The organism is Bradyrhizobium canariense, assembly GCF_019402665.1.
GTDB lineage: Bacteria > Pseudomonadota > Alphaproteobacteria > Rhizobiales > Xanthobacteraceae > Bradyrhizobium > Bradyrhizobium canariense.
Genome location: NZ_VSST01000017.1, coordinates 1 through 57671, shown reverse-complemented (window position 1 = coordinate 57671; position 57671 = coordinate 1). Strand labels below are relative to the sequence as shown.

At 59.1% G+C, this 57671-nt stretch carries 46 protein-coding genes and 5 pseudogenes; 22 read left to right on the top strand and 29 right to left on the bottom strand.

All coding sequences use genetic code 11. The annotated features are described in order from the left end of the window. Positions 1-554 precede the first annotated feature (554 nt). Positions 555-742: pseudogene (locus FXB41_RS41690) on the top strand (hypothetical protein); the annotation flags it as partial. Positions 743-830: 88 nt separating this feature from the next. On the opposite strand, the gene FXB41_RS08985 reads toward FXB41_RS41690, so the two are convergent. Then, complete coding sequence (locus tag FXB41_RS08985) at positions 831-1403, bottom strand: transposase (protein WP_219681346.1); 573 nt, start codon at positions 1401-1403, stop codon at positions 831-833. Positions 1404-2212: 809 nt separating this feature from the next. On the opposite strand from FXB41_RS08985, the gene FXB41_RS08980 reads away from it, so the two are divergent. The 4 genes from FXB41_RS08980 to FXB41_RS08965 all read left to right on the top strand — a co-directional run bounded on the left by FXB41_RS08980 (position 2213) and on the right by FXB41_RS08965 (position 6045). Continuing rightward, the gene (locus FXB41_RS08980; RefSeq protein ID WP_007601741.1) at positions 2213-3289 is read left to right on the top strand and encodes a DUF2336 domain-containing protein; all 1077 of its coding nucleotides are present in this window, start codon (positions 2213-2215) and stop codon (positions 3287-3289) included. Then, complete coding sequence (locus tag FXB41_RS08975) at positions 3286-3609, top strand: PilZ domain-containing protein (protein WP_007601739.1); 324 nt, start codon at positions 3286-3288, stop codon at positions 3607-3609. The genes FXB41_RS08980 and FXB41_RS08975 overlap by 4 nt, the downstream gene beginning before the upstream one ends. Positions 3610-3695: 86 nt before the next feature. Beyond that, positions 3696-4745 carry an HD-GYP domain-containing protein gene (locus tag FXB41_RS08970; protein WP_219681344.1) on the top strand — a complete coding sequence of 350 codons (1050 nt, stop codon included), beginning with the start codon at positions 3696-3698 and terminating at the stop codon, positions 4743-4745. Positions 4746-5046: 301 nt separating this feature from the next. After that, positions 5047-6045 carry an ABC transporter substrate-binding protein gene (locus tag FXB41_RS08965; RefSeq protein WP_219681342.1) on the top strand — a complete coding sequence of 333 codons (999 nt, stop codon included), beginning with the start codon at positions 5047-5049 and terminating at the stop codon, positions 6043-6045. Positions 6046-6253: 208 nt separating this feature from the next. Here FXB41_RS08965 and FXB41_RS08960 read toward each other — a convergent pair whose 3' ends face one another. From FXB41_RS08960 to FXB41_RS08945, 4 genes are all read right to left on the bottom strand, one after another. Continuing rightward, entirely contained in the window at positions 6254-7786 is a 1533-nt protein-coding gene (locus FXB41_RS08960) for an OpgC family protein (RefSeq protein ID WP_376707488.1), read from the bottom strand. Between the two features lie 160 nt (positions 7787-7946). Then, complete coding sequence (locus FXB41_RS08955; RefSeq protein ID WP_219681340.1) at positions 7947-8474, bottom strand: hypothetical protein; 528 nt, start codon at positions 8472-8474, stop codon at positions 7947-7949. A gap of 604 nt (positions 8475-9078) precedes the next feature. Next, on the bottom strand, positions 9079-9249 hold the full coding sequence (locus FXB41_RS08950; RefSeq protein ID WP_198288278.1) for a hypothetical protein: 171 nt from the start codon (positions 9247-9249) through the stop codon (positions 9079-9081). Positions 9250-9424: 175 nt separating this feature from the next. Continuing rightward, on the bottom strand, positions 9425-9772 hold the full coding sequence (locus FXB41_RS08945) for a response regulator transcription factor (protein WP_311985811.1): 348 nt from the start codon (positions 9770-9772) through the stop codon (positions 9425-9427). Positions 9773-10618: 846 nt separating this feature from the next. Here FXB41_RS08945 and FXB41_RS08940 point away from each other — a divergent pair. Continuing rightward, a complete protein-coding gene (locus tag FXB41_RS08940; protein ID WP_007601730.1) occupies positions 10619-10780 on the top strand; it encodes a hypothetical protein in 162 nt (53 codons plus the stop codon). Positions 10781-10816: 36 nt separating this feature from the next. Here the strand turns inward: FXB41_RS08940 and FXB41_RS08935 are convergent. From FXB41_RS08935 to FXB41_RS40560, 5 genes and pseudogenes are all read right to left on the bottom strand, one after another. Next, positions 10817-11680, bottom strand: a pseudogene (locus tag FXB41_RS08935) (transposase); the annotation flags it as partial. 392 nt (positions 11681-12072) lie between these two features. Beyond that, positions 12073-12495, bottom strand: a complete 423-nt coding sequence (locus tag FXB41_RS08930) for a hypothetical protein (protein WP_007601728.1) — start codon at positions 12493-12495, stop codon at positions 12073-12075. A gap of 17 nt (positions 12496-12512) precedes the next feature. Next, positions 12513-12734 (bottom strand): hypothetical protein, encoded by a 222-nt coding sequence (locus FXB41_RS08925; RefSeq protein ID WP_007601727.1) that lies wholly within the window; start codon positions 12732-12734, stop codon positions 12513-12515. Between the two features lie 1056 nt (positions 12735-13790). After that, positions 13791-14051 (bottom strand): hypothetical protein, encoded by a 261-nt coding sequence (locus FXB41_RS08920; RefSeq protein ID WP_007601725.1) that lies wholly within the window; start codon positions 14049-14051, stop codon positions 13791-13793. Further along, a pseudogene (locus FXB41_RS40560) lies at positions 14048-14179 on the bottom strand (SOS response-associated peptidase); the annotation flags it as partial. The pseudogene FXB41_RS40560 and the gene FXB41_RS08920, both read right to left, overlap by 4 nt. Positions 14180-14583: 404 nt before the next feature. Here FXB41_RS40560 and FXB41_RS08915 point away from each other — a divergent pair. Beyond that, positions 14584-16290 (top strand): ethylbenzene dehydrogenase-related protein, encoded by a 1707-nt coding sequence (locus FXB41_RS08915; RefSeq protein WP_246648710.1) that lies wholly within the window; start codon positions 14584-14586, stop codon positions 16288-16290. A 147-nt stretch (positions 16291-16437) separates the two neighbouring features. Next, positions 16438-17448: a 2Fe-2S iron-sulfur cluster-binding protein gene (locus tag FXB41_RS08910; RefSeq protein ID WP_219681336.1), complete on the top strand. Its 1011-nt coding sequence runs from the start codon at positions 16438-16440 to the stop codon at positions 17446-17448. A 30-nt stretch (positions 17449-17478) separates the two neighbouring features. Here the strand turns inward: FXB41_RS08910 and FXB41_RS08905 are convergent, their stop codons facing one another. Further along, complete coding sequence (locus FXB41_RS08905; protein WP_219681333.1) at positions 17479-18282, bottom strand: substrate-binding domain-containing protein; 804 nt, start codon at positions 18280-18282, stop codon at positions 17479-17481. 371 nt (positions 18283-18653) lie between these two features. On the opposite strand from FXB41_RS08905, the gene FXB41_RS08900 reads away from it, so the two are divergent. Next, positions 18654-21143, top strand: a complete 2490-nt coding sequence (locus FXB41_RS08900) for a bifunctional diguanylate cyclase/phosphodiesterase (protein WP_007601719.1) — start codon at positions 18654-18656, stop codon at positions 21141-21143. A gap of 597 nt (positions 21144-21740) precedes the next feature. Here FXB41_RS08900 and FXB41_RS08895 read toward each other — a convergent pair. Next, positions 21741-22250 carry a hypothetical protein gene (locus FXB41_RS08895; RefSeq protein ID WP_219681331.1) on the bottom strand — a complete coding sequence of 170 codons (510 nt, stop codon included), beginning with the start codon at positions 22248-22250 and terminating at the stop codon, positions 21741-21743. A gap of 357 nt (positions 22251-22607) precedes the next feature. Further along, positions 22608-22844 (bottom strand): annotated as a pseudogene (locus tag FXB41_RS08890) (DDE-type integrase/transposase/recombinase); the annotation flags it as partial. Positions 22845-24422: 1578 nt separating this feature from the next. Between FXB41_RS08890 and FXB41_RS08885 the strand changes: the two are divergent. Beyond that, positions 24423-24635, top strand: coding sequence for a hypothetical protein (locus FXB41_RS08885; RefSeq protein WP_009859263.1), 213 nt, complete (start codon positions 24423-24425; stop codon positions 24633-24635). 104 nt (positions 24636-24739) lie between these two features. Here the strand turns inward: FXB41_RS08885 and FXB41_RS08880 are convergent, their stop codons facing one another. Next, the gene (locus tag FXB41_RS08880; RefSeq protein WP_007601715.1) at positions 24740-24940 is read right to left on the bottom strand and encodes a cold-shock protein; all 201 of its coding nucleotides are present in this window, start codon (positions 24938-24940) and stop codon (positions 24740-24742) included. Positions 24941-25326: 386 nt separating this feature from the next. Further along, positions 25327-25626 (bottom strand): hypothetical protein, encoded by a 300-nt coding sequence (locus tag FXB41_RS08875; protein WP_219681330.1) that lies wholly within the window; start codon positions 25624-25626, stop codon positions 25327-25329. Between the two features lie 308 nt (positions 25627-25934). Here FXB41_RS08875 and FXB41_RS08870 point away from each other — a divergent pair, with 308 nt between their 5' ends. Beyond that, a complete protein-coding gene (locus tag FXB41_RS08870; RefSeq protein WP_219681328.1) occupies positions 25935-26327 on the top strand; it encodes a hypothetical protein in 393 nt (130 codons plus the stop codon). An 856-nt stretch (positions 26328-27183) separates the two neighbouring features. Here FXB41_RS08870 and FXB41_RS08865 read toward each other — a convergent pair. The 3 genes from FXB41_RS08865 to FXB41_RS08855 form a co-directional block, all read right to left on the bottom strand. Beyond that, a complete protein-coding gene (locus FXB41_RS08865; protein ID WP_219681326.1) occupies positions 27184-27423 on the bottom strand; it encodes a PilZ domain-containing protein in 240 nt (79 codons plus the stop codon). Positions 27424-27827: 404 nt separating this feature from the next. After that, positions 27828-29021 carry an EAL domain-containing response regulator gene (locus FXB41_RS08860; protein ID WP_219681325.1) on the bottom strand — a complete coding sequence of 398 codons (1194 nt, stop codon included), beginning with the start codon at positions 29019-29021 and terminating at the stop codon, positions 27828-27830. Positions 29022-29153: 132 nt separating this feature from the next. Beyond that, entirely contained in the window at positions 29154-29660 is a 507-nt protein-coding gene (locus FXB41_RS08855) for a hypothetical protein (RefSeq protein WP_219681402.1), read from the bottom strand. Positions 29661-30386: 726 nt separating this feature from the next. Here FXB41_RS08855 and FXB41_RS40555 point away from each other — a divergent pair. From FXB41_RS40555 to FXB41_RS08820, 7 genes are all read left to right on the top strand, one after another. Continuing rightward, positions 30387-30701 (top strand): septal ring lytic transglycosylase RlpA family protein, encoded by a 315-nt coding sequence (locus tag FXB41_RS40555; RefSeq protein WP_311985810.1) that lies wholly within the window; start codon positions 30387-30389, stop codon positions 30699-30701. A gap of 1995 nt (positions 30702-32696) precedes the next feature. Further along, the gene (locus tag FXB41_RS08845; protein WP_219681323.1) at positions 32697-34415 is read left to right on the top strand and encodes a pyrroloquinoline quinone-dependent dehydrogenase; all 1719 of its coding nucleotides are present in this window, start codon (positions 32697-32699) and stop codon (positions 34413-34415) included. 126 nt (positions 34416-34541) lie between these two features. Then, positions 34542-34874 (top strand): c-type cytochrome, encoded by a 333-nt coding sequence (locus tag FXB41_RS08840; RefSeq protein WP_009859258.1) that lies wholly within the window; start codon positions 34542-34544, stop codon positions 34872-34874. 26 nt (positions 34875-34900) lie between these two features. After that, positions 34901-35668, top strand: coding sequence for a substrate-binding periplasmic protein (locus tag FXB41_RS08835; RefSeq protein ID WP_009859257.1), 768 nt, complete (start codon positions 34901-34903; stop codon positions 35666-35668). A gap of 6 nt (positions 35669-35674) precedes the next feature. Continuing rightward, entirely contained in the window at positions 35675-36562 is an 888-nt protein-coding gene (locus FXB41_RS08830) for a sugar phosphate isomerase/epimerase family protein (protein ID WP_246648708.1), read from the top strand. 349 nt (positions 36563-36911) lie between these two features. Further along, a complete protein-coding gene (locus FXB41_RS08825; RefSeq protein WP_219681321.1) occupies positions 36912-37790 on the top strand; it encodes an SMP-30/gluconolactonase/LRE family protein in 879 nt (292 codons plus the stop codon). A 1726-nt stretch (positions 37791-39516) separates the two neighbouring features. Then, positions 39517-41637 carry an MASE1 domain-containing protein gene (locus FXB41_RS08820; RefSeq protein WP_219681319.1) on the top strand — a complete coding sequence of 707 codons (2121 nt, stop codon included), beginning with the start codon at positions 39517-39519 and terminating at the stop codon, positions 41635-41637. On the opposite strand, the gene FXB41_RS08815 is transcribed toward FXB41_RS08820, so the two are convergent. Next, positions 41632-42294, bottom strand: a complete 663-nt coding sequence (locus FXB41_RS08815; protein WP_219681317.1) for a response regulator — start codon at positions 42292-42294, stop codon at positions 41632-41634. The two genes, FXB41_RS08820 and FXB41_RS08815, sit on opposite strands and share 6 nt — an antisense overlap. Positions 42295-42851: 557 nt before the next feature. Here FXB41_RS08815 and FXB41_RS08810 point away from each other — a divergent pair. Both FXB41_RS08810 and FXB41_RS08805 read left to right on the top strand, forming a co-directional pair. Next, positions 42852-44246: an OpgC domain-containing protein gene (locus tag FXB41_RS08810; protein WP_219681316.1), complete on the top strand. Its 1395-nt coding sequence runs from the start codon at positions 42852-42854 to the stop codon at positions 44244-44246. A gap of 319 nt (positions 44247-44565) precedes the next feature. Further along, the gene (locus FXB41_RS08805; RefSeq protein WP_246648707.1) at positions 44566-45054 is read left to right on the top strand and encodes a hypothetical protein; all 489 of its coding nucleotides are present in this window, start codon (positions 44566-44568) and stop codon (positions 45052-45054) included. A gap of 974 nt (positions 45055-46028) precedes the next feature. On the opposite strand, the pseudogene FXB41_RS08800 reads toward FXB41_RS08805, so the two are convergent. The 4 genes and pseudogenes from FXB41_RS08800 to FXB41_RS08785 all read right to left on the bottom strand — a co-directional run. Then, a pseudogene (locus FXB41_RS08800) lies at positions 46029-46349 on the bottom strand (DNA polymerase/3'-5' exonuclease PolX); the annotation flags it as partial. Between the two features lie 380 nt (positions 46350-46729). Further along, positions 46730-47116 carry a hypothetical protein gene (locus FXB41_RS08795; protein WP_246648706.1) on the bottom strand — a complete coding sequence of 129 codons (387 nt, stop codon included), beginning with the start codon at positions 47114-47116 and terminating at the stop codon, positions 46730-46732. A gap of 105 nt (positions 47117-47221) precedes the next feature. Then, entirely contained in the window at positions 47222-47485 is a 264-nt protein-coding gene (locus FXB41_RS08790; protein ID WP_219681314.1) for a GlsB/YeaQ/YmgE family stress response membrane protein, read from the bottom strand. A 24-nt stretch (positions 47486-47509) separates the two neighbouring features. Continuing rightward, positions 47510-47968: a YidB family protein gene (locus FXB41_RS08785; RefSeq protein ID WP_219681312.1), complete on the bottom strand. Its 459-nt coding sequence runs from the start codon at positions 47966-47968 to the stop codon at positions 47510-47512. A 384-nt stretch (positions 47969-48352) separates the two neighbouring features. Between FXB41_RS08785 and FXB41_RS08780 the strand changes: the two genes are divergently transcribed. Continuing rightward, positions 48353-48535 (top strand): DUF3606 domain-containing protein, encoded by a 183-nt coding sequence (locus FXB41_RS08780; protein ID WP_219681310.1) that lies wholly within the window; start codon positions 48353-48355, stop codon positions 48533-48535. Positions 48536-48577: 42 nt separating this feature from the next. Here the strand turns inward: FXB41_RS08780 and FXB41_RS08775 are convergent, their stop codons facing one another. The 6 genes from FXB41_RS08775 to FXB41_RS08750 all read right to left on the bottom strand — a co-directional run bounded on the left by FXB41_RS08775 (position 48578) and on the right by FXB41_RS08750 (position 55547). Further along, a complete protein-coding gene (locus FXB41_RS08775) occupies positions 48578-49477 on the bottom strand; it encodes a 3'-5' exonuclease (RefSeq protein ID WP_219681396.1) in 900 nt (299 codons plus the stop codon). 1072 nt (positions 49478-50549) lie between these two features. Beyond that, complete coding sequence (locus tag FXB41_RS08770; RefSeq protein ID WP_219681308.1) at positions 50550-51509, bottom strand: alpha/beta fold hydrolase; 960 nt, start codon at positions 51507-51509, stop codon at positions 50550-50552. A gap of 178 nt (positions 51510-51687) precedes the next feature. Continuing rightward, on the bottom strand, positions 51688-52200 hold the full coding sequence (locus FXB41_RS08765; protein ID WP_009859254.1) for a phasin family protein: 513 nt from the start codon (positions 52198-52200) through the stop codon (positions 51688-51690). Positions 52201-52667: 467 nt separating this feature from the next. Continuing rightward, on the bottom strand, positions 52668-53858 hold the full coding sequence (locus tag FXB41_RS08760) for an extracellular catalytic domain type 1 short-chain-length polyhydroxyalkanoate depolymerase (protein WP_219681306.1): 1191 nt from the start codon (positions 53856-53858) through the stop codon (positions 52668-52670). 3 nt (positions 53859-53861) lie between these two features. Beyond that, complete coding sequence (locus tag FXB41_RS08755; protein WP_035992306.1) at positions 53862-54281, bottom strand: ribbon-helix-helix domain-containing protein; 420 nt, start codon at positions 54279-54281, stop codon at positions 53862-53864. Positions 54282-55052: 771 nt separating this feature from the next. Continuing rightward, a complete protein-coding gene (locus FXB41_RS08750) occupies positions 55053-55547 on the bottom strand; it encodes a YybH family protein (protein WP_219681304.1) in 495 nt (164 codons plus the stop codon). Positions 55548-56385: 838 nt separating this feature from the next. Between FXB41_RS08750 and FXB41_RS08745 the strand changes: the two genes are divergently transcribed. After that, on the top strand, positions 56386-56973 hold the full coding sequence (locus FXB41_RS08745) for a phasin family protein (protein WP_219681302.1): 588 nt from the start codon (positions 56386-56388) through the stop codon (positions 56971-56973). Positions 56974-57671: the final 698 nt, after the last annotated feature.

The following is a 57671-nucleotide window of genomic DNA, read 5'->3' as shown; positions in this document are numbered from 1 at the left end:
GATCCCCAAAAGCCCCCACGGCCGGGGCCGTCTTTGCCCCGGTCATCGATATTACATGGCGGCGACCAGCAGCCCGGAGCAATTGAAGTCGGGTCGCACATCGGCAGCGCGCCTGCCGCTAGACGAAGCGCCCCTCGTTGTCGGACTTCTTCGTTCCGGGGCCGGAACTGAACTTACCTTGTTCGGTTTTGGATTCGCGTTCATGGCACAAGGAATGGCTCCATGTCTCAGCGACGCCGCAGAGTGAAGCACAACCGGTCTCTTGAAGAACGCTTGGGACGAGCACGCCACCCAGCTCAAAGAACAAGCTGCCCGGCTCCCCGCTGGTGCTGAGCGCGAGCAGCTTCTCAGGAAGGCGCGCTTAGCTGCGACGAGCGCGCATCTGAGCGATTGGGTGACCTCGCCTGGTCTGCAACCCCCGGAGTAAGCCGCGTACGGCGCATGGAGCGCTCCAGCTCGTGGATCTGGGTCTTCGACCGCCGGACAATGTCGAGCGCGACGGTCTGATGGGTGTCGCATCCGAAGCACTTTACCTCAAGGTTGGCATTTGGAGAATCAATCCGCGATGGGGCACGAATTCGCGAGAGTATCTGTTCGGGGCTACGGTGCGTATCCTGGCCGAACGAGCCCGAGATGCCCGCAAGGACGCGGACGGCCTCGCTTGTCAGGCATGGACCGTATGTTCGGCTTCCAGGGGCCGGCGCAGCCCTCCCCAACCCTTGGCGACGCCCTGAACGCCGGCTGCCGCTTGGGTTCATGCCCCGAGAGGATAGATCATTGGTGGGACATCGCCAGCCCGGCGGACCGGACCAGGAACTTGCGAGCAAATATCAGATTGGCTTCGGCTGGCCCCAGTCGAACGACGTGCCATCGCCCCAGATGCAGTGGAGAATCACGGCGATCTTTCGGGCGATGGCGACCTTTGCCTTCTTCATGCCGATCCGCTTAGCGAGCTTTATGCCCCAGGCCTTTAGGGAACACCACTTTTTGGTTCGATAAAGAAGGACAGTGGCGGCCTCGAACAAGTAAGTTCGGAGAAGCCGGTCGCCCCATCGAGATATCTTTCCGTTGGTGTCGGTTTCGCCGGATTGGCTGCGCCTCGGCGTAAGGCCGAGGTAGGCGCCGACCGTCGAAGCCGATCGGAAGCGAGCTGCGTGCGCATGCCGAGCGTCGATGCAGACCACCGGAAGCTCAACCCTGCGGAGTTCATGCCATAGCCAACTCGCCATCGCACCGGTCTCGAAGCCGATACGCTCGGCATGAGGCGCATGTTTGTTAAGCAGGTCAGTCAAGGCACCAGGATTAGACTTGGCTTTCCCTTCGAAGATTACTTGACCAGTCTCGTCGACAACGCACACAGCGGTTTCTCTCTGTGAGACGTCCAGCCCGACGTACTGCTTCATGGGTGAGCTCCTTCGAATCATTTGATTGCGAGGGCTCAACGATAACGGAGGTTACGTCATCGTTTGCAAATTTGACCCCTCATCGGCGTCCAATTTTGGACGCCGATCCCCCGGCTTAAGGGGGCAATATTGCAAGCCGAATGACAGCCACCGCGCGTACTTCCTTGTCGCGGGTCGATCCGCGGCGCGAGTCGCCGCCGTGTTGGAGGCCCTCCCAACAGCATGCACTTCGTCGAGGATACTCCATCCTCCGAATCGCCTTGATGGCATTCGTTCTTTTGCGGCTCAGCCGGATTGCTACGGATGAAATCTACGATCTCCGTCGCAAGACAGCGTCTCGCATGCACAGGCGGAGGTTTGTCGGCCTTTGCCGAAGAGCGGACTAACGTCTGAATGCGAGGCATGTCGGCTTGTGGACCCCGTAGCGGACGTTCGCGACTGGCGATGAGCGCGTCTGCTTGGCCGAGTCAGCCGCAATGTCCCTGAACGACGCTACCGCTCGCCCGCATTAGCCTTTCTTCGCCCTAAGGCCATAATGCCGAACTTTAGCGGCTGTCCAAAGCTGGACCGCCATCACGCAAGTTGTGCCAGCTATCACCCTAAGGACTGCGTTACAGGTTGGGCAGTCGTCCACGCGCCGGCCGCAGCATCGGACAGCAGGTACTTTAATGCGCCACGGAGCGCCGTTCAGTTGAATTATAATAGCCTCCCGTATGTCACGGTTTGGCATATAAGGAATCTTAACAACTTCAGCGCGTAATACGTTTGATTTGACGTGACGATATTAAAATGAATTTTGGGGCCAGCCAATGAGGGCAGTTTCTGCGGCCGATCTCATTACTGAGTTGGATGCCACCATCGCGAGGAGCTCATCCGAACGTTGTGCGCGCATGCTCTGGCGCACCACCGAGCTGCTCGTTGAGGGTAATCACCGATTGCAAGAGCCGCAGGTCGGCCTGCTTGACGACGTTCTAATTCGCTTAGCCCGGCGGATCGCGCCGGCGACTCTCGCCGAGCTCAGCACGACGCTTGCCGAGCTGGGTACTGCTCCGATGAACACCCTGCGACGTCTCGCCTCGTGCGGCGATCCGGCGATCGCAGTCCCGATCCTTCTAAAATCTCCCGCTCTATCGCCGGCTGATCTGGTGGCGATCGCGACGTCCGGCAGCGAGGATCACCTTCGCGCCATTGCTGGCCGGCGCAGGATCGAAAGCCCCGTGACTGAGGCAATATTGCAGCGCGGCAACAGCAAGACTTGTCTGGCCGTCATCGGCAATCCGGGCGCTGAATTCTCAGGCGCGGCCTATGCCAACTTGGTCCGTAGGGCTGTGGAGGACGACGAGATCACGAAAGCGCTGACGCTGAGGCCAGACACCCCGGACATGGTGGTTCGGGAGCTGCTGTCGGCATCGCCACGGCCGGCGATTAAGGCTTCCAACGCAGACGCGTCCTCGCAAGTATTAGCGACAGCGAAGCGACCTTACGACACTGAGTACGCCGCTGCGAGGCCGGAGATCATATCGCTCAATCGGAGCGGAAAGCTGAGCGACTCGACTGTCAATCGGTTCGCGATCCGGCGTGAGACAGCCAACCTGTTCACGGCGTTGTCGGTGCTGTCGGCAGCACCGATTGAGGCCATCGAGCAGGTTATGGCAGACTCCGGTTACGAAGGCCCAGTTATGGCGTGCCGGGCATCGCGCTTGAATTGGCAGACCACGCTGGCCGTCCTCAACACTCGCGGCGCGGGGCTTTCACTAGGCGAGCGCGCACGAGCTCAGGAGCTGTTCGAAACGCTTCATCTCTCGACCAGCCAATGGTCCGTTCGTTGGGGAGAAATCTCCGCGGGCGCCCACGGTCGCACTGCAAGACCGGCAGGAAACCAATGAAATTCGACGGTCGCAAGGCGCCTCGGGTGCGCATGGACAACAGACAGCCCGTGAACTTGATGGGCTCCGACGGCACTTGGCGGCGAAGCTGCGTCTTGCTCGATATCTCGAACACCGGCGCCAAGATCGAAGTCGAAGGGTCGCTCGATGTTCTCTCGGCCAAGGAGTTCTTCATGCTGCTGTCGTCGACGGGACTGGCCTATCGACGCTGCGAGCTGGTCTGGATCGACGGAACCACGGCTGGCGTCCACTTTATCCAAGCAAACGGCAAGAAGACCCAAACGACAGCGACCGACAGAGGCGCGCACAAACCAACTTGAGCCGAGCAGTCTCGTCGAAGTGAGCCAATGACCTTGGACCACCGAAGGCCATTCAGCCCGGCACCCGACGAACGAAGGCACCAGTCATGCTCGTGCACGTATTGGCCGACACTTCCGAGAAGCTCTTCGGACTCTGCTCGCTTTTTGGAGGGCAGTTCACCGTTGCCGGCGAGCGGCTCGATGTAGAAGCAAAGCTTCCGCACGCTGCTGCTGCGGTCGTCGTTCGTGCCGACCTGCGGGCGGTCGAAAACATTGCCGCGCTGAAAAAAAGAGCTGCGCGGTTCGCCATAGCAAAGAAGCGCATCTTCCTTGTCGAGCAAACCTCCCACTTTTGCATCTCGCAAGCTTATGCGCTGGGCGCAACGTTGGTGTTGCCTGGCAAGATCGAGGCAGCCAAGCTCCTGGCCGCTTTGGTCGATCCAGCCGCCCACGGAACTGGGTCGACGAGCGGCATCTCGAAGTCTGACAATGCGGTTGAGGCCGCAGCAACCGCGATTGCGTCGATGTTCACTTCGATCACCCTCGGGGAGCGGGTCGACGTCGCTGGTCCCAAAGATGCCGGCCGCAAGATCACCAACCGGATTTCCGAGCATGGGCTATCAGAATGGCTGGCCACGGTGCGGCGCCATCACGAGGGAACGTTCCAGCACTGCCTGCTCGTGACCGGCGTCGCGGTCGATTTCGGCCTCAGTCTCGGTTTTCGTAAAAGTGACCTTGAACGGCTCTCCACCGCTGCCATGTTCCACGACATAGGCAAAGCGAGGGTGCCCTTGGCGATCCTGGACAAGCCAGGACGCCTCGACGACGACGAGCGAGCGTTGGTCGAAACTCACCCGGCGACGGGTTACGATGTGCTGAAGGGGCACGGGGACATCTCACCGGAAGTCCTCGATGCGGTGCGGCACCATCACGAGTATCTCGATGGCAGCGGCTATCCTGACCGCCTCCGCGCGAAGAGCATCACCGACATCGTTCGCATTCTCACCATTTCGGATATCTTTGCGGCGCTGATCGAACACCGGCCGTACAAGGTGACAATGCCGCGCGCGGCAGCGTACGAGATTATCTGCGGTATGAGGGGAAAGCTGGACAGGGCGCTAGTCGCCTCTTTCAAGGATGTCGCGCTTACCAGATGAATTCTGCTCGAACCTGTGCAGGAATATTCCACGTCTCCACTCAAGGCGTGATCGGAGGCGGTCTCATTTCCATGCACTTCGGCTTCTGGCCGCTAAGCCGAACGGCGTTTAAGTGAATGCAACGTCCACTCTTGCCGGTAATCCGGACGTCGAGCCGCGCGTGCCTCGACCGTCGCTTTTTGTCCCTGAGCTGAAATAGGTCCGCGAGTGCCGAGGTTCGATTTCCACCTTTTCTCGCTCCTGTCCCGTCGTAAAGTGCTAGGCTTTGCGTGGTCGGTCAGGTTTTCCCGTGAGGGGGCACATGCGACGGCGCGAGTTCATTACGCTTTTCGCTTGCACGGCGGCGACGTGGCCACTCGCGGCGCGAGCGCGGCAACCGGCGAGACTAAAGCGGATCGCCTTCGTTAGCCCGGCTCTCAAAGTCAACGAAATGGGCCTGAGTGGTCCGCCGCAATACCGTGCCTTTTTCGAGGAGCTGAGCCGCCTTGGCTACGTCGAGGGCCAAAACCTCGTGGTTGATCGCTACTCGGGAGAAGGTCGACCGGAACGCTATTCCGAATTGGTTCGGGATGTGATCAACACACATCCCGACTTGATTTTAGCGGTGGCCGCGCGTCTATCGCTGGATTTTAAAATGGCGACGACGACAATTCCGATTGTGACAATAGTCAACGACCCGGTTGCCTTGGGACTTGTGGCCAGCATCGCGCGGCCGGGCGGCAACATCACAGGCGTCACCATCGGGACGGAATTGGAACTCATTGGAAAGCGGATCGAGCTACTGGTCGAGGCGATGCCGGGACTGTCCACTCTCGGTTACCTTGTGTCGCGATCGTACTGGGAAGACATGAGAGGTGCGGCAGCGCGCGAGGCAGCCCAACGAGCGGGTGTTTCGCTGAAGGCCGCCCTGCTGGACAGCGGCTTCTACCAGACAGAGTACCAGCGGATCTTCAGTTCGATGGAACGAGCAGATGCGCTCATGGTGTCAGATGAGGCCGAGCATCTCGCCAGTGGCGCGGCTATTGTTGAACTAGCCGCGGCGGGCCGCATTCCCACAATGTACGCTTACGGCGAGTACGTGCGACTCGGTGGACTGATGGCTTATTCGATTGACCTACCAGAGACCTTTCGGCGCCTCGCCAGCCTCGTCGACAAGGTTCTTAAAGGCAGCAGTCCCGGAGATATCCCCTTCTACCGACCGACCAAATTCGAGCTGAGTATCAATCTCAAGACTGCGAAGGCGCTCGGGCTCGCACTGCCCGCGATGCTGCTCGTCCGCGCCGATCAAGTTGTCGAATGACGTCGCTTGTTGGCCCTTCACCGAACTAGCGGCGCGCCTCGATGAGGTCCGCTTATTGAGGCACGGCGGACGGGATTCGCTCAGCTTGAGTTCTTCGCATCTTGACCCAAGGCGGACTCCCGCCCTTCCAAGCGAACTGCCATCCATCCGCTACGTCGTAAGCGGCGGCGATTTCTCATCAGGTTACCGCGTTTTTCCATTACCATTCTCAGGAGATCATGGTCTTCCCGCCGATCGTGCTTGCCGCCGGTTTGATCCTGATCGAGTTCAGGAACGTTGCGGCCGCAATCATGACCAAGATGCCAGCGAGACTCAGCGTGATCTGCATGGCAAGCCTATCCGAGATATCTATCAGTACTATGCGGCCGGCAAGCGCCAGCAGGACGCCGAGGCAATAGATTGCCAGGGAGTTCTCGCCACAGCGGATCGCCCCACGCATCACCGGAGTCGTAAGCCAACGCCAATCGCGAGGCACGACCCACGCAACCAGAATCGCGAGAGCAACAAAATGCAGCAGCCGCAAGGGCGAGAGATTCGATTTGTCCAGCAGGTAAGCCAGCTCCGCCAGCATCTGTGGGACCAGGGGTCTAATGCTCCAACTGAATGCGATCGTCAGGCCAAAAACCAAATAGAGAATGGCAATTGCAAGCGCCGTGCGCGAGGTCACCCACGGCCAGAACGTCTTGCCCTCCATGACACACCAGGCACCAAGAACAACCAGCAACTGCCAAGCCAGCGGATTGAAGAACCAGACGTCATTGGGCCATGCCGGGACGGACCAACCGAAGACGTGCACTAGCGCATAAAGCAACAGTGACGCGCCAAGCATTACATTCGGCATTCGCAGCATCAGCCACAGCAGCGGGGCGAATAGAAGATGATAAATCACGAAGAGCGGCAAGACATCGGAGTTGACTGGGCGGTATTGCAGGATCGCTGCATGCGCGAGCGCCGCGCCCGGCTGCTCCAGCAGAATGCGCGTGTTGCTTTCGTCGGCAATCGTGCCGCCACCGGCGAGGTAAACCAAGATGGCGCAAGCGAGAGTGAGCAGCAGAAATGCCGCATAAATGTCCCAGCTTCGCCACAGCGTACGGCTGACCACACTCGCCCAACCATCGCACCGACTTGCCTTGCCGTAAGCCAGCGCGCAGGTCACACCCGAGAGGAACATGAACACTTCCGCGGTATCACTAAAACCATAATTCCGCAGCGTCAGCCAGCTTCCGATGTTGTTGGGGACATGGTCAAGAAAGATGCACCATAGCGCGATACCACGGCACGCATCGATGCGGAGGTCCCGACCAGACCCTTTCAGCACTGGGAGGGCGCCCGCCAATGACTGCGCAGGATTCGCTGGCAGCTCGGATTCAAGTAGTGGCTGCTGACCGCGTAACGCCTTGCTTTCGATCTCCGCCAGCATCCGGCGGAAGTCTGGCGAGGGCATGTCGCGATGTTTGCCGATGTCAACAGGCACATCACTTTCGGGACGCCCGCACATCATCGCGCGAGCCGCGGATAGATCGGTCGAACTGATCGCTACCATCTCGACGACAGAGCTACGTGGCGGGGCAGGCAGCATCATCCTGGTAGCGACGCACCGATAGAGCGGCATTGACGAGCCTTCCATCAACTCTTCGTCGGTAATGACTTCATACGAGCCCGCCGGTAACAGCCGCTCGATACTCGCGATCCGGAATGGACGCTTGAAAACCACTGTTTCACGTCGCGATCGGACTGTCATCGTCATTCTCGCCCATTGGTTACGGCACGCCGCTGCCAGGAGAATAGGCACCACGCTGACTATTGATTCTAATGTCTTTCTTTATTTGCTCCGTCTTGTCCGTCTCGCTGTCGCGCGCTCAAAAAGAGACCAGCGGCGTTAGTAGCAATTGCAGCGGGAGTTACTCGCCACCATCTTCGAGCACGCCGTTGCGAGCGATGGAGCCGGCCACAATTTGAAGCGAAGAACCAATCGTCCAACAGACTGCGATCAGAACGATCGAACCTTCAGAAACGACCTGATCAACGACAATCATGCTGACAGACAGAAACGCCGCAATCGCCGCAACGAATGTACCTGCCGCACTGAAGATCTGAGCCGCATCGGTGCCACGGTTCCGCTCTTCCGGGAGTCTCGAAGTCGCTCCCTGAACAGGACGGCCAGGCAGATCGATGCCGATATAGAAGCTGAAAGCTCCGTAGAGCATCATCAACAAGATGAACCAGCCGCTTCCAAACAGTTCGTTTTCCAGGCGCATCAATGCTGCGGCCACGTACAGGGCGCACGAGCCTCCAACCGTAGCGAGTCCAATCCTTTCAAACAGATGCGCCGATTTGATGAGAGCAGAAGGAGCTACCCATATGGTCGCCGCGACATAAGTATGCTTTGCCACAGATAATGCGCTGGGAACTACATTGCTAATTTTCATGTTGTTCCTCCCTTAACAGGTAGTCTACGGCGCGCGACGCGGTCAGCAGTCCGCACGCGTGGGTGCATTCACGTGTTTGGAACAGCAATTTTGAAAAAGTTTTGCCTACCGACGGCACTGGGCTGCCATTTAGATGGAGGCGGAGAGTTCGGCGCGTCGCCGTTTTGGCAGTCTGTCAGGCAAGCAATCCGCTTGACTGCTGCGAGGACGCTACTCCGTTTCCGTTCCAAGACCTAATGATTAATGACTGCCGGTCGAGGTGGTGTGAAAATTCCGCCGGCCCACCGTATCGACGAAACTCTCGTGGATTGCGCACAATATCACAGTAGAAAACATTGCGGCGCGATTCTCAACGATGAGCATACCGTGCCTGATCGAACGGCTTGCGGGGCTCGTCGCGTTACCGGCCGCGCGGGAGAAAATTCTCAGCAGTAGTTGGAAATTTCCAGAGGCCGCCGGTGAAGGTGAGCAGGTGCGATATGGCCGCTGTTGGCCCCAAGGCCAAGTGGTCCAATCTGTTAGTTGCGGATCGGACCTGCCGCTCTGAAGCCTGCTTGCGCAACCAATCGCCAAGTATTCTACAGCTGTTCTTCAAGGATCAAGTTCACCGTCTCTTCTTGCCTGCTCGCCTTTTTGACTTCAGAACGTCGGCTTGGCTTTTGAAGGCGCGTGCTAAGGCTTGTAGTTCCTGAGATACCTCAGCATCTGCGACTGCCTTTGCAGCGCGCGCGGCCTTTTCAGCTTGCTTCCGCAGTTGTTTGATCTCCTTCGCCATCGAACACTCCGTTGCGCATCGGACGTTTAGCCGCAGATAATCATATCATCCCGCCGCCCGTGGATAAGTCGGGTGTCAGGGTTAGACCGGACCCGGCAGAGCGCAAGGTTGGACCGCCCCTCTGGACCCCAAACCGACGTAGCGCCCCTGAACGTTCTTGTTCTGGCTGCGCCTGCTAAGCCTGAGCTTTCGATAGGGCATTCAGCAAGTCATCCTGTGCGAACGGCTTGCGCAAATAGGCGATGCATCCGGCGTCCATCGCCTCATTGCGCGTGGCCTCGTCGTCGCTCGCGGTCATGAAGATGACCGGCCACTTCGATCCCGATGCCGCAAGCCGGCGCTGCAGCGCGATCCCCGAAATTCCCCCGAGGTGAATGTCAAGCAGCAAGCAGGTTGCCGTCTGCACGCTGTCGCTCTCAAGCAACGCCTCGGCCGAGGCGAACGTCCGGCTCTCAATGCCGTGGCACGCCAACAGCCGCGCCACGCTCTTCAGAAGGCTCGCATCGTCGTCGATCACGACCACAACTGTCCGCTGCGCCATCATAGCCATGTCCAGCCTGCCTAGGCGTATATGGCCCCCAAGGGGTAGGCCAATCCCTTGATCTGGATCACGGAAAGTCTGCGGGCGCTGATGTCATCACTGGGCCTTGCGACGCGCAGTGCGACTGACCACTGGTAAGTCGTGCGACATGCGGATCTTTTCTTTACAGGCGTCTCTGGTTGCTCAAATATCTTCTGCGGTGGGTCTCAGGGTATCCACCTGGTGCCCCCTCCACATCTGTTACAGGTAGGGAGGCTTCTATGATCCTATTCAGGATAGTCTTCGCACTAACCGCTATCTTGGTAAGCAGAGATGCATTTGCGGAGTCAGGGATGTGGATCGGGACAGCCCCATTTTGCTATGGGTCGCCAGCAGACTGCACTGATCTGGGAATGACATACGTGAAGAGTGATTCAAAAGGGAACGGTGGCAAATGCTGGACTGGAACGAAAGTGTATTGTTCAGGTTATCCCGCCCCTGAAATTGCATTCATGGGTTATGATGCTTGTGACGGTTTTCAATGTCATCGAACGATGTGCGGTTACAATCCCAGTCCGGGTCCGAGGGTAATCGCAAGTGAGTCTTGGTTCTTCTGTCCTGTCTGCGTCAGTGCAAATGTTAGAACGATCATGAGATTGAACAAAGTTCCTAGCGCACAGATTGCGCGTGCTTGTCCGTGGCGATATTTCTAGGTTCGTGATCATCGGGCAGTGCGTAGGTCAGCCACATGATTCCCTTTTTCTCCGATGCAGGTCCGATCCTCGTCGCCGCCGTTGTGCTTGCAATCGCGGCATTTGGATAGGTAGTCACCTAGCGTGCGGAAGATTGATGCCCGGAGCGGCATCGCTCGAATTTCCACCGACGTTCAGCGTCCGCGTCGACTGGGTGATCGAACAGGTTGGCTACTTCCGGTATTGGCCGATTTTGTTGCAGAAGTCGGCCGTTAGCGATGGATCGTTCGGCCATTTCTCTAAGGACGACCGGCTTTGATCCGCCGGCCCTGACGCTCTCTACGCAACTCGAACGCTACGCAATGCACAGAGCCCGAGCGGGTGGTGGACGAGCGCCCAGCGACGCGAGCCGCCGCAGGTTCTGGGCGATGGCAGCAAGAACAAACTCGTCCTGAGCGCCTTTTGGTCCCCGCAGTCGAAGCCTACCGAGCTTCAGGATGCGCTTCAAATGTGCGAACCGCATCTCGACCTTCTTGCGCTCACGTCGTGACTTCTCAAAGTCTTCGGTGTCGGCAATCGACCGGGCAACGTCTCGGGCGTATTCATGGATGTCGCGCGGGATCTTGCGCGACGGTTCTTTTGGACAGCACTGCGATTTAAGCGGGCATACATCGCAGTCGAGCTTGCTTGCTCGATACAGCAGCGTCTTGCCTTCATGCACGGTACCGCTTGTCCCAAGCCGCTTACCACCCGGGCAGTGATAGACGTCGCCGGCCGGGTCATATCGAAAGTCGCTCGGCGAGAAGGTACCGTCATCCCGCTTCGACTTATCGAACACAGGGATATGCGGCCCGATGCCCTTCTCCTCGACCAGCCAGTTCAGCATCGGAGCAGCCCCGTATGCGGTATCTCCGATAAGCCGTTCTGGCTTGAGACCGAAGCGCTCCTCGGTCCGTTCGACGATGGTCTTTGCTGCGCGGACCTCGGCCTGGCGAATGGCGCGGGAGGCCTCGACGTCAACGATGACACCGAACTTCACGTCGATCAGATAGTTATCGGAGTACGCGAAGAATGCCGCCCCCTTGTGAGCCCCGGTCCATTGCGCTGCCGGATCGGATGGCGAAATAAACTTCGGGACGACATCGCTGGCGGCGCCCCACGCCGTATCGTTGAGGGTCGCCAGATACTCCTTCACCGCGCGTCTAGACTTGGCTGGATCGCGATCCCTGTGCCAGCGCGCGGTGCCTTCCTTGACGGCCTTGTAGGTCTTTATCTTTCCGGCTGGTAGTTCCTGGATGTGCGAATAGCCGGCGGCGCGAAGCTTAGCGATGATCTCCTCCGACGTCAGGCTGAGCGCGGACGAGGATCCCCAACCCAGTGCGAGGGCAGTCATGATGAAAGATCGCAGCACTTGTCCTCCTTGCGCACTCGCCGCCACCGGGTTGGCCCGTTAGCCTAACTGGCTTCAGACCCCGAAAGCGCCTCCAGCCCGTGTCTATCGCCGCGATGTCCTGCTCTATCTGGGCAATCGCCAGCCTGCAATCGAAGCCCTCCCAGGCCTTCAGGTCGACCACCAGGCGCTGGCGGTGCATCCCTAGATCCTTGGGCGACCTAGTAAGCACGCCGCACTACTCGGGGCAGAGACGGCAGTCTCAGAGAAAACCGGTGGGCAAGCGCGAGCACTGCGGCTTCGTCGGTTTCGAGCGCGATCTTCTGGGCGAGCATCACATCGCCAGCCGCCAGAGGACGTTCGGGAACGAAACACCAGCCGATCGCGGGCTGCCCTGATGCGTCGAGCTCTACAACATTGCTCAGGGTACCATATTGAACTCGATATCGTCTGCCGGTGTGAGAACCGGTGACTTCGAAATAGTTGTTGGCATCGAATTGCGCGCGCTGCTCTGGAGATAACCAATCCCGCAGCAGACGCCGCGAACGCGCTTCCGGGCCATTTTGCTCGGTGAAGCTCCGATAAAGCTCACGGAGGGCGCGGAAGCGCGTATTGTTAGCGTCGCTGCGTCTGGACAGAAACATCGTCGCATCGCGATAGCTTAGCCGCCGACGAGACGCGGATAGAATAGCGTCTCTTCCGCGGTGGGATCAAACGACCGTGTGACCTTCAGTTCACTGCCCGCCTTTCGCGTCGCGGCAGTAAACCCCTGATTGGTGAGCTGCTTAAATCGCCGTTCAGCCTCGGCGAGCCCCTTCGGATCAGTTTGTTCAAAGAAATGTCTGCTTTCGCCTGTGTGGTCCATCACGATCTGGGTATCCATGGAAGAGAACTCCGCAATGCTAGGCCTCTGATGAGGAAGGAAACCTCGCGGCACCAAAAAGTGTTCCTAAGCTCGGCATGACTGGCAGTTCTTCTGGCGACGCTCGAACTCCACAAATACCTGATCACCGCCACTAACGCCGGCACGGATCGGCGCGGTCGATCCGCCGCGACCCGACCCGCGCCAACGCGTAAGGCGCCGATCTCGACCGTTTCACGACGTCGCGTACCAACCGTCAGGAAATGGAATGAGCGGCCAGTGCGTGTTTTCGGCGTTGTCTTTCGCGCGGCGGGTTTACTCGCAGTTGTAATATCGGAGGGGCAGTCCTCCACCTCAGCATCCCTCGCCGGGCTGCGCTCGGCGGACCTCAAATCGATTTGCATGAACAAAGCTCCCCACCGGAAGCGCGGTTAAATTTGCAGGGTTCAACAGTCGATCAAAACTTAATCACCCCGAGAAGATATCGGGTCGCCTTGGTTAGCGATAGGAGCGCGAACCTGACTTAGTTGGTGGGCAGCGCTATCGGGCGTTGCCGCGCGGCCAACACTCATCCCTCGACCGAAAGAGACGGCGCGTCACAGTCGGCATGGTTGAGCAGGCAAACGCCGAAGCCAAGGCGCTGCTCCCTCCGGGGTCTCCATCCGGTGACTTTTTTGGTAGGGCCGTTGGTATCGCGCCGAAAGCGTGTTGGTAGAGCGGACGGGATCGTCACATCGACAACTTTCTTCCGCGCTCGTGAACTCGCTTTGTTACCCTTGGATGAGGGCCTCTACATCCTGAGCATAACGCCCGTGAGTGATGTGTGGGCATTGCCGCCCCCGGCTTGGGCGCCGGTGTTAATGCCGGGGCCGCTCCGCCGGCTCAATCGAACCAGCGAAATTAAACTTTCCACGGGCGCCGGGTCCTAAGGCGCGCGGACTGCACCCAAAGATTCCTAGCAGTCGTCGTCCAAGCATGACATGATGATTCTTAATTGCGTTTCGGAGGGAAAGCCCGATGCGCCTTGCATTGCCTTATCTCGGAATTGGTCTCTGCGCGTCACTGGCGACGTGGTTGTCATTCACGCTGATCTATTGACTGAGCAGCCCGTTCGACAGCCGTCAGCAGCCGCACGTAAGTCCCACTTTCGTGCAGCTCGAGCCAACCCTTTTCAACAGCGCACCTGATGCCGGCGCCGAACCCGGTACCTTTTCCTTTGAGTGTATAGAGGAAGGGATAATTGATCTTCTCGATGTGGATGCGGTCGTTGATCGGCTGCACGCCTGCGGCGAGTTCAAGGAGTTCTCGTGCGTAGGGACGTGCCTCTGTGTGTTTCATGCAGCAGTTCGATCCTCTTTCACCCCTCGTGCCACGATTCGCAGCGCACCGTCTGCAAGAGGACGCTGTAGGCCCTTGGCTTCATCCCATGTCGCGGTCATCCACGTCTCTCCGTCTGGCTTGGTGTAGGTCAACGGTTTCTGCCGAGGCTATGATGGACATGGTCTAGCCACCCGCCGTCTTGGCTGCTTCGGCGACCACGTCCATCTCGCCAAATCCCCAATGCTTCGCCTGATTGCCTTCGCCAGCAGGGTGTCCCCAAGGGGGAGCAAAACTGCCCGCCAGAAATCCCACGGACCTCGCGATGCTCGCGCCTTCTCGAATGTCCAGAGGACAGCCAACTGGGGACGAATTGTCGCCAAAAGAGCGATCTCGCCAGACTTGACAACTTGCTTATGATATCGCGGAGGTAGTTTATTCGCAGCTGTCCGCTTTTCCGGGAGAGCGAGAACCGGACGCTGTGGCTCTGCCGGTTGACCAGGGTAAGCTTTACGCAATGAAAAATGACACCGCTCGAACGAACGCCGACGCCTTGACCGAGAGAAGCCTCGCTCAAACAAAGCCTCACGATGGCCCGCCACGCACGGATGTCGGGACGATAACGCTCCATTGGGCGACCGCCCTCGCGTTCGTCGTCAGCCTCGTTACCGGCCTACGCATCGCAGCGGACGCGCTGCACGCCCCCTTCTCGAAATGGCTCGCTCCCGTCCTGCCACAGGGCGAGATCTTCTCCTGGCATTTGCTCGCCGGACTCGCCGTCTTCTTCTGCGGGTCGGCCTACGTCGCCTACCTCGCGCGCAGCGGCCTCGTCGAGCGCAACAGCCCCAAGAAGACGCGGATTCTCGCGATGCGCGCTCCGGCTCGCCTCAAATGGGGAGCCGTCAACGTCATCCTGCACTGGTTCGTCTATGCGCTCGTGATCTTCCTCACGGCGACGGGCGTCATGATGTATCTCGGCTATGGCGGCTGGTGGGCTTATCTCCACTCGACCGCCGCCTTCGTCTCGCTCGTCTATATCTTCGCGCATGTCGCCGCGCATTATCTCTATGGCGGGTGGCTGCAGATTTTCCGCGTGTTTCGGCCCACCCCGCTCGCGATCACGAAGGCCGTGCGGCCGCGGCCTCTTCTCGTTGCCGCGGCAATCGGGGTGGCAATCGCGTGCGGCGTCGCCGGGCTCGACTGGGCGACGCGCGATACGCTCGTCATCGCGCGTGTGAGCGACGCGCCCAAGCTGGATGGCGCCATGGGCGATCCCGCCTGGTCGCGCGCGCGCCCGGTCTTCATCCGCGCCCAGCAGGGTGCCAATCTCAGCGGATCGGGCGAATCGCTCGTGGAGGTGCGCGCTCTGCACGACGGGCAGAAGATCTATTTCGCCTTCCGCTGGGAAGATCCCACCCGCTCCCTGCGCCGCATTCCGATCATCAAGAAAGAGGACGGCTGGCACGTCCTCGACGAGCGTGCGGGCCTGCAAGACGCCGTCGACTTCTACGAGGACAAACTGGCGGTTATTTTCTCGGATAACCCATCGCTCGGCGGCGCAGGCGCGACGGATCTCGGCGCCAACCCGCTGCCCGGCAAACCGATGCCGATCAACGGCCGGGGCTTCCACTTCACGACGGATGGCAGCTACATAGACATGTGGCAGTGGAAGGCGTCGCGCGGGGGCATGCTCGGCCGTGTCGACAGCCAATATATCGGCCCGCCCTACGCCCCGACCCTGGACGAGCAAAATTACGATGCCCGCTACCAAGGCGGCTATTGGAACAAGCCAGGTCGCTCTCTTTATTCGTATAATTTCAAGTTCATCCACAGGGACGACAAGGGGCCCGTGACGGTTCTGCGGCTTCCCAAGGACTGGACGGCGCAGGTCGCAGCGCTCGGCAAATTCGATCTCAATCCCGACAGCAGCGACGACGAAAACGGCCGCTGGTACATGTTCGACCGGGAGAGCGAACCCTACGCTCCAGAGGCCGACGCGAGGATTCCCGTTGGCACGATCTTGCCTGGCGTGATTATTGCCGGCGACACCGAAGGAGAGCGGGCCAATGTCACCGGCGTTTCAAAATGGAGCAACGGACATTGGACGCTCGAGCTGACGCGCAACATGAAAAGCGATGGCAGATATGACAAGGCCTTCGTGCCAGCCCGCGATCTCTACATGTGGGTCGCTGTTTTCGACCATGCACAGACGCGGCATGCGACCCATAACCGCCCGGTGCTTGTCGTCACGGAGAAATAGCCACCTCACGGGCGGCCGCGAGCTCGACCGGAGGGCACCACGGCGTCACTGCGCTGAAGCATGGTTTCGCCCTCATCCTCGCATCGCATTCTGGCGCGGCGAGCAGCGGTCTGCTCGCGGAAATTCGCGGCGCCCGGAGGCCTCGCGATGACGAGGCATTGTCGGCTCGTCCTCAACGGCAAGCTCGTCGAAGCCCGCTCCGGCGAAAGCCTGATCGATGCGGCGCTCGGCGGCTCGATCCTGATTCCGCACGACTGCAGATCGGGACAATGCCAGAGCTGCCGGGTGACGGTGGTGTCGGGCTCGGTCGATGACGGCGGCTCAGGCCACGGCCGTACTGTGCTCGCCTGCCAGGCCGCGGTCGCTGGCGACGCAGAGATCGAATTCGAAGAATTGCCGCTGCCGATGAAGCGGGCGTGCGCCGTGACCGAGATCAACGAGCTCTCGCCAGAGATCGCCGAAGTCGTGCTGACGACCTCAGCGCCCCTCGAGTTTCGGCCGGGCCAATATGTGCGCGTCAAGTTTTCCGGCTATCCTGCGCGCGAGTTCAGCCCGACCTTCAGACTCGATGGTACCTTCAAGCAAGCCGAACTCGTCTTCCACATCCGGCGCCAGCCTGACGGCACCGTGTCGGGGCAGTTCGGCAAGGCCATCAGGCCCGGCCATGCGGCGCATGTGCAAGGCCCGTTCGGACAAGCCTATCTGCGACAGGGCCAGGGGCCGCTCGTGCTGGTCGCCGGCGGAGCAGGCTGGGCCCCGATCTGGGCGCTGGCCCGCTCGGCGCGCTCGACCCAGCGCAACCGCGAGATGGTGGTCGTCGCCGGCAGCCGGGATGCCGACAACCTCTATATGCTTCCCTCGTTGCAGTGGCTGATCGACGACGGTGTCCGCGACGTCATTGCGACGACGGAGGTCGGATCCACCCTGCCGATCAGGCCCGGGCGCCCGTCGCACTACCTCCCCTTGCTCGGGCTGGACGATACGGTCTACGTCGCCGGCCCCGTTGGTCTCGTCGATACCGTGAAGAACAAGGCGCGCTCGGCCAATGCGCAATGCTACGCCGATCCCTTCCTGCCGAGCTCGCAAACCTCATCGCTGATGGACAAGGTCACCCGTCTATGGCGAAGCCGGGAGCAGCCTCATCGTCCCGGTCTGTGAGCCGACGCGGAGCTCAGCAGCGCCGGCGGCTCACGGCTTGACGGGTAGACTACCGAGGCTGATGATGAGGTCGGCCGCCTTCTGCGTATCGGCAAAGCGTAGAAAGGCCAAGGCGTCTGGATCCTGCAACGTCCTCAAATAGATCAGCGCCAGCACCACGCTCGAGGGATAGTCCGCGTCGGTCGGGTAGTGACCATCCACGCGAAGCACTGTGAGCCCTTGTTCCAACGGCCGCGAGAACGGGCCGAAGCCGACCGCGCCTTGAACATCGCGAACCGTTTCGATCGCTTCCTGTGTGGTGGTCGCCGTCTTCGATTTCTCGGTGATCTCGAGATCATGCCAGCCGGGCATGCTGGCCCGCAGTACGGTGAGAGTGCTGTCCTGGTCCTCGCGCCGCACGACGCGGATGCGCAAATCGGCGCCGCCCAGCTCCTTCCAATTCGCGAGGCGGCCCGAATAGATCGCAGCGAGCTGATCGCTTGTAACGGCACTCACCCCACAGGCGGGATGGACGATGAAAGCCGATGGCAGGCGGGCGATCGCCTTGTAGACGATGCCGGAAGCCGCTTCGGCGTCGGTCAGCCGGCGTGCGACGCGCCCCAAGATCGCCTTGCCGGACCCCACGGCCGCGATGCCTCCGCCAGAACCGATGCTCGGCGGGACCTCGATCCGTGCCGATCCTTCCTGCTGCATGAAGCTCATCGCGATGACGCGCAGGACATCGATGCCATCTCCAGTCCCGACGATGTCGAGCCTGGGTATTTCGGCGCCAGCGGCATTCACCCCCGCAAGGCAGAGGCCCAGAATTGCCGCCGTTATCCTCGAAAATGCCATGGCAGACCCCTTCGAACCACGAGGTGCGCAATCTGGCAAAGAAACCTAAACCATCTGTTGTCGCAACGCCGTCCATTCGGAATCAACTGTGGCGGACAGAAGCGCAAAATTTGATGGTTTCGAAAAACCGATTGTTAATTACTCACCCACAAATAGCCGGTAAATAGACGATATTGAATGCTTCGCTCGCCTAATGTCGCCCTGGAACACGCTCAGGGGCCTCAGCGAGCGACATTGACCGGCCCCGCAAGTTCAGGGTGCTGGCGGTGGCGGCGATTGATACGGATTCGGAAAAGGCATCGAGGGCGCCACCCCGCTGGCGTCGTTGGGCCGTTGCGTCCGGAATTCCGGGCGTCCCCTCGTCTATCGCCATGCGCCTTGTTGCCGTCGTGCTCGCGACCGGCGTCCTCGGGCTCGGCCTCATCGGTGGCTCGACGGCGCTACGCCTGCAGCAGCAACTGAGGCACCAGGCTGCGGCACTGGGTGAACTCTCGGAAGACCAGCTCGCTCATCGCCTCGACGGCGAGGCCCAGTTGGCGCGAGCGCGAATCGAGGCCCTAGGCGCAGAAACCGCATCTCGCCTGCGTCAGATCGCTCAGCGCGCCGATGTCGCCAAGGCCGTCGCCTCGAACAACGATGTGACCATCCGCGAGCTGCTCAGCATCGTAGCTTCGACCTCCGGCTTCGAAAGGCTGATCGCCTTCGACGGAAGCGGTCGCGTGATCGGCGCCAACACGTCCCTCGACCTACTCGCGCTGAACCAGGCGTTCGAAGGTACCGCTCTCTCTATCAATCTCAACCCGATCCTCAAGGACAATAGCCGCTCGCACCCGCAGGGTGAGGAAGGCACTTATGAGCTCAAATTGGGTGAGTTGTCGGCGCTCGGACTGCCGCAGCGCCAAACCATCGCGCACACCGCGATCGAGCCCGTGTTTGACGACTTTGGCGACCTCGTCGGCGCGCTTGCCGCGATCCGACCGCTCGGCCGCACGGAACGGACTCTCGAGAACTTCACCTCGCTGGCCAATGCCGGCGTGGTCATTATCACGGGTGACAGCGAGATCGTGTCTTCCGCGGGGCCTCAAGGGGCGAGATTCAGCGGCGCCAGGACGCGTTTGGCCGGGCTGCAGCGCTCGGATGACGGCAACTACGTCGCGCGCTGTGTCGATTACGAGGCGACGCTCAAGGTGTGCACGTTTGCGAGCGCATCGCTGGTGACGACGACACGCGATCAGATGTTCCAGATCGGCGCATCCCACACGCGTTCGCTGATGTGGCAGTTCCTGGCATCCGCGGCGCTGGCGCTCGGTGCCTTGGTCGTCGCGCTATTGGCCGCCGTGAGGCACCTCACGAAAGGACTTTCAGCGCTGGCCAAGACCGCCCAGGAAATCGCGGGTGGCAATCTCGACGTTCAATTCCGCGCAACGGGCCTCGGCGAGGTCCGCGGCCTTGGCCTCGCATTCGAGCAAATGCTGACGCATTTGCGGGCCAGCACGCGAAGAATTCGTCAGCTCGCTTTCTACGACACGGTGAGCCGCATTCCCAATCGGGAGAAGATGCGCATCGATGCGCCGGCGCTCATCGACGCGGAAGAGGGCGCAGCGCTGTTCTTCCTCGACCTGGATGGCTTCAAATCCATCAACGACACTTTCGGGCACAAGGCTGGCGACGAACTGCTCAGGATGGTGGCCGAGCGCTTGAGCAATTTGCTGACGTCCAAAGGCGCTGCCGGCAAATGTCTGCTCGCCCGGGTCGGGGGCGACGAGTTCGTCGCCATCATCGCTGGTATGAAGACGGTCGCAGCCGCGAGCCTCAGTGCCCGCGAGATGATCGAGACGCTGCAGGTTTCCTTCAAGCTCCAGAGCAACCATGCGACCATCGGCGTCAGCATCGGCATTGCGATCTGTCCTACCCACGGCACAACCTATGACGATCTCCTGATCCGTGCCGACCTTGCGATGTACGTCGCGAAGAGTTCGGGACGCAATACCTGCGCGTTCTTCACTCCGGATCTCGCAGAGATCGCGCGTGCGCGCCATGCGCTCGAAACCGACCTCGCTTTGGCGATCCGCAATGAAGAGCTCGTCGTCCATTACCAGCCCAAGGTGTCCTGCAGGGATGGACGCATCCTAGGGGTGGAGGCGCTGGCGCGCTGGCATCACCCGAAGGAGGGCGACATTCCTCCTGCGCGCTTCATCAAGATCGCGGAAGAGATCGGCCTCATCATGGAGATCGACCGCTTCGTGCTGAGGCGCGCGCTCGCCGAAATCGGGGGCTTGATCCGAGCCGGCTCGAATCTCGTGCTCGCCGTAAATGTCGCAGCGACGGAAATCGAAGACCCGCTGTTCATCAGGGATATCATCACGGCCGTTCGCGAGGCCGACTTCCCGCCGCCAAAGCTCGAGATCGAGATCACAGAGTCGGTCGCGATGCGCAATCCTGACGTCGTGCGCGAGAGAATAAGCCTGCTCAGGCAATTGGGCATACGGTTCGCAATGGACGATTTCGGAGCCGGCTATTCGAATCTTTCGACCATGGCGAGGCTCCCCTTCGACGCCGTGAAGCTCGATCGTACGCTCGTAACGGGTGTCGCCGACGACCGCGAAAAGCAGACGATCCTTCGTCTGGCGCTCGGACTTGCGGACGAATTGGGGTTCGAAACGGTCGTCGAAGGCGTTGAAACGGCCGAAGACCTTCAGTTCGCGGCCGAAAACGGCGCGACCATGGCGCAAGGTTATCTTTTTTCTCGGCCCTTACCGCTCGAAGAGTTCGCTGTCCTGCTCCAGCCGCGCCGTTTGGCTTCGGCGTTCGAAGTGGTACCCAGGCGAGACGGAGCGGAGCGGAAGACCATGATCCGCTGAGGCGTCGGCGACGATGCCGGCCCAAACGGCCCGCTCACGAGGTGCCGCGTTGCGTTCACGCGACCGGCTGGAGTAAAGTCCCCGCACGACGAAGTTCCAAGTCGGTCGCGACAACCTCCGATCCGCCTACGAAGCCCGACATCGATCCGCGCTAGAGCGCTCAGCGCGATATTCAGCTAGCTTACGCAGGAGTTGCCGGCCGCGAGGTGATCGTCACCGTAACTGCCGCCTTGACGCATCGGCTTAGCGTAGTGTCTCCAACTGATAAGCTTTGCGCCCAAAGCTTATCAGTGCCGACAAAATTACCCCTGCAGCAACCCTGAGGTTGTCGGCAAAGCGCTGGACGCCTCGGCGCGTTCGGGACCAGGGGTGTCTTGTCAACCTTGCTGAAATCGCTCGTTTTTTTTCGTTCCCGTCGCGGGCAATCTACGGTCCTAGCCACGATCAGTTTCGCAGCCTCTCGACCGTAGTTTTCCGCCATCTCGCGCAATGCGCCGGCCTCTCTGGGCACCCTGCTCTCCTCCGCCAGATCCAGGCAGATGCGCTCCATGCGCGCGAGATCGTTGATGTCGTGCTGATGTCGCCCCATGCCGGTGATCAGACTCCGGCCTGCACCAAGCCGTCAAGGGTTGCCACCCGGAAATTTCCCAATATCGATTTCGTCGAGCCAGCCGGATGATCTCGAAATGAAATCATCCAAGCCAAAGCAGTGGACCGAGAGCGAAAGAGGCTTGCCGCGATGGCACGTCGGCGCGCCGCGTCGGAAATTGCGGCAGTCCTCGGGCGGCATACCGGATCGGTGAAGCGGATGGCGCGAGAGATGGGATTGCTCCTAAAAAAATAGAAGCGGCTCCTTTCCTCTACATGCTCAAGAGAAGCGGCACAGAGTTCGGTGCCGGCATCAAGTATGCCGTCGAACGCGGCTGGCTCGACCTGCACGAGAGCGGTACCTACGTGCGGCTGCTGACACCTGGCGATGATTTGCTCGGTCAATAGAGCAGCGTGAAGGACAACCACGCCGCGAGTGACGCGCAAAGACAAATCCCGAGATAAGGCAAAACAAGGCGCATCGGGCTTTCCCTCCGAAACGCAAATATGGATCATCATGTCATGCCTGGACGACGACTGCTAGGAATTTGGGTTGCACCGCGCTCCTTAGAAGCCCCCGCACGGGATGTTGCTTGAAGATTTGCTGGCTCGCCGCCCTGAGCTGGCGGAGCGGCCCCGGCCGACCCAAAAGCCCCCTGAAGCCGGTGCCGTCTCTCGCGCCGTCCCGCAGATAGTCGGCCCCGTGCCTAGGAGATCCGCACCTGAATCCGCAGCACGAGGACCGAGCGTCGGCACTGCCGCCGACCGCCGGCCCATCGTGCATGCGCATCCGTGCGACGCGACAAGCTATATCGGGGGCGGCCTGACCAATGCCGGTTTGAACGACAGCGAGCCCGCTCTGCAGCGAACACCGGACGTATCGCCCCAGGGGGAGCCATTGTCGATGTAGAAGGTCTCCGGCAGGCCGTTGCGGCGAAAGGTATCGGTCAGATGCCCCCGCACGGCGGAACGCTGCTCGTTGACGCATGCCTTCAGACACACAGCATAGCGCGAGTGATCGTCGACCATGGTCAGTGGATGACAACGCCTCCCGCTGGCAAGGGGCATGTGGCCCTTGAACTCCATCTGCCACAGCTGATTGGGCGCGTCCTCTCAGTGAGCCGACTGCATCTGTCGTCATTGGATCCACAGCGAAGGTTGCGGCCGGTTGCCGCCGCTCATAGCGCAGGGCGTCACCTCTCCTGCGGAGTAGGGCGAAGGCGAGACCTTCGGTGCAGCCTTCCTGGCGGGCTACACGGGACGAAATTCGCCTCAAAGCCGCTCTGATGTTGGCTGCCATATCACAATAAATCGGGCTGCTGAGACGGGCCGATGAGCATCTAGAATTTCTCTGCTCGATCTTTTGCCTCTTCATCCGTCGGCAAAAAAGAATCCGCCGGCAGAAAGGCGCAACTGAGGGGCACCTTCCTTATATCTCTCTCTCAATGCTTAGCTGCGAGGAGTCTTGTCTTCTCGGCTGAGCAGGCCAAGCCGTCGCTCCAGCTCTTGCTTCTTGGCCACGAGCCTCACGGCAAGAATGTCATTAACGACTGTGTGGAGTTGCCACAGCTCTTCAACCGACATGCTCTCAAACGGCTTCCGTTCCATGAATCCCCCGACTCACGTGTTCCCATAGCCTGGGCTTACAAGCGGGAGCCGGCAACTCTTTGTCGGTTGAGCGCAGAAGGTTATCTACCGTGACGGCGAGTGTGCGATTTTTCGGAAGCTCGCCGGCTCGACCTTAACCGGTAGCGTCGCAACTCAGCTTGCATTAGTCGGTGTCGCAACACGCCCAATTCTGCAATCTGATGTTCTAGAAAGGCGACACGTTGATGCAAGGCGATAGCGGCATAGGGGATACGATCAGAAATACTCATCACGACCTCAAAATAACAAGACCGCAAAAACATCTCGACAATCTGAGCATTACACCAGACGATCGGCACAATTGCAAGGCGAAGCCCTTTCGCGCCATTGCACACAGCCGGCAGAGACGTGAGCCACGGGTTGACGCTTTGAAGGAACAGAAAGGCGCGCGGATATTTAATTCGCGCTAGCTCGCCCAAGCTGGCGGAGCGGCCCCGGCGTACCCAAACTCCCTCAAGCCGGGGCCCTCACTCCGATGGCGCGTGGAGACGCCGCGTCACAGCTCAGCAGGTGGCGCACGAGCCATCAGGAAACGGTAGCAGAGGCCATTCGCCCGCGGTGTCATTTGCGGCCTCGGGCTCGGCGTCGATTGGCCCTCTTGCCGAAGGACGCCACGCAGAAGGCGCGCCCGGCTCGCGATCATAGGGGTGCTGGTCGGAAGGCCCTGTGCTGCTGAAGTGCATAGACTCTATCGAGGGCATCGTGCACCCTGCGCTCTTAATATTTCACAATTAAATAGTTAATGCATATATTAAATATTTGACTTCTTCAATCACGAAATGGTTGAATAGGTTTGTCCTACCGGCGCCCGTGAGCGCGGTATTTTGAGGCCAGCGACCATGTCCTTGGCATTCCCGCACTGGCTGATGATCGCAGGGGCCCTACTGGTGGGTGCCGGCTATATTGGTGTCCTCGTCAGCGGAAAGAAAGCGAACAGGGTTGATCGACCTCCAGGCGAGCCGATCGATCTGCCGGCTTTACCGCTCCTCAACTCGCATGACCCGCAGTAGCTCGCGCGCGTTCCCCCAAGAGCGAGGGTTAGCAATGGCTGTCAGAATTGAATGGGGTCCGCTTGAGGCGATAACGAACGTCCGCAACGAAGCGTGCAAGGCCCGAGACTTCATCATCCACTCCCATGATGGACACGTGCAGGGGCAGATTGTCGTGCCTGACGACGCCGATCAGTTCGTCATGGGGGCATGTGAAATCCGGCTTCTCGAACTGCTAAAGGACGCCATCAAGGAACTGGAGCGGTGAAAGCGCCGAAGATCGCAGCACCAAAGCGTGTACTCAATTTCGATACACGTGATCAACGCGCCCGGCCCGCCGGCGCGAACCGGCGGGCCCTGTCCCAGCCACGCCTACAGTCTCAGATTACCTGCGGACTGCTTGCCCCGATCGCTCACGATCTCGTAGCTCACCTTTGCACCTTCTGCCAAACCACTGAAGCCAGCCTTCTCCACTGCTGATATGTGGACAAAGACGTCCTTCCCGCCGTCGTCGGGCTGAATGAAGCCATAGCCTTTGGTCGCGTTGAACCACTTCACAATACCTGTTGCCACGCGCGTCTCTCCTGCAAAATGACCGTGGCAACATGACAGAAGCTGATAAAAACGAAAAGCCCGCCAACTTAGGACTTAGTTTAAAAATGACCGCTTATACTGGGACAGGCGTCATGTTGCCCACATGAGGAAGGCAGCCAACGTGAACCGGCGCCTCCCGTGAATTTCCAACGATGGACCAGCAGGGAACGAACACCTCAATAGGGAGCTTGAGAATCTTGCCGGCTCCCCGCGGAGCTGGCGGAGCGGCTCCGGCCACCCAAAAGTCCCCCTTGAAGCCGGGGCAATCTCACTGCTGGGCGCGTACACAGTCGGGACGAACTCGTCGGCTTGGAAATGGCCGTCAGTGTGAACCGGCGAATTTTGTTGCAATCAAATGCGACGCGCTAACGCACTGAGCGCAGATAATGGTCTTGTCGGTTGGCGCGGTTCATCTCAGCGAAGGCCTTCCCCAACTCTTCCGCCGTATGCTTCGCCTTGAAATTCTCCCATGCGACCATGAATCGCCCCTTCGCTTCATCGAGCGAGCCAGCTTCCCCGAACGGCGGACCGGGAAGCGTCACGATGCACGTCCACAACCAGAACCCCGGGGAGCGTTCGTTGGCGTAGCGGATGCGCCCGACTAGCTGCCGGTCCTCGTGAACCGTGTAATCATCCAGGCCGATCATCCGCAGTGTCAGAGGCATTGTGGCTTGCCGCAGGGTAGAAACGAAAATAAAGCGCGGCGGATTACATTGTGCCAATTAAACCTCGCCTGACCTGCGCGGCGAGGAACCCGTGTCCTCACGGCGCCGTTGCTGTCTCGCTAGCTCGCCCAAGCTGGCGGTGCGGCCCCGGCGTACCTCAAGAGCCAACCCTGAAGCCGGGGCCGTCTCTCCGCCATCGGTCTTTTCGGAGCATATGTTGTTGCGCGGCGCACAACGCAGGTCCTGCCGCCGTAACTCCAGCTTGCGTCACGACCGCGTGCACGAAACCGTTTCGAGCCTCACACGGAATGACGCTGAAACAACGCCCTCCAAAACTGAACGGCATTGACGTCCTCTCGAGGAGGGTAATATGCGGAAACTATTTTCGGTGCGGCCTTACTGCCGATCGCATTCGTGGGGTGTTCAACGATTATCTCGGCGGCCCTTTCTGCAGCCCGGGATGGCAAGGCCGCAACATTCTCCGAACGCTTTGCACCCGCGCTGAAGTCCGCCTCGAGCGGCTAAATGCACTCACAGCCCTTGTGAACCTGATCTGGCGACGGCTTGCTTACATGAAACTGGCGGGCATGCGGCCCAAGCTCGTGAGCAATGACGAAAAGGCCGGTGTGACCGGCGGGTCATTTTTCCACTTCCACAACATAAAAACCCGCCGACCGTACGACGGGCGGCGAGCTGACTGAGACGATCATGCGCGATCGCGTGCCGCTTCTCATCTACTTTCAGTTTCTCGCGTCAGTTAAAGCATCACGAGAACAATAAAAATTGCGATTTCAACCAGTAACACCGCTGCTGTCATAGGACGAGAAACAAGTCAGCCATGCGTAGCATGATCCGCCTCAGCATCGGCCAAGAAACGGCCCCTCACACCTCATGGCGTAAGCAGGGGCGGGATGCGGGAGCCGTTTCTCGGTAGCCAGACGCGTTCGTCCGGCGCCAGGCACTCTCAAATTATTCAATTTCAAATATTTATCAACATTTAATTTCTTTTTCGTTTCTATATTTTAATTAATAGCGACCCTATGCTTTAAAATCGCCAGCTTGCGTTAGAGCGAGCGCATCCGCCGTTCCCCATCCTTTGCTGCCTCGCAAGAGAGCAGGACGTATCCGCGGACAAACGCGTGCCGGCTGCTATCGCGCATGGCACGGATTGGACCGAGCGTTACCCATGGATTGCCGCGGCCGCTCTGAAGAACCACCAGAAGCACTTCGTCGTCGAGGTGAGGAGGTGGTGCTTGGCGTCGACGACGACGCTTCCGATTTCAACGCCCTGCACTCTCGCAAGCACAACAGCGAGGCTCAGCTTTGAGCCTTCGTGTTGGCGGTAGACGGGGACGGCCCACGCGACCTGCCACTGTATCTGCGAAACAAATTTACAGCGGCTGCTAGCGCGCCCGCCGGGCGCCCCTTGAGCGTGGCGAAATCGGTCCCGACTTGTGTCGAGAAGCATTGGGTCAAGGTGAAGAGCCGGATGCATCCCGCAACGGAGCGCGAGCTTTGATCGGGGCGAGCATTTGCGGCGCTCGTGGTTTAGAGGGCTTACTCGAACGCGATGCCGATCTGCATGTCTTTGCGCCAGATGATCCGAGCTGAACGGCGCTGACCTTCCAAGGTCAAAACCAGCGTGAAAAAGTCCGGAATGCCGAATGCGCTGGTCACGTTGAGAGACGCCCCAGTTTCAGAGACGTTGCGGACCATGCACGGTACTGCATTAATCCCGAATTCGATCATTCCGGGCTTTAGAACCTTCTCTCGTGACGCAGTCCGTTGATTGTCCATAAGCTCCAGTTTTGCTCATTAGAGCTGAATCTTCTGGAAACAGAATAGTTCGAACTGTCACAGTTTACCGCGGCGAGCCCATTCGAATTCCGGCCATGTCTCAGGAGCTTTGACCAGCCACAACTGCTTTAATAGGAAGTGGCGCTCATGCACAGCACGTCACTAGAAATGATGATCTGCAATGTACTTGATGCGGGTATGCGCCTCCCCGTCGGTACACAATGGGCGGCAAGCGGCCCTTGGCTTCGTCGAGCGAGCCAGCTTCCCCAAACGGCGGACCGGGAAGTGTCACGACGCAGGTCCACAGCCAGAACCTCGGCAACCCCTGCCATTCTCGCCAGCAACTCGCTTCAGGGACGCCGAGTGCCAACGCACCCGCAGTGTTATTCTTTGGTGCAAGCTCGTCAGCCCGTCGTAAACCGAGTATTGGCGATATGCCGCGCAAATTTCCTGCGGTTCATTGGTTTGCCAACATAACAACCTTGGGCCATGTCGAAACCCAATTCCCTGACCGCCAGGAAATCGGCTCTTGTTTCCGCCCCTTTCGCGACCGTTCGCGTCTTGCCTTCGGACATTTTTAAAATCCTCCTGCAAGCCGCGCGCTTTAGCCCGTCACCTGCGCACCCATCGATAAACTTTCGATCAACCTTTAGCTCAAAAAATGGCCACTCCTCCTGGCCGAGGAGCGAGGGCCATTCTGCACCTAGCCCATCAACGGAAAGGCCAACATTGTGGAACTTTAGCGAATGCGCGGCATCCCTTGCGAGCCTGAAGTCACGCAGAAGCTCCGTGCCATTGATTTCGATAATCAGCCCCGGAAGGGCCGGATGTCTAGGAAGAAGCTTCTCAATCGTCGTAAGTGCACCGTCGCTTATGAGAAACGAAAGCGGCAGATTGATAGCAAGTTCAATTGGCCCGCATTCCGAAACGAAGCAGTGCCAGTCCGCCACCGCTTGGTTGATAAGGAATTCCGACAAAGCTGCGTAATGCGGGTCTCTGTCGTCCGGTTTGAAACAGCTGGGAGAGACCATACCCCAATGAGGGTGTCTGATGCGGACGAGTGCTTCGGCACCGCCCACGCGCAGAGAGTGGGTGTTTATCTTGGGCTGATACCAGAGTTCAAGCCAGCTGTTATGGAGCGCCTCTGCCGCGTCGAGCCCGGGGCGCGGCGGTGGCAAGGGCACAAAGTCAGCAAGGCTCGCCTGCAGCTCTAGCTCCCCAAACGGCGTGGTGAGGACGGGAAGCATATGCAGGCCGAGTTGGGCTCCGAGCGTCGCCAATGCCAGCAACGCTTGCGAATGAGGAGGCCCGAACAAGAGCACCCGGCCACCAAAGCGCTCGCCCGCGAGTCGCTCCAAAACACGGACCGCTTCCATGCCCTCGCCAGCAAACCCGAGCAGAAGCAGATCAGGAATGTCGGCGTTGATTACTCCGGTTACTTCGGCTGAGTGAGCGCATTCACAGACGGCGAATCCGAGTTCTTGAAGCGCTTCACAAAGAAAAGATCGAATGTGTTTCTTCGAGTCAGCCACGCAGATGCGAGGCACGACTTTTCGTTGGCCAAACCTGATCGGTTTGACTGCGTTGTCTTTTTCCAAAGCCCGTTCCCCGCCCCAAAAGGTGTCACACGGCCTGTTCAATACCGCGAGAACGAAGTGGTTGCCGTCTCTGTTTTGAGATTGAACCGTTAGGCTTAATCGCCTCAATGAAAGTCAATTTGGATGTGCCGTCTACGCCACTACTTCTAGTGATCTGCGTCTCTCCGGCCAATGTTTGGCCACCTCTCTGAACCAATTGAACATCTCGTTCAAAATTCCAGCGGTCTGAAGCGCCACGAGCATCCATCGCGGTCCCTTCCGCCTGAGGCCGCGCAAATCCGCTCGCAGCAGCAGCGCCAGCGCGGCTGGAAGCTTTACTCCTTCCATGCCCCGGCATTGGGGCTTAACCCAGTTTGGAGTTTGGCGATCTGGTCTTCGGTCTCTCCGTTGGACCAGGACGTCGGAAATCGCTGCGCTGACGGGGGCCTTGTCCTTGATGACGCCGTTGGCGAAAGACACGACTAGGCTTGCGCATGCTCGTTCCAACGATGATTCAAGCTCTCCGTGAGCCTTCTTGCGGATCATCGCACGGAAACCGGCTATGATTTCTCGAGCTTCCACCAGGAGAGGAATGCCTTGCTCAATTGCCGCAATAGTGACGGTCTCTGACTTTGATAGCGTATCGCGGCCATTGGTCATCAGCGCGCGATAGGTCTCGCGGACGGTACGCGCTGCAGGCTCTGAGCATTGGACATTTCGGCACGCCAACGGCGTGTCCCCATTCGGCAACGATTCGCACCGGGCTAAATCCCTGCGCCTTGAGGCAACCCCACAGGTCGGCGCCATTATAGTGACCAGCGGCCCACTGAACATCGAGCCATGGCAGGCAACGTACGGAGCGTCTTAGGTGGGTCGCGGCCTCTCGCCCCACCAAACTGTGGCGGTCCGTTCAATGTCCTCCTCGTGTCTATAATCAGGGCGAAGACATTCACGCCACTGATTGAATCCCTGCACGTACAGGCGGTGTTGACGCTCGCTTCGCCAGAGAGCTCTAGAACTGATGCCGTTAACGTGGTGCGTTGCAGCGAGCTATCTGCTTGCTGCGCTGCGTCTACGTTCCGCCATGGGTAGTACATCACCTTTCTACATATGAATCGGGGATGTGCCGGAACGTGCGTTATGAGTTTGCATTGTTTCTCTGTTTTGTGATTTGTAGCGAGGTCGATCATGCGTCCGCTTTCTGGAATGATAATGATTGCAGCGGTCTCAACTTGGACGGGGCTTCACGCAACCCCTGCCGTCGGGCAAACATTCAATGACAGATGGTCCATCGTTCCAAAGGCTCACGCGGAGCCCGCTCCTGAAGGACTCGATCAGACAAAGAAGGAGGAGCCGCAAGCGCGGTCTCCGAACGGACAAGAGCCCTTGAAAGATCGTTCAGGGGCTCAATCCTTCAATCGATTCATTTCCGGAAAAGCCTCCTACTATTCCTATTCCAAAGGCAAGACAGCGAGCGGTTCATCGTTTGATCGGAATCTACTAACCGCGGCGCACCGCCGTCTGCCGTTCGGCACGAGAGTCCGCGTCACTGATCTTGAGACGAATAAGTCGGTGGTCGTTCGTATCACCGACCGAGGACCATGGGTCCGTGGCCGCGTCCTCGACCTCTCGCTGGCGGCCGCGCGCAGCTTGGGGATTACAAATCGTGGCGTTGCTCAAGTTCGTGCTGAGGTGTTGTAGCAGACGTGCATTGCCCTGCGAAAGCACGCAACCGCCGCCCACGCGCCCGTACGTCAATAGTCCGGCTTTTGGCCTGAAACGAATTTGCCGTGTCTCTAAAGAACCCTGACGCTATCGCGGCCCTCATATCGGCCCTTAGGCTCGTCCACGGAGACGAAGTCGCGCGAACCATGCTCCAGGAAGGTATGAGCCTCGCCACGCTGATCGACACGATGTTCTCCGCGCCGATAGCACATCGCGATGCCGTTCGATACGTCGCGAGTGCCTTAGATGACTTCGCCATTACACCAGAACTTGGCCCGGTCTGACATCTTCGTTACCTGCATGATGATCAGCCCGGCTCATTTCGCGTCGTCGATTTGGAGATAGCCACGCCGGCCGGTATGCTGTCTAGCAACGACCTTTGGCTTCGGCTGCCCGTCTAACTAGCTCCCAAGCTCTGCAAGGCCGGACCGTGCTTCTACGATTAGCCGGAACCCCTGCCCTACGTGCCGGCCTTGTAGGTCTTGATCGTGCCGGCCGGTATGTCACAGCATGAGAGGGCGCCGCTGCAGCTCATCGATGCCCTTTCTCCGCAGGGCTGCGTCTTTACATGCCATGGCCTGAGCCCAGCTGGCCGCGATGATCCAACTGCTCCCCCGCCCGTTCACGTCGGCGAAATTGCGAGATCGGTGACGCCGAGCGAGGCCTGAAATCTTGATTGCACTTGCATCCTGCGTGCAGGATGGCAGCTCTCTTAAATCCGCGAGGGATCGACCTTCCGAGCACGAACGCGACGAAGAGCGACTGCAAGGACGATTTTAGAAGCTAGCAATTGAAACCGGCGTGTGCAGAAAGTATTCGCAGTTGAGCGGCGCGAGGCGTGCGAAAAGGACACTATGCCTGTCGAAGTCGCGAGAGCCCAGCAGGACGAAGAGGTTCACATCCTTGCCGGCGGATGCCCATAGTGGCATCACGTATTGCGATTTGGCCGAGTTACCGTAGTTCATTACCGTAGCTTATTTCTAGAACCGTCCAAGGCTTGCGAAAAGTGAACATCTTCGAGAGGGTTTAGCGCCCACAGTTTGGAGGAGTGGATATCCTCTAACTTCCGAAGTTTGGGGATTATCGACAGAAGCACTCGAGAACGCTCCGCGAGCCTCCTCCTGGGCGCAACAAAGCGTCCGCCACGTCCAGGTAAATGTGCTCCATGCCGCGAGTTCCTCGAAGTCGCTAATGTGGTGTGCCGCGCGACAAGTTCGTTGCTCGCTTGATGCTTGCATCTGGAGGGAACGTTGGATGTTGCACCCGCATTAAGAGGCGTCGGCACTCTTGCCGGCATACAAGAGGAGATTCCATCAATGAGGAAGATTTATCTAGGAGTGCCGATCAGCGCCGCATTGTTGGCTATCGGTGCATTCGCAAACGCTCAAGGAACTTCGACGGGTGGGTCGAGTGGTCACGATCTCAAACAATGCTGGGACGTGGCTAATAAGGTGGTTCGGGACGTAAGCGGCGCCACCGCAACTGGACCATCCGGAAATACCACTATCGGCTCAACAACATCACCTGGGTCAAGCTCTGGCACTTCTTCCGCTGCTTCTTCCGGTACGAGCGCCAATGCCAATGCTTCCTCGCGCCCAGCAGGAATGCCCGACTGCTAGCGATCCAATCGCGCCGGTAAAAGTGCTGACCTGGTACTCCCCCGCTCAACGGGGGTTTTTTTCGCCGAGGCGGCTCCCCAGCCGCAAGACGGGTAGACTTCGGTAAGAGGCGCTGACATTCACTAGCCGTGCCGCGTGGGAATTCCATCGTTGCACAAGACGTGATCCCGCGTACTCTGCGAGTGGGTTGGTGCACCAGAGCCAGTCCGGTCAGCGTAGCTACTTGTGAGAAGAGCGAGAGGAAGTGTGCGGCACCTGATATGTGGTGGCGAAGAAGCGCCGCATTGAACGGCGAAACTCCTCGGAGGCGGCTACTCAGTCCACAAATGTAAAAAAGCGGGAGGAACTCTACATGAAGAAGCAGTGGCGTTATTCTTGTTTCCCTGTTGTTGTTATTGGTGTGACGCTCATGGCGTCAGGGGCGTTTGCACAATCCGTGGACACGGCCCGGATTGAATCCGCCGGTCAGAACGATTGGCTGACCTATCATGGCTCATACAAGTCGTATCACTACAGCCCGCTAGCACAGATCAATCCCAGTAACGTAAGCAATCTGGGCGTTGCCTGGATCCATATTCCGGGACGTTCCACGCGAGGGCTGCAATCGATGCCTCTCGCGGCCGACGGGGTACTCTACTACACTGGGTCCTACAGCCGCACGTTTGCACTGAACGGCGCTACCGGTGAGGTGATCTGGTCTTACTTCCCCGAGTTGGACGAGGCCCTGATCGCGCGGCAGACCCACTCCCCCTATAATCGCGGTGCCGCCATCGGCGAGGGGAAGGTCTATGTCGGAACCATGGATGGCCGCCTCATCGCGCTCGACATGAAGACCGGAAAGGTCATGTGGGACACCAAGCTGATCGATTCCCAAAAGCTGACCGTTGGTTTCACCGGAGCGCCGCTTTACGCCAAGGGCACAGTGGTGATCGGCGCGCAAGGCGGCGAATGGCCGGGCCGGGGTCCGATCTTCGGTGTTGATGCAGCAACCGGCAAGAAGAAATGGGAATTCCTGACGGTTGCCGGCACCGACGACGCCATAAAGACCTGGGGCAATGACTCGTGGCGGACCGGCGGCGGCGGCGGCTGGATGCCTGGCACCTACGACGGCGAGACAAACACAATTCTGTGGGGGACTGCAAACCCGGCTCCGCTCTACGACTGGTCGGGAGCCGATTACAAGACGCAAGGGGCGCGTCCCGGAGACAATCTCTACACCACCTCAGTGCTTGCGCTCGATATCGACACCGGCAAGCTGAAGTCCTATCATCAGGAGCTACCTCACGACGCCTGGGACTTTGATAGCGCGGTCGGCGAGTTTGTGATGCTCGATCGCGATGGCCAGAAGTACATCGTCCATCCGAACAAGAGCGGATATATCTTCGTTTACGACCGCAACCTCGCCGTCAAAAACGTATGGCGGATCACGCAGAACAGCAATTTCGTCAAGGATATCGATCCCAAGACGGGTGAGCTAATCGGTCGCCGCGACTTCTCCGCCGGGAAGGCTTCCGAACCATTGTGCCCTCACATATCTGGTGGGGTGAGCTGGAATTCCGGATCGTATAACCCGAAGACAGGCCTCTATTACAAGCTCGGCCAGGAATGGTGCATGACGCTCGAAGTTCAGAAGACGACTCCGATCGTTGCTCCTCAGGCCCAACTCAACATCGGAGCCGACTTCAAGATCGCTCCGCCGCCCGGCGGTGAGATCTATGGCCATCTGGATGCGCGCGATCCCATCACCGGCGCCAAGAAGTGGGAAGTGCGCTTCCCCGAGCCGCCGCTCGGAAGCGTATTGTCCACTGGAGGCAATCTGGTATTCGTCCCGGACTCGCGCGGCACGGTCCATGCTTACGATGCCGATTCCGGTGCCGAATTGTGGAGCCACGGCGACGGCACCGGCCACCAAGGCGGCATCATCAGCTACGCCGTCAATGGTAAGCAGTACATCGCGGTCGTCGCCGGCTTCGGAGGCATGGCGTCGGATGACTACGCGCCGACCTTCGGCGGCGTCTACAAGAGCATGCCTCGCGACGACGGCGCGCTCATCGTTTACAGTCTGAAATAATGCTCGTGACGCCGGGAGGGAGCGGCGTGACGCCGCTCCCTTTGTCAAAGCGGAGCTAACGAAGCTCGGCGCAAATTGGATCCCTGAGAGGTAGGGTTGGCCGGTATGCGATTGGCTTGGAAGATCATGACGTTGTCGACCTCGACACTGGCCGCGCTCCTTACGATTGCCAGCTTGCCCTCTCGCGCGCAGCAACCTACTCCGGGCGCTCCGGATAACCAACAACTCGATGTCGGGCAGTTGTTCGCGACCACCTGTGGTTGGTGTCACTCCGACGGCGGTCGCGCTGCCGGCAAGGGGCCGCAGCTCATGGATAGCAAGCGAGATGACGACTTCATCCGCAACCGCATCAAGAACGGCAAGGAAGGCGCGATGCCGGCTTTCGGCGTGACGTTCAGCGATGCGCAAATCGACGAAATCATGAAATACATCCGCGCCCTGAAGCCACATGAAGGCTAGGCGACATTGATCTACACAGGGGTTTCATGAAAACTTATTTAGCCCTCGTGGTCGGCGCCCTGCTGGAACTAACCAGTATTGCGCAGGCTCGTTCTCTCGACGCGATCCGCAACTCCGGTGTGCTTGGACTATGCGCCCACCCCAACTCGCTTCCTTTCGCCAACAAGGCCGGTGACCCTCCCGGATTTCAGATCGAGTTGGGCAACGCGTTCGCGCGCGAGCTTGGTGTCTCACTGAGGTCAGACTGGATCATCACTCAATACCAGATGCGGAGCGCGGGCTGCGACATCGTGCTCGACATCATCGCCGACCGCGAGGCGCAGGGCGAGACCAATCTGAGGATATCGAAGGCGTATTACCGCACAGGTGTTGCGCTGGCAGTTCCTCATGGAAGCAAACTCACCTCCTTCAAGAGTCTCGATGAGCACTCGAAAGTTGGTGTCCTGGTCGGATCTATGGCGGCCATGACCCTCGGTCGGCGCCACGTGCCCACGTCGACGTTTGGTTTCGAGGTCGACAGCCTAGAGGCTCTAGCCAATCATGAGATTGATGCGGCAGCGGTCACCCCGACGACGGCCAGCTATTTCAATGTGACGCATCCGGACAAGGCGGTACGCATTCTCGAACTCGACGAGAACGAGGCGAACCTTAACTGGAATGTTGCGGTTGGCATGGTGCGTCCGGATGACCAGTTGCGTGAAGCTATCGACGGAGCCCTGGACCGGTTGCGAACCGACGGTACGATCAATCGGATATACGAGCGCTACGGTGTCGTCCTACAAGCGCCAAGATAGTCCAGTATGCCGGCGGAACTCAGCAGACGAACTGTTTTAGGATTCATCGCGGCTGGGGCGATGATGACAATCGATTCGACGTTCGGTGGAGAGGTGCGGAAAATTGGCCTGCAGCTCTACACGGTTCGTGACCTGCTGAAGGTCGATTTTGAGGGGACCCTGAGGAGAGTTGCCATTCTCGAATACAGCGAGGTGGAGTTTGCCGGCATTCTCGGTTCAGACGTCAGCCACACCCGTAAGCTCCTGCTAGGCCTGGGTCCCGCTGCCCCATCACTGCATATCGACTACCCCAGCCTGCGGGACAATGCCCAACCATCGTTCGAGATCGCTCATTTGCTCGGCAGTCGGTTTGTCGTTTGTCCATGGTTAGATCCGTCGGTACGGAAGACCACCGATGATTGGAGGCGGATCTGCGATAATCTGAACACGATTGGTCAATTAGCGTCGCGGTCGAACTTGACCCTCGCCTATCATAATCATGACTTCGAGTTTGCTGCCCTGCCCGGTGGCATCCAGCCGTATGATGTTTTGCTGAGGCGCATGGACGAGCGCTTGGTCAAGTTCGAGCTCGATGTTTATTGGGCAACCAAAGGAAATCTCGATTCTGCGCGCGTCTTGAGGGCAAAACCATCGCGGTTTCCACTGGTTCATCTCAAGGACATGGCAAAAGATGGTTCGACCACCGAACTAGGTCGCGGCACGATCGACTTTGCCAGCATACTCGAAGCTGCGCGCCAGAGCGGCGTGAGACATGTTCTCGTCGAACAGGATGTTTCAACTGATCCGCTGCGGAGCATAGAGACAAGCATCGCATTTCTTTCGGAACCAGCCATATCTTTCGCGCGGGTTCATTCGGCCACGCACACCGTAATGCTTGTGATCAACCACACCTGATCGTGACTCCCCTGGAGCCCCTGGAGGAACTAGCATGTCGGTGCCGGCGGTCCCCTTGCCGGCCGAAGCGAGAGGCTAGACCCCAGTTTCCCCGACCCGGGAGCTGGGGCTTTTTTGAACCCGTTTGGCTCATCTCATCCCTACGCGATCGACCTCGGGGCGGGTGCGCACAGCGAGATGCGCCCCATTCGCCAAGGATTGCCTTCTTCACGCTCAGCGCACTGCTCGACTTCTTGGCCCATCTTTCTCGTGCTACAATTTACGATGTCCGAACGACAGCACTGCTTGGCAAGCAGTTTGGATCGCCGATTAGCAAGGCCCGGCTGACTTTCCGGCGTTCGCCGGAACGATGGCGGTAGAACGCGTCGCAACGGGATTTCGATGGGCCGAGGGGCCGGTCTACTTCCCGGCTGGCCGCTATGTCCTGTTCAGCGATATTCCAAACAACCGCATCATGCGCTTCTCGGAAGACGAGGGTCACGTCAGCGTGTTCCGCCAGCCATCCATGAACTCGAACGGTAACACCATCGATCGCGAGGGCCGTTTGATCACCTGCGAGCATTCTGGCCGACGCGTTACGAGGACTGAATTGGACGGTTCGATCACAATCATTGCTGACAAGTACAATGGCAAGAGGTTGAACTCGCCAAACGACGCGGTTGTCACGTCCGATGGTGCGATCTGGTTCACCGATCCGGCCTACGGCATCGGCGGCTTCTATGAGGGCATCAAGGCCGAGCCCGAGCAGGAAAAGCACAACGTTTACCGCGTCGATCCTAAATCAGGGGACATCAAGGTGATCGCCGATGATTTCGTCGAGCCGAACGGGATTACGTTCGCGCCCGACGAGAAGAAGCTCTATGTGATCGACACCGGTTTCACCGACGGGCCCGACAATCCCTCTTACATCCGGGTGTTCGACCTTGATGTCGCCGCTGGAAAGGCGTCGAACAGCAAGGTCTTTGCGGAAATGCCCAAGCCCAGCATTACCGACGGCTTACTCTGTGACAGCGAGGGTCGTGTCTGGTGCTCCGTGCGTTGGGGCGATCCGACCGAGGACGGGGTGCGCTGCTATACGCCAGGGGGCGAACTGCTAGGTAAGATCCACATTCCGGAAACCGTCGCCAATCTTTGCTTCGGCGGCCAGCAACGAAATAGACTTTACATCTGCGGTTCGACGTCTCTGTACGCAGTCTACACAAGCGCGCAGGGCGCAATGAAGCCATGACGGTCCGACGATCAGCATGACTTGATCCGGTAAAAAGGCGGCCTTTCGGAATCTGACGCGGGCTGCGCCTCACGCGGCCCGCGTGAGTGGACCTGTCTGCGATGTCAGCTTCAGGCGCGCTCTTCAACACGCCTTATTGGGGAAGGGATCCTTCAGCGGGCGGATACAAACGTAGCTTACAACCGTGGTTTTGATGTGAGGCAGCCGACGACCATTGGAAAAGCGCTTGAAAAACAATCCTGTAACCATATTGGTTTGGAGGAGCAGGAGGGATCGAAACCTCCGCCTACCAAGGCAGCAACCTATTGAAAAGACGCGCTGTTCACGTCTCTTGCCTGAGTAAGTGCTACACGCCTGTGATACAACGCGCAAGCGGATCATCAGAGCCTTCGCACCACCTGGCGAGGGGCTATTGGCGGAGCGTCGCCGACCAATCGCGAGCCGCGGCGGCGATAACCGCAGGAGCCGCTTTCGCGCCGTCGGCCTTGCCCTTCTCGAAGGCGTCTTCCGTCCGCGCCATAGCATTCCTGGCATATCCTCTGCTCGCAGCGTCTCGCAAGATGCTTACTGCCCACAGCTACGAGTGCTGAAAGGGCCTATTTCAGAATCGTGCCGCCGACGTGATTGTTACCGCGCAAAGGATCGCACTCGTCACGAAGGATCCCACGCCGCGTTTTCCGCATTGATTGGCGATCACGAGGCGCTCAAGAAGCACCTAGATTTACTCCGCAGCGATAGCATTACAAACCGCGTTCGTGCCCTGCTGGCAATGGAGCCACGGACACGCGATCCCGTATTCTCGACCGCCGCGCAGGCGCTTCAGTGGTGCGACGATCCGCGGCCACAACGCCTCTCGAACTTAAGCACGTTCAATTTCGAAGATTTCTGCCGTGACCAGGCCAATTATTCCTCTCCTTGCCGACGGAATCACTCGAGACGCTCGCACCTTTTATGCGATGGTTCCTGACAGACCTTTTTGCGACCGTTCGCAGAACAGCGCCGATCGAACGTGCCATAATATTCGTTGATGAGGCTCGCGGCTGGGCCGGTAAATTGGCGCCCAGCCTTCGCAGCTGGACTGACACCGACTAATAAGCGGCCTTCGAAAGAAAAACGGCCCCGCTCTTTGGGCGGAGAAAGCAAGGCCGCGCATTCCTAGGATTGCGGCAGGCGTCCTCGGATTTCCGCTTGATCTCGGTGATGATCCGGACCGCCTTATGAAAGACATCCGCACGCCCCGCTGGGGCTGAACTAGAAGCGGACCGGGGCGGCAGCGTCATGCTGCGCCTCCGATGCTTCCATTTTTGAGTGAAGCTTGCGCGCCCTCGTCGCGCTGTATCCAGGCTATCGTGCAAGTAGTTCAGTCCCGAGACTCCAACGAGAGATAGGGCTCTCGTCGTACAGACCGACCTGATCCCGATCCCAATCCGGACTTTCGGAGAGCCTATCTTCGTCGTACGATGCGTCCCCCCAAAGCTAGGGGAGCACGAGACGACGCGAATTCGGGGGCGCAACGTCCCACTGGTTCTGAGGCAATTCGCGGGATTTAACAGCAAGTCGGCCAAATGCTCCATCGCACGCGCCGTCTCTTAGTCCGCCAGCAGACCGCGGTGATCAATTCGATCGGATCGCATCTGCCGTATTGACCTTGTGATCTTTGATCTCCGACCAGCGATCAAAAGTCAGTCTCGATGGACGAGCCAATTGCCTGGTCCAGGCGTCGACAATGTCCGATCCACGATCATTAGCTCTCAGGACAAATTCAAGCCGAGCTATCAGCTACGTCATCGATCTGGTCGCAATTGGAGCCATCTATCTCGTCTTGGCAAAAGGCGGGCTTACTCTCGCCTCCATTCATCCCAGTGCAACGCCAATTTGGCCACCGACGGGTGTCGCGCTAGCGGCGGTGCTGTTGCGGGGATATCGGATCTGGCCAGCAATTTTTGCGGCCGCGATGATCGCTAATGTTACGACGGCAGGCTCCGTTGCCACCGCAATTGCGATTGCGGCCGGTAACTCTCTCGAAGCAGTTACTGGCGCTTATTTTATTAATCGATGGTCGGGTGGGTGTAACACGTTTTCAAAGCCCGACTCTGTCGCAAAGTTTGCTGTGATTTGCGTCGTGATCGCGACACCGATCAGTGCCAGCATTGGACTGACCAGTCTGGCAATGTTCGGGTACATCAAACAGCAGAATTTCGCGGACGCGTGGATCACCTGGTGGCTGGGCGACGTGACTGGCGCGCTGGTCATTGCCCCCGCGGTCGTGCTTTGGACATCAAGCCGCTATCATTCGTTCAATTCCCGTGAACTTCTGGAGACGGCCGGCGTCCTCACGACAGCGTCGGTTGTCGGACTGATTGCATTCAGCCCCCTGATCGAGCAGACGCCCGGCCGAGATCCACTCGGTTTTCTCGCCATCCTGCCCATGTTATGGGCGGCGCTGCGTCGCGGGCCACGCGATACCGCAACGGTTGCCCTCGTGCTTGCGGGCATCACGATTTGGGGAACGCACACGGGCGGCGGCCCCTTCGCGACGCCAGATCCCAATGCGTCATTCTTGCTCGTTTTGATGTTCTTGATCAGTATTACCGTTCCAAGCTTGCTGCTGAGCGCTGATGTCGAGGTCCGCAAGAAAGCGGAACGAAGCCTGCGCCGCGCGCACGTCGAACTCGAGCAGAAAGTCGCAGAGCGTACGCGGGAACTGGAGCTCGCCAACGCAGCGAAATCGCGCTTTCTCGCCATGGCAAGCCATGATTTGCGGCAGCCCTTACATGCGTTGGGGTTGTTCGTCGCCCAGCTGCGCACGCCGCTCAAACCGGAAGAAAGGACAAAAACGGTCGAACGAATCGACGCCACCCGCAAGGAAATGGATGAAATGTTCAATTCGCTCCTGGACATTTCCAGGCTGGATGCCGGGATGCTTATCCCCCAAATTACCGAGTTCCCGATCGGGCGCCTGTTGCAAAAAATCGAGACGGCGTTTGACCAGGCGACGCAAAAAAAGGATCTGCGGCTACGCGTCAGGCCAAGTGACGCATGGGTGCGAAGCGACGCGATGCTGCTCGAACGCATCATGCTGAATCTCGTATCGAATGCGGTGCGCTATACCTTGCGGGGCGGTATCGTGGTCGGATGTCGCCGGCGTGGTGAAATGTTGCGTATCGAAGTATGGGATACCGGTCCTGGCATTCCCGAGGATCAAAAGCACAATATCTTCGGTGAGTTTTTTCAGATTCCCACCGCCGAACAGAACCGGTCCGTCGGACTGGGCCTCGGCCTCGCTATCGTCGACAAGCTTCGCGTGCTTCTCCACCATCAAATCGACCTGGCTTCGACTATGGGCCGAGGTTCGCGATTTGCGATCCTGGTTCCGAAAATCGATCAATGCGTCAGGTCCGCGGCGCCCGCCGACTTACCATACCCCGGTGCCTTCGCAATCGACGGCAAGGCAATTCTCGTTATTGCCGATACTCCGATCGTGCAGGAGGGAACGGGCGGACTGCTTAGCAAATGGGGATACTCGGTTCTTGCCTCCGGATCCGACGAACCTGCACTTGTCCAACTTGCCGAGCGCGAACAGCGCCCAGATCTCATAATCTCGGACTATCATCTCGCAAGCGGGAAGACCGGCATCCGGGCAATTGAACAAATCAATGCGGCGTTTGGCTCGTCAATTCCCGCCATTCTCATCAGCGGCGATACCGCAGCTGAACCTCTGCGGGACGCCAGGGACAGAGGCTACATTTTGCTGCACAAGCCGGTCGACCCGATGCGGCTCCGCGCTGTCATGCATGAGCTCCTCAGAGATCATGATGGTGGAGGAGGCACCCGGGCAGTCTCATGATTCAGACTTCGGCGGCCATTCCCAGCCCATTTTTCCGACTTTTATGATGGCTTCAGTGCGGGTCGCTACCCCGAGCGCCTTGAGAACGACCGTCATGTGATTCTTCACTGTCGGCACTGCCATATTGAGCGTCCTGGCAATGACCTTGTTGCTTTTTCCCTTCATCAGGAGCGCAAGTACGTCGATCTGACGATCGGTCAATCCTCGCCCCTTGAGTGAGTCGCGAGCCAATGGTTTATCCGCAAACCGCGGACCTGCCGTTTCCTCCAGAATCTCCGAGGGAATGTAAACTCCGCCGGAGAACACCAACTCAATAGCATTGAGCATCACTTCACGTTCCGTGGTTTTCGGAATGAAACCCAGCGCGCCAAGTTTGAAAGCGCGCCTGACCGTGTCCTGATCATCGGAGGACGAGAGAATGATGATAGCAATCGCCGTATAGCGATGGCGCAGTTCGCAAAGGACAGAGAAGCCGTCGCGGTCAGGCAAATTGATATCGAGCAAAATGAGGCTGATATCGGGATGCTCCTCGACGATGCGCATGGCCTCTCGACTGCTCGAAGCCTCGAATATCACGGCCTCTCGCTTCAATTGCTTCAGGACGCCGTGCAACGCCTCGCGGATTAATGTGTGATCGTCAACAACAAGAACCTTCATAAAACTGCTCTCCGTCCAATGACCGCCCGGAGATCAATGAAAAAATCATACACCCACCTTGGAAACCGTTCACCTTCTATCTCTGGTCCAGTGGTTCGCCGTCAGGCACTCAAAGTAGGAGCCGAGTGCTGCTGTGCGTTATGGTTGCAACCGGCACACAATCGTAATGAGCAAGGACTACATGAAGCGCGGTCCTCGCCGCCCTACCGTCCACGCGAGCGATGAATTGCTCATCGCGTGGTTGAGGGTATCAAATAGATGCCGCCGCCCCGACGGTACCTTCGTCATAGGACCTAGGCACCTCTTCATACCGACCTGCGGCCAATTTACACACTGCGCAACTTAAACGATGATGTCGACGGTCACCCTCTACACCAGCGTTTTACTCAAGCGCGGCCATATGATCATTGTCGCGATTGGTGTCGTGGCCAGGTCGACGTGAAGCAACGCTGGACTGCGGCGCTGTCACGACCGGAGCAGGGCCGCGCTTTTGGTCAAATCGGTCGCTTTCGATCGTTCCTCTTTAAGCGTGCGCGCACGCTAGACGAGGCAAGCCAATGCTAACCGCCACCCCGAAGCCATCAGCGGCCGCACTGCCGGAGCTGAAAGCCAACGGCCGTGACCTGCGGATTGACGCCTGCCGCGGCATCGCGCTCTGGTGCATCTTTCTTGATCATGTCCCCAATAACATTGGAAGCTGGCTGACGCCGCGAAACTACGGCTTCAGCGATGCGGCGGAACTGTTCATGTTCGTCTCGGGCGTCACCTGCGCACTGGCCTACGGTAAGGTATGGAGGTGCGAGGGATGGACCCGCGTGATCCGCCGAACGCTGCGGCGAAGCTGGGACATCTATGTCGCATTTCTGCTGCTCACGCTCGCCTGCGCCCTTCTAGTCCGCATCGCTGGCGTGGAACGCCTCGCTGACGAGAGCAATACGCGCATTCTGTTGGATCAGCCCGGCGCGACGCTCGCGCACGCGGCGATCCTGCAGTATCGTCCGGTCAATACCGACGTATTGCCGATCTTCGTGCTTCTCCACCTCTTGTTCGCGCCGTTGCTGTGGTTGCTGCTGCGACTGCCGAACGTGACGCTTGGCGCTTCGCTGGCGCTTTATACGCTGGTGCATATATTCGGCTGGTCCTTGCCGGCGTGGCCGAACGGCCACTGGGCTTTCAATCCACTGGCCTGGCAACTGCTCGTGGTCCTTGGCGCGTGGGTGATAATCGAGGGCGAAAGAGTACGCCCCTGGCTAACGTCGCGCATGGTGCTTGTGCCTGCCGTTCTTTATCTGGTCTTCAGCCTCGCCATCGTATTGAGCTGGAGAATCAAGCCGCTGGAAGCGTTGATACCGAAGGGGCTGACGAACTTGGCTTACCCGATGGACAAATCGAACCTCGATCCGTTGCGTCTGTTGCATTTCTTGGCTCTTGCGGTTGTAGCGGTATGGTTCGTGCCACCCAATCGACAAGCATTGACGACTGCGGTGATGCGCGGCGCCATCCTCTGTGGCAAGCACTCGTTGCCAATCTTCTGCCTCGGCGTTCTGCTCACGCTCGTCAGCCTCCTGGCGCTGCTCGACATATCTGAGGGGCTTGCGATGCAGATCACGCTCAGCGTTGGTGGCGTCCTAACGATGATCGTGGCGGCGACGCTGCTGAACTTGATCAAGATCAAACCCAGGCCGCAGCCGACCGCTGTCCTGCCTATGGGTGTGCGCGACACCCTTGGCTGGCGCCCCCTGGAAGCGTTTCGACGAGGACCGCGCGAGCTCGCAGGGGCCGCCGGCCAGAATGTCATCATCGATTGCCGGTTCGGGGAGAGGCAATCCCACGGGGTGCTTCGCGTCGCCGACGAATTGGTAGCGCTCAAGGCAGATGTCATCGCAGCGTCGCCGGCGACTGCAACCATGGTGGCCAACAATGCAACGCACGGTTCTATAGTCGTAATATAGCTATTGACACGTCGGTGCGGACACTTCCCAAAGACCAGAGCTGCTCCCGACATGTCGTCGCTTCCAGCTCGGCCAGCCTGTAGCCCTGCGCCAACGGCCGCACCCTTGCACCAGAAGGGACCTCAACAAATCTCACCCTTGCCGAAACCGCATTAGATTCAAAGAAACCGATCGTTCTTCTGCCGCCCATAACGGCCTAGTTGCCAGTCCGATTTCAGGCTGAACTAGCCACCAAATCAATAGCTGGTCAGGGTTCTATTGGTGGCGGTCTCGAAGTCTCGTCCCAAGAGCCGTGCGCTTTGTCACTAGGGAGAAACAGTTGGCGAAGTACGCTTACGTCACCCTCGCAACGTGGCTGGGCCGTTCCGTTGTCGTTAAGGTGGCACACATCTTTGAAAGGACTGGACTGGCCATGGTTGGCGCCGCAGGCGGCCTGTACGTGGGCGTAGGACTGATGCGCATGGAAACCGAGTTGTTTCGAAATGAATGGATGGTCCTCTTGATGGTGCTTTACGGGGCTTTTGGTTTCTATATGGGCATCGATCTGCCAAGCCGTGTTGCACACACAATAAGATTCCAACGGCCGGAAGAATGGAGCTTCGGTGCCGACGCGGCGGCGCTCGCCAGCGCGGCTGGAACTTTCTTTGCGGCGCTCGCTTTTTTTCTGTCCGTCAGCATGATTGTCCTCGATGAGACCGTAGGCGATGGATTCAGAGTTCTGGTGGGATGCTGTTGGGCGACTGGCACTTCGTTTCAAAATTGCTGCCGGTGCGATAGGCCGCAGCACACTCGGAGGACCTGGGCATGAGTAAAGATAAATCAATGTCGCTTTGGACGCCCGAGGATTTAAGCAGAAAGGCCAAAGAAGACGCTGAGAACGACAACTACAATCCACCGCATTCATGGTGGCCCGGCCGATACAGCGTAGGTACCGAAGCCCGCGACAGGTACGATCGAGCTTTTGATCTTCATCACAGCGACGGGAACGAGTACTAGGCGCTTCAGGCGGCCTCTTCTTTCAGCGATCTTTGTTTGCATCAGATTTGCTCGGACCAGAGAACGCAATGACAGCGTCTTCCTTCATTTCGAAATGCTTGTTGCCTGTTGACGCCTGAGTTGACAGCGCACGGCGATCGAGATGTCGGTTTACGGAGGGCGACCCTCGCTGATGGACGTCCTCACCTGAGCTTTTGAACCCTACGGCACATTCGGCGCGACGATCCGCGGCCCGCGCCGGGTGGCCGCTCTTAAAATAGGAACTGAAAGCACCGGCAGCCTTTAGCCAGGGTCATCCTCTGCTGTTATCGGTGACCGAGAGCCCGTGTGCTCCCGCCTCAAGTTGAGCGGGTGAGCCAATGTGCGACGCTTGCAAAGAGCTAGACGAGATAATCTCCCACTACCAACGGCTCTCGGCCTTCCCCTTCGATCCGCTCACCGCAAAGCGTATTATAGGAGTGGTCGCCGACCTACAGCAGAAACGGGACGCGATGCATCCCATTGTTCTGCCCTCGCTAAAGTTAAGCCGCTGATTCGCCGCGTTCGGGCGTGCTTTTTAGGTATCGCTGCGCGTTGTTTAAGCCCAGGGATGTCATCCATCACCGCCCCGATCAGTGGTCGGCGACTGAGAGCATTGCGCTCCCGCCTCCACCTGAAAGAAGGCGGTCAGATGCCCGATCCCGGCAAGTTCGACATTCGTGAGTGGCTCGTATCACCATTATTGGTGCCGATCTTCCTCTACTGGTGATCGCGGTGGCGGCCGTTCGATAGCGGCAGGTCCCCTGATACCTTCTCCGGCCGCAAACCTGGCACCGAAAGCATCTTGAGTACACCCTCGGGAAACTTCTTGCGCAGCTTTTCAAGGCTCGGATGAGAGCCCGTCTTGTGAAGCTTGACGATAATGTCGGCGATCGCCTCGCCGACGCCGGGGATTTCCGTGAGCCGGTCTTCGGCGATGAGCACGTCCAGAGGGACGGCAAGGGCCGCCAGGCTGTCTGCGGCGCGCGCATAGGCTTTCGCCCTGTACGGGTTGCCGCCACGCAACGCCGCTCGCTGTGCGTATTCTCGCAGGAGACTTACTACGGTGCGACCATCGACGGAAGCCACTCAACGAGCCTCCCGTTCCGCGCCCGGCCTCACCGGAGCAAAGGCTCCTTTAGTGGGTGGTCCGTCATCGCGCCGGCCATCGAGAGATTCCTCAATTTTGTGCGCTGCCCGGAAGTCCTCAAGGTGCTGCGTGTTCGGGCTATAAGCGGCCTCCTTCTTGAGGAGATTGTAAATTCGTCCCGCAACCAGCTGCAGATGCTTCATCCTGCCCTGCGGCATGGATCAGGCCTTGCAAAGAGCCCGGACAGCGTAGGCGCGGAAGTAGTCAAAAGCGTCCGACATGATGTCGGTAAACGCCTTAGTTCTGTCGGCATCGTCAGCCCGCAGGTCCGTTATGGGCGACATTTGGCGTGCACCTATAATCGTCAGCAGCCCACAGCTCAGCGCGTGGCGAGAGCAATGAAGGCAGGGGCGATGAAAGCGCCGCTGCGACCTTCGTTTGCGGCAGGGCCTGTTCGAAACGTTCGGACGTTACGTTTTCGGACTTGGCTGCGGAGTGGGGTAGCTTGGGAAGGCTGAGAAGGAGTGGGATTATTCTGCTGCTGAGGTGCTACGGCGTCGCCGCCCGCATGAGGAACGCACGTACCGATGTTGCTGAGCAGGCGTTTGGCCTGGAGGTCGCGGGCCTTAGAGTATTCGCGGCGTCGCTCGATATTGGCCGGAGCCCATCTGTCCCAAGCCTCGAAAGCGTCCGTATAGTGCTTTCGCATCTGCTCCTCGGCGGCGAGGCAATCGGCGAACTTGTCGAAGACCAGGTCGGTGTCCACCGGGGTCATCCTCCTACCAGAACAACGAGCATCCATTTCATCTTGCCGATCGCCTTTCGCGCGGGGCGAATTCTCCGCAAACGCGAAGGATACCCTTCACGGTGGTTAGATGGCCCGGCGGCTGCGACCGGCCACAAAACCGTAGACGAAAAGCACGATGATGGCGCCTACCACTGCCCCCACTAGCCCCGCGCCTTCTCCTGGCCGGTACCAGCCGAGAGATTGGCCAAGATAGGTCGCAACGAACGCGCCCACTATTCCCAGGATCGTGGTCAGGATGAAACCCGAGGGCTCGTTGTCGCCGGGCATGATGAACTTCGCGATGACGCCTGCGATGAAACCGATGATGATCGTCCAGATGATGCCCATGTCTCTCTCTCTCGATCGCTGTGATTATCCCGCCGATGGAGCCGGAAGACGTCCATCAGGTGTGTATTTGTCCACGGCTGTCGGAAGCTCTCGGGACAAGCGGTCGAGAATCTCCTGCTGCGACAGGCCGGTCTGCTGCTCCAGCTTTTGAAGGACGTCCGGACCGATAGCCTGCTGGAGTTCGGGCGGGGTGACTTCGCGGTTTGGCCCTTGATTGATCCAGGATTGGGCTGCATCGCCCTGCCCGTTCTGCTTGAAGTGCTGGAGCAGTTCGCCGATCCCGCCGTTCAGGAGCGAACCCACGCCGCCGCCTCCCACAAGGCCGCCAAGGTTGCCGAGCATGCCGCTCAGGGAATCCTTGGCACCCGCCGACTGACCGGAGTTAGCATTGCGAAACATGTCCGCCAGCTTGTCACGATTCTGGTAACCGGCGATCGCGAGCATACCCAGGAGGGCGGTCATCGATGGCATTCCACGACTCATATTCGGCTCCTAAGTTAGACGATCGGCAACCAACCTACGCTGGGCTGAGAAGTTCCAGATTTTCCCGGTCGGTGGGTTCGGAACGGAGGATCTAAAAAAGCATCTGCAAGAAAACGGGAGCGGGCTCCGGGCGCGTACTTGAAGCTCCGGAGCGTTCGGAGCTGGCCAACTCGGGCGACGTGCGCCAAAGGGCCGCTGTGCTCATGCGGTGCGACGAAGCCTTCGTGCAGGCGGTCGAGCAAACGAAAATGGAAAGGCCAGCAAAGGTGGAGCAGAGATGCTGCCGGCGCTCGTTCGGCTTCGGCCCGCAACAGCTTCTTTGAGGGAACCCCGCGATTCCTTGAAGCGTTGCACTGGCCATCAGTTTCGCAGACGGAGGAGCAGATGGCCGCGAAGAAGAAAACCCCACGGGGACGCAAACAAGATCGCGCCCGCGTGGCTAAAGGCCAGGACTACGAAGTGCGATACGAAGCAAAGAAGACTGGCCGCTCGGCCTCGGCAGTGAAGAAGGCCGTGAAGAAGGTCGGCAACAGCCGCAAGCGGGTCGAGAAACGTCTCGGCCGCTGAGGGCCAGGTTCGCCGCGTATTCGGCATGGCGGTTGGCGGCCATCAGATCCTGCAGGAGAAGCGGGTGAAGGCGGTCAGCGTCTGCAGGCGCGGCTCCACGTCGCGCAGGTAGATCTCGGTCCGGAGAAACGCGAGCTCGGTGTCCAGCGCGGACTCGCAGACGTCGACGTACCAGGATTTTGGCCGGCCGTCTGTGCCGTCGCTCCACCGATAGCCGCGCCGCTTCAGCGAATCCTTGAGTTCGAACGGCGACTGTTCGGCCCAGATCCGGATGGTCTTCTGTCGTGCGGTCTCGAGCAGGACGGCGAGCGCGGGCGCGCCGGTCGTTGGTAGGTCGAAGTCCAAGATCTCGAGCAGCGCGTGACAGTCGTCAACCGCGCGGTGCGCCTGGTGGAAATAGCCGGCGCCATTCAGAAGGTAGCCGAGCTTCGCTCCATCGAAGCCGTGCTGCCGCCACTGGACCTCGGTCGCGGAGCATGCCCACGCCTTCCGCTCGAAGATGGGCCAGTAGCGTTCGGAAAACTTCCGATCGAATCCACTGTTATGCGCGATGACCAGGACCACGGAATCATCAACGAAGGCGTTCACGGCGGCCTCGTCGATCCTGTGGCCGGCCACCATTTCGTCGGTGATGCCGGTAAGCGCCGTGATCTCGGCCGGGATCGGCTCGGACGGCTCATTGAAGGCGGAGAACGTGTCCCTGACATCAATGATGCGCCCGTCCGGCGTGTAGCCGAACTTGACCATGCCGAGCTCGATGAGTTCGTCCTTGCGGTGGTCGAGGCCGGTGGTCTCGGTGTCGAGCAGGATGCCGATCCTCAATTCCTGTCCGGAGCCCGCCACCGACCTCGGCCGCGGCACCAGGCGCCGGAGCACCCGGTAGTCACTCGATCGGCCTAGCTCCTCGGCCATCGCGGCCAGATCCGATGCGTTTTGAAACATCTCTTCTCGTCGTGAGCCGGTGACGTAGTCCCGTGAGGCGCCACCATAGCGGGGGTGCCGGTCACGAGAAATCTGAAAGACGAGCAATTCACGGGCTTTTGGGGAGTGTCGGTGCAGTTGGATCCCCTTGCGGGACGCTCGCGCAGGGCCTCGATCGCGAGCGCACCGGAGAGGTCCGCGCCTGTGAATGGGGCGGATCGGGCGGGCATCTCCGGGCGGCTAGGCAGGATCCGCGTATGGTTGTCGACCCCGGATTGCTACGGTCACGCTGGTGCGTGATCGTTTACGATCTGCAACTATATTTGTATCCATGGATCTCGAGTACGACCCCAAGCGCGAGGCCGTCGCGGCGATGAAGCTTGCCGCCCAAGCCAATGGAGCAGAGCGGCATAGATGGATCACCGCCGCGCTGGCGTGGTCGGAGCTCACCCGCCTAGGCGGGGCTGCCGAGGACAACCTGCGGGAAGAGCGCCCTACGCGGCAGTTCGTTACCGGTGTGCAAGGCGCAGCGCCTGCCCCACCGCCTTCCAAGCCGCTAGGATCGCGTTCAGGGGGAAACGCGATGCCGCACCCGCTGACGCGTGATGAGATCCGCCCTTAGCGCTCAACATTACCACACGGCACGGCTTTGTCAGAGGTCCGTCATTGGACAGGAAGGCTGAAGATTCGTGAGCGGCCGAATGGCTCATTTCCACGTTGAGTCATTCGCGTCGATTTGCCCACCTCTTCTCGATGTCCGCTCTGACCCCGACTGCGGACGTGCCGGACACGATGGCGATCTTCGTCTTCGGGTCAAAAACGTAAGTCACCACCTCATTCGATCGTGTTGTTGGCACAGGAGATCAACCCAGGCGGCATTTCGAGACCGAGCGCTTTTGCAGTTCTAAGATTGACGATCAATTCAAATTAAGTCGGCTGCTCAACGGGCACATCAACCACTTTGGCGCCTCGCAAAAGCTTCGCGACCTGATGGGCGCAGTGACGAAAAATGACGCTGAGACGCGACAACCTCCGAACCGAAGGAAAGTCTGAAATTGGCCACTTCCGGACACCGGCATCACAACAAGACAGCCTATGCGGTCCTCACCGGCGCGGTGAGCGCCAGCGCCGCCACGGCATCCGCTATTCCCGCGGCATCTGCATAGGTAACCATGTGACCGGCATCCTCGACCAGATGTAGCACCGAGCTAGGCAACACCTCGTGCAGGCGGCGCGACTGGTCGGCCTCGATGAGCCGGTCACCCTTTCCATGCAGGATCCTAACGGGAGACCGGATGCCCTGATACTGAAGCTGCAACTGCGCGGCCGCTGGAATAAGGAACGCGCTCTCCTCGGCGGCCGCCCTCAACTGCTTGGGCCGGAGAGCCAACGAGATCGGAAATTCATTCTTGAATTTCGGCGGAATGGCACGCGGCGCGAACAGCGTGCGCATCAGCTTCGGCGTAATAGCCCACGATATGATCGGCGAGATAGTGTAGCGCATCAGATCCCCGAGCAGCGGCAGTGCCGGACCTGACATGAGCCAAAAATCCATCCGAAAGGTTGGAAAATAGTAGCCGGACACAAGCACGAGCCCACTCACGGCATAACCGCTTCGCAGCGCCAGCGCGATTGCCACCAGCGTTCCCCAGGAGTGGCCGAGCACCACGGGATTGCGCACTCCAAGCTGATCAAGAGCCTTCGCGAACAAGGAAGCTTGCGTTGTGGCCGTCCAGATGCGCGTGCGCGGACGGTCGCTGTAGCCAAATCCTGGCCGGTCGAAGCAAACGACGCGATAGTCTTGGGCCAGGCGGTCGACCAAACCGCTTAGGACGAGATCCTGAATCATGGTGCCGTTCCCGTGAAACAGGACCACGCAAGGGGCGGCGGTATCGCCCCGTTCAATATAGTGAAGGCGCACTCCGTCGCACTCGGTAAAGACGCCGATCGGGGGATTCTTTCGCTCCGCTGCCACCTGAAACGCGATGTTGCCGAGGATCAAAACGACAAGTCCTGCCAAAACGATCATCAGCACGGCTTCTGTTGTGGACATGGTGTCAACCTATATGCGCGATGGCGGGTACCTCGGATTGGGCGCACCGAGGCCGCTTAGGGCCGATGCTGATTCGGCTCCCTCGTTGTGAGCCGCGCGCCCCAGCCGAAAGCAAGCAACCGCGCGTGCGTGATCCGCGTTCGCTTCCATCCTTTGCCGCAGCGGATACGGCTTGCAGTTATCGTCCCGACAGAGCGGTGAGCTCTTGGGGCGGATTGATGCGCCAGACCGGATAAGCCGCCAGTTCTTTCGAATGCTGCCCGACCATATCGAGCCGTCTGTTTGTAAACTCCGTAATGACGCCAAAAAATTCAGTCGGTGACTTGATCGTCGCAAGTCTGAGGCCGAATTCAAAAGCAAATTGCGCGTTGGCCGCGGCTATCTCAAGAAGCTTCGCTTGATACGCCTGCATGTTTGCCGTCGCTAAAGCAACGCCTTTCGTTGGATCGCTATCCGTGATTCTCGGACTGAGGTCATCCGGTAAGGCATCCACCCGAGGCTCAATGAGAGGAACCTCGTGTTTAGAGTCATCATAAAGCCCAAGGGGCGGTTCAATCGAGACTGCCGCAACAGAGCGAAGTAAATCCTGTTTCGGGCTTCGAACAATGGCCTGCTTGTTCTGTTGGGCCCGCGCGGCCATTTTCGGATTGCGGGCGCGCTTCGGCGCTGTCGCCGGCTTGCGTTTGCTCATCTGACACTCCAAGAAAATGGGGGGCGACCACAACGGTCATTTCTGAAAGGACAACAGGCTTTGTGACGTGGCGTTCCAAGCCCTTGCATTGTTGGAGTCCCGCATGCAATCGGACGTTCTGCGCTGTCGAGGATGATTTTAGGTAGCAACTCCAACCAACAAACGTCTAGCTGGCGATCTTCCAGACCTATGCTCAACGGGGCGTCAGTCTGAGAACGATCGGGCCTCCGCGCGTGGCGCTCTCCAAAGGACCGCTTTATCGCGGACGTTCTCATCACGGACGTCAAGCCGCCGGGAGACATCGACGGATGGCACATACCGAACGTTGCCGAGAGGATTATCCTAAAGTCCCGGTGATCTATGCGACCTGTTTCTCGCCCGTCGCGCCCAGCGCTGTCGGCGACGCCAAGCGGTCCGGACGCTCGGCGACGTGCTCGAGGACAACCTGAGCGCCCTGTGAAGCCAGACTACCCACCGAGCGAATGCTCGAGGAAGAAGCGCAGCATTTCCCTCGTCGCATCCGGCCCTTGCGGATCAGTGTAGGACCCGGCGGGACTACCTCCTGACCACGCGTGTCCGGCGCCATCGATGTTCCAGTGTTCGGAAATCGTCCGACCGGCCCCGTCGATCAGGACGGTGCGAGTATAGGCATGGCCGTGGGGTACGCGTCCGCGAAGTACCGTCGTCGTCGGCCTCGTTGCCCTGGCGGACTGCTCGATAATCTGGTCGCCATTCTTTGGATGCACCGTAGTGTCGCGATCGCCATGGAAAACGATGGTCGGCACGGAAATTTTGCTATCCGCAGTTGCCTTGAAGCCGCCTCCCTGCCGCATGGCTACGAACGCGGAGGGAAGATCGCTCGCGGCGCCGCACGCGAGGCCTGAATGAATGCCGACGGCCGCGTACAGGTCGCTATACGTTGCGCCCATGATCGCGGCGGCGGCCCCGCCGGCGGACAGCCCTCCGACGTATACGCGTTTCGGATCGATCGCATGGTCGCGCATGATCTCGCGGGTAATGCCGGCGATGATCGAGGGCTCGCCCCCGCTGCGGCGCTGGTCGCCGGTGCGAAACCAGTTCCAGCACTTCGACTGGTTGGCTCCGCTCGGCTGCTCAGGATAGACCACGAAGCAATTCTGCTCTTCCGCCAGGAAGTTCATCCGGGTGCCGGCCGCGAAATCGTCCGGCGACTGGGTGCAGCCGTGAAGCATTACGATCAGGGGAAGCTGTTGTCCCTGACATCGGCTTGGGATGAATAGCTTGTAGGTCCGGCTTCCCGCGGCGTTACTGAAGGTACCGGCGATAAATCGTGTGTTCTCGGGCACGATGTCCGATGGGGACAGAGGAACGCGCGTGATCGGACTTCGCAGGCCCAGCCCGGAAAAATCCCGCATGCCGTCGACCGGTATGGAGCATCTACGTCCCTGAGCAGAGCGGGTCGGCGCAATCTGCGGAGCTTCCCGCTCCTCGACAACTTCGGCGGTGGCGTCGATGGTGAGCGGATCGAGCCGCGGGAGCCGAGCCTGAGAGGCGCCGCGAGAGTCCGGTCTTGGAGCGCTATCGCCCTGGAGCATGCGCTGCAGCAGCGCGGTGGCCTCGACCAATTGGCCGGCACGCGTGAGGCGGGTTGCTTCGCGGACTATGTCTTGATTCAGCATCGTTCACCTCGTTCTGTCGGCGAGAGCGGCCTTGACCGCGGGAGTGGCGTGAAGGGCACCCAGCACCGAGACCGACGCGATTGTGGCGCGAGCCAACTCAGGAGTGACGTCCTGGGCGATGGTGGCTAAGCCCAAAACATTGATCTGCAGCATCTCGCCGGTGCGCCGCGCCGCTTCGAGATCTTCGCGAGTGTAGTTGCGCAGCCCAAGGTCCAGGTTCTTCCGGGCCGTGGATTGTCTGACGACTTCTACGTGGCGCTCGAGCTGGTTCCGGATTGCTGTCCGGATGAAATCGGTCCGGTTCGAATAGAACCCTTCCTGCACCATAAGATCGACATGACCGAGGTCGACGTAGCCAAGGTTGATCGTGATCTTCTCAGTGTCGGGGGCTTTGGGTCGCAACTCGCGCACATTGTCGGCCATAGCGCTAAACACCTCAATCACCATCCCACTGGATGGCGTGTGGATGATATTTAGATGCCCCTAGGGGACTTTCAAGGGATGAGCGGATATACCCGCGCCCAAGAGCGCGAGATCTGAGAATGGGAGCGTCACCCGTTTGGACTTTGGCGTCCATCCGGCGAGCACGCCGCTTGCGCTCCCCGGCCACTGGGAATGCATCCAATGACCGTCGAACAGTTCGCAGGCGCGCCGTCACGTCGAGAGCGGTCGCCGCATCGTCGCGCGCCAGGCAAATTCCTGGCGAAACTCGCCTCGATCATCGCAAGCCCAAGGGCCAGCTCGTTCAAGGGCTTCAAGCGGAAACAGGTTCGGCGTGCTCCCACGCCGGGCGCACACCAAAATCGAGAACACCGTCCGGTACCTGGGAATTGAAGTCGACGATGCACTCGCAATAGCAGGGCAGGTCGACGTCTGAATTGGCTGAGCAGAGCGGACCTGCTCTGCCCCTCATTACCAGCGACGGCAAACATCACGGCGGCTGAACCGCTCTTCGGCTTAGGGCCAGACTCGGTCCTGCAGGGCTGTCCTTGCTGCAGCCCGGTCTTCACTCAGAAGCTGTTGTTCGGTCCGATCAAGGAGCCGCGCCGCCCCGTCATTTTCGAGAGGCGAGGCCCCTTGATCTCACGCGGCGGATGCGAGTCGGCTTCCGTGGCCGAAAGACCCACGTTTCAGTTGCTGCCTCCGCCCGTTTGGGCGCGAAAGCCGGTTACGACGAACTACTCTCGGTGGGCACTATTTTCCACTCGGCGCGTTCCCCGTTGTAGTCGCCGTGGCCCCCGCTTGCTGCGGCTGCGGCGGCGCTGCCTTAGGAGCCGACGTCAGCATACGAATCTTCCATTGCCCATTCTCACGAACATCAAGAGCAGTCCAAATAGCGTTTATTTCTAGGACATCGCCTTTCTCACTCTTACCAGTAATGTGAGCTTCGCCAGTTGATAGAGCCATGTTTTCTGACAACGGCTGAACTTCGATCACCTTCACCTCGAGGCGATCAAGTCCAGCTTTGAAACCGTCCTCGTAAAACTTGGTATTGTCGGGCTCAATTCCATTCTGAGAAACACGCAGGTAGTTCTTCGTATAGAGTGACGTAATCCCGGCAGCATCTTGTTTGTTGAAGTGCTGCTCGTATGCTGAAGCTATCTTCCCAATTTCCTCCTTGAGATCTGCCGCAGTCGCAGGAACAGCCGACAGTAATAGTGAGAAACATACAGCTCCAAATGCGCGCATGATGTTAGCTCCCTGCTGTTGATGCCTCCCTAAAATAGAGGATGGAGACGAGGCTTACCTCCGTCCTCCTAAGCAACGTCGATCGCGCGGTCGCCCGGTTTCGAGGAACAGGTCCTGTCAGTATTACGGTTGGTACACCTCGGGCGCACTAGCGCCGACCTGCCACTTTCTTGCTGATTCATCGGATGATCGCGAAGTGACGTTGGCTCCTGCTCCAATATAGCTCAACACCGCGATGTCGGCCATGGGTCAAAGACTGCCTCGGCCAAGCCGAATTGCGCTGTTCGGCTCGCCTTTCGAAAGCTGACCCCCTCAGTTTTCTGAGCGAAGGGCAGCCACGGGCCAACAGCGGAAGTCGCGATGTTAGCAAGCATATCGCACCACGCCCTTTGGCGTAGCTGCGCGTCACGTTGGAGAACTCCCCTTCGAAGGTTGCGGCCGTCGGCCAGCCGTTGATCCATTTCATTTCGGCGGACCGGTCAGCAACCGTCTGCCGTACGCCGTTGACCACAAAGCTCGTCCCCGCAGCGTCTGAAACTGGCGTTTATGGCGCTCTGCTCGTGATTGGTCAGCACCACGCGCTCGATTCGAGCCTAGGTGCGAAACGTCAGTTCGCCTGACTGTGGCACGCAGCGCCCCTCCACTTGAGGCAATCGGTCCATCGCACTGTAACCAGCTCCACGGATCCATAGGTGCTCCACGCTCGGCCGAGCCGCACGTGAAATCTCATTCCTTCCGGAACGGACGTAAACTGACCACGTTTTTTTGCTTAGGATGCCGCTCTGATTAGGGAGCCGCAAAGCACCCCGAAAATGCCCGTGAGAGATGGAGAAGGACAATGGCCCACGAACGCCACGAGAACAGGGCTACCCATAATCCAGAGGATAAAGCTTCTCGCGCTGCCGAGAGAGCAACTGAGCAGACCCGGCGCATCGGATTGGCCGCGGCTGAGACAAACGAGCAAGTAGTGAAGACAGGCGCCAATCTTGTACAGCAGAATGCAGAGCTGTTCCAGAACACGTGGCGCTTTGGCCTGGATATGATGACGGCGATGCTGGGGCGTTCAGCAGATCACATGGGCAGAGCCCTTGGTGTGTCTGGAGATGAAGCTCAGGATGCGACCAAGAGATCTGCCCGGAACGCTGAGAGCATCCTCTATTCGGCCACAGCAATGAGCAAAGGTCTTAACGATGCTTCTCGAGAGTGCCTTGAGCTTGCGCGATATCAGATCGAGAGGAGCATGAAAGGAATGAGCGAACTTTGGCAGTGCCGAACGCCTCACGACTTTGCAGCGATGCAGACTGATTTGCTGCGGGAAAGTTTGGAGCGTACGCTACAGAGCAGTCGCCGGATTGCTGACGTTTCGGTGAAGGCGGTGGATGACGCCGCAACACACATGACCGAGACCATGAAGCGAGCAGCCTGATTTGAATTCGAGCGAAAAACTGCGGCCGAAAATCCCGGCCGCTGATCTGCTCGTTGACCTTAAGTCGGGAGGCGTACGAGGGCACTGGTCATATTTAGATGTCCCGTCACGAATTCACGGCAAGGTCGGGTCGCGGTGATCCGGGAGATGGACAAGGTCGCGAATCGGCTTGAGGCGACGAGCTGCGCCGATGTTAGAGGACCGCTGAGCGAGCCCTGTCGCTCAGAATTCCCGGGGCAAGTCATGCTCAGGAATTCCACAACACAAGGGTCGCGAGGGCGAAGCACGTAGGGCCCGAAAAGGGCCAATACCAGAAATCATTCCGAACGGTGTTTGCTGATCCAATCCGGGTTACCGCGCGGGCGCGTTTGGGAGCTACGTCTCCAATCGTCTGAAAGCCGACGCAGGTTCGGAAGGTTATCGGCTTGAGAAAGGCCAACCTCATTAACGAGGAAGTCATCATGATCGATGTCCAAGAATCGATGAGAACGTCTCGAAGCACGTCCGTGGAACAAGGGAAAGATCGGCCGCGTAAATCCCCCGCTCCGCCCAAAGTTGCGTGTCCTCTCCTTTCGTTCAAGCCGAGATGGGGCTGACTTCGTGATCAATCCGGAAGCCATAGCATTGCAACGTTAACGCCGCGCGAGCGGTAGGTTCTTTGACCTTGTCATTTGCGGTAAAATCGACAAGGAGATCGC

What these genes read in the sequence shown, in the direction of transcription:
- FXB41_RS08985 (WP_219681346.1), bottom strand. Translation starts at nt 1,403, where the DNA reads ATGAAGCAGTACGTCGGGCTGGACGTCTCACAGAGAGAAACCGCTGTG.
- FXB41_RS08980 (WP_007601741.1), top strand. Translation starts at nt 2,213, where the DNA reads ATGAGGGCAGTTTCTGCGGCCGATCTCATTACTGAGTTGGATGCCACC.
- FXB41_RS08975 (WP_007601739.1), top strand. Translation starts at nt 3,286, where the DNA reads ATGAAATTCGACGGTCGCAAGGCGCCTCGGGTGCGCATGGACAACAGA.
- FXB41_RS08970 (WP_219681344.1), top strand. Translation starts at nt 3,696, where the DNA reads ATGCTCGTGCACGTATTGGCCGACACTTCCGAGAAGCTCTTCGGACTC.
- FXB41_RS08965 (WP_219681342.1), top strand. Translation starts at nt 5,047, where the DNA reads ATGCGACGGCGCGAGTTCATTACGCTTTTCGCTTGCACGGCGGCGACG.
- FXB41_RS08960 (WP_376707488.1), bottom strand. Translation starts at nt 7,786, where the DNA reads ATGACAGTCCGATCGCGACGTGAAACAGTGGTTTTCAAGCGTCCATTC.
- FXB41_RS08955 (WP_219681340.1), bottom strand. Translation starts at nt 8,474, where the DNA reads ATGAAAATTAGCAATGTAGTTCCCAGCGCATTATCTGTGGCAAAGCAT.
- FXB41_RS08950 (WP_198288278.1), bottom strand. Translation starts at nt 9,249, where the DNA reads ATGGCGAAGGAGATCAAACAACTGCGGAAGCAAGCTGAAAAGGCCGCG.
- FXB41_RS08940 (WP_007601730.1), top strand. Translation starts at nt 10,619, where the DNA reads ATGCCCGGAGCGGCATCGCTCGAATTTCCACCGACGTTCAGCGTCCGC.
- FXB41_RS08930 (WP_007601728.1), bottom strand. Translation starts at nt 12,495, where the DNA reads ATGTTTCTGTCCAGACGCAGCGACGCTAACAATACGCGCTTCCGCGCC.
- FXB41_RS08925 (WP_007601727.1), bottom strand. Translation starts at nt 12,734, where the DNA reads ATGGATACCCAGATCGTGATGGACCACACAGGCGAAAGCAGACATTTC.
- FXB41_RS08920 (WP_007601725.1), bottom strand. Translation starts at nt 14,051, where the DNA reads ATGAAACACACAGAGGCACGTCCCTACGCACGAGAACTCCTTGAACTC.
- FXB41_RS08910 (WP_219681336.1), top strand. Translation starts at nt 16,438, where the DNA reads ATGACGAGGCATTGTCGGCTCGTCCTCAACGGCAAGCTCGTCGAAGCC.
- FXB41_RS08905 (WP_219681333.1), bottom strand. Translation starts at nt 18,282, where the DNA reads ATGGCATTTTCGAGGATAACGGCGGCAATTCTGGGCCTCTGCCTTGCG.
- FXB41_RS08900 (WP_007601719.1), top strand. Translation starts at nt 18,654, where the DNA reads ATGCGCCTTGTTGCCGTCGTGCTCGCGACCGGCGTCCTCGGGCTCGGC.
- FXB41_RS08895 (WP_219681331.1), bottom strand. Translation starts at nt 22,250, where the DNA reads ATGATGATCCATATTTGCGTTTCGGAGGGAAAGCCCGATGCGCCTTGT.
- FXB41_RS08885 (WP_009859263.1), top strand. Translation starts at nt 24,423, where the DNA reads ATGGCTGTCAGAATTGAATGGGGTCCGCTTGAGGCGATAACGAACGTC.
- FXB41_RS08875 (WP_219681330.1), bottom strand. Translation starts at nt 25,626, where the DNA reads ATGCCTCTGACACTGCGGATGATCGGCCTGGATGATTACACGGTTCAC.
- FXB41_RS08870 (WP_219681328.1), top strand. Translation starts at nt 25,935, where the DNA reads ATGACGCTGAAACAACGCCCTCCAAAACTGAACGGCATTGACGTCCTC.
- FXB41_RS08865 (WP_219681326.1), bottom strand. Translation starts at nt 27,423, where the DNA reads ATGGACAATCAACGGACTGCGTCACGAGAGAAGGTTCTAAAGCCCGGA.
- FXB41_RS08855 (WP_219681402.1), bottom strand. Translation starts at nt 29,660, where the DNA reads ATGACCAATGGCCGCGATACGCTATCAAAGTCAGAGACCGTCACTATT.
- FXB41_RS08845 (WP_219681323.1), top strand. Translation starts at nt 32,697, where the DNA reads ATGAAGAAGCAGTGGCGTTATTCTTGTTTCCCTGTTGTTGTTATTGGT.
- FXB41_RS08840 (WP_009859258.1), top strand. Translation starts at nt 34,542, where the DNA reads ATGACGTTGTCGACCTCGACACTGGCCGCGCTCCTTACGATTGCCAGC.
- FXB41_RS08835 (WP_009859257.1), top strand. Translation starts at nt 34,901, where the DNA reads ATGAAAACTTATTTAGCCCTCGTGGTCGGCGCCCTGCTGGAACTAACC.
- FXB41_RS08830 (WP_246648708.1), top strand. Translation starts at nt 35,675, where the DNA reads ATGCCGGCGGAACTCAGCAGACGAACTGTTTTAGGATTCATCGCGGCT.
- FXB41_RS08825 (WP_219681321.1), top strand. Translation starts at nt 36,912, where the DNA reads ATGGCGGTAGAACGCGTCGCAACGGGATTTCGATGGGCCGAGGGGCCG.
- FXB41_RS08820 (WP_219681319.1), top strand. Translation starts at nt 39,517, where the DNA reads ATGTCCGATCCACGATCATTAGCTCTCAGGACAAATTCAAGCCGAGCT.
- FXB41_RS08815 (WP_219681317.1), bottom strand. Translation starts at nt 42,294, where the DNA reads ATGAAGGTTCTTGTTGTTGACGATCACACATTAATCCGCGAGGCGTTG.
- FXB41_RS08810 (WP_219681316.1), top strand. Translation starts at nt 42,852, where the DNA reads ATGCTAACCGCCACCCCGAAGCCATCAGCGGCCGCACTGCCGGAGCTG.
- FXB41_RS08790 (WP_219681314.1), bottom strand. Translation starts at nt 47,485, where the DNA reads ATGGGCATCATCTGGACGATCATCATCGGTTTCATCGCAGGCGTCATC.
- FXB41_RS08785 (WP_219681312.1), bottom strand. Translation starts at nt 47,968, where the DNA reads ATGAGTCGTGGAATGCCATCGATGACCGCCCTCCTGGGTATGCTCGCG.
- FXB41_RS08780 (WP_219681310.1), top strand. Translation starts at nt 48,353, where the DNA reads ATGGCCGCGAAGAAGAAAACCCCACGGGGACGCAAACAAGATCGCGCC.
- FXB41_RS08775 (WP_219681396.1), bottom strand. Translation starts at nt 49,477, where the DNA reads ATGTTTCAAAACGCATCGGATCTGGCCGCGATGGCCGAGGAGCTAGGC.
- FXB41_RS08770 (WP_219681308.1), bottom strand. Translation starts at nt 51,509, where the DNA reads ATGTCCACAACAGAAGCCGTGCTGATGATCGTTTTGGCAGGACTTGTC.
- FXB41_RS08765 (WP_009859254.1), bottom strand. Translation starts at nt 52,200, where the DNA reads ATGAGCAAACGCAAGCCGGCGACAGCGCCGAAGCGCGCCCGCAATCCG.
- FXB41_RS08760 (WP_219681306.1), bottom strand. Translation starts at nt 53,858, where the DNA reads ATGCTGAATCAAGACATAGTCCGCGAAGCAACCCGCCTCACGCGTGCC.
- FXB41_RS08755 (WP_035992306.1), bottom strand. Translation starts at nt 54,281, where the DNA reads ATGGCCGACAATGTGCGCGAGTTGCGACCCAAAGCCCCCGACACTGAG.
- FXB41_RS08750 (WP_219681304.1), bottom strand. Translation starts at nt 55,547, where the DNA reads ATGCGCGCATTTGGAGCTGTATGTTTCTCACTATTACTGTCGGCTGTT.
- FXB41_RS08745 (WP_219681302.1), top strand. Translation starts at nt 56,386, where the DNA reads ATGGCCCACGAACGCCACGAGAACAGGGCTACCCATAATCCAGAGGAT.